Annotated in this window: 45 protein-coding genes and 1 riboswitch (1 of these 46 cut by a window edge); of the genes, 22 read left to right on the plus strand and 23 right to left on the minus strand. The window is 67.5% G+C overall.

Translation table 11 applies throughout. The features are described 5' to 3' along the window. Positions 1-81, plus strand: partial view of a hypothetical protein gene (locus tag ACO07J_RS13240; RefSeq protein WP_422029601.1) — the 3' portion only. 318 nt of this gene lie to the left of the window's left edge; 81 of the gene's 399 nt are visible here — the last part of the coding sequence; the start codon falls outside the window, past its left edge; the stop codon is at positions 79-81. A 92-nt stretch (positions 82-173) separates the two neighbouring features. Here ACO07J_RS13240 and xseA read toward each other — a convergent pair whose 3' ends face one another. Then, positions 174-1,664 carry an exodeoxyribonuclease VII large subunit gene (xseA, locus tag ACO07J_RS13245; protein WP_422029603.1) on the minus strand — a complete coding sequence of 497 codons (1,491 nt, stop codon included), beginning with the start codon at positions 1,662-1,664 and terminating at the stop codon, positions 174-176. Between the two features lie 45 nt (positions 1,665-1,709). Then, positions 1,710-2,270: a type 1 glutamine amidotransferase domain-containing protein gene (locus ACO07J_RS13250; RefSeq protein ID WP_422029604.1), complete on the minus strand. Its 561-nt coding sequence runs from the start codon at positions 2,268-2,270 to the stop codon at positions 1,710-1,712. Between the two features lie 142 nt (positions 2,271-2,412). Between ACO07J_RS13250 and purD the strand changes: the two genes are divergently transcribed. Continuing rightward, a complete protein-coding gene (gene purD, locus ACO07J_RS13255; RefSeq protein ID WP_422029606.1) occupies positions 2,413-3,675 on the plus strand; it encodes a phosphoribosylamine--glycine ligase in 1,263 nt (420 codons plus the stop codon). Between the two features lie 90 nt (positions 3,676-3,765). On the opposite strand, the gene ACO07J_RS13260 is transcribed toward purD, so the two are convergent. Continuing rightward, positions 3,766-4,593: an FG-GAP repeat domain-containing protein gene (locus ACO07J_RS13260; protein WP_422029608.1), complete on the minus strand. Its 828-nt coding sequence runs from the start codon at positions 4,591-4,593 to the stop codon at positions 3,766-3,768. Next, a complete protein-coding gene (locus ACO07J_RS13265) occupies positions 4,593-4,916 on the minus strand; it encodes a 2Fe-2S iron-sulfur cluster-binding protein (protein ID WP_422029610.1) in 324 nt (107 codons plus the stop codon). The genes ACO07J_RS13260 and ACO07J_RS13265 overlap by 1 nt, the downstream gene beginning before the upstream one ends. A gap of 126 nt (positions 4,917-5,042) precedes the next feature. Between ACO07J_RS13265 and ACO07J_RS13270 the strand changes: the two genes are divergently transcribed. Next, entirely contained in the window at positions 5,043-5,432 is a 390-nt protein-coding gene (locus tag ACO07J_RS13270) for an OB-fold nucleic acid binding domain-containing protein (protein WP_422029612.1), read from the plus strand. Between the two features lie 39 nt (positions 5,433-5,471). Further along, the gene (locus ACO07J_RS13275; protein WP_422029614.1) at positions 5,472-6,389 is read left to right on the plus strand and encodes a peptidoglycan-binding protein; all 918 of its coding nucleotides are present in this window, start codon (positions 5,472-5,474) and stop codon (positions 6,387-6,389) included. Positions 6,390-6,410: 21 nt separating this feature from the next. Here ACO07J_RS13275 and ACO07J_RS13280 read toward each other — a convergent pair whose 3' ends face one another. Together ACO07J_RS13280 and ACO07J_RS13285 are read right to left on the minus strand one after the other, a co-directional pair. Continuing rightward, positions 6,411-6,680 carry a hypothetical protein gene (locus tag ACO07J_RS13280; protein WP_422029616.1) on the minus strand — a complete coding sequence of 90 codons (270 nt, stop codon included), beginning with the start codon at positions 6,678-6,680 and terminating at the stop codon, positions 6,411-6,413. Between the two features lie 40 nt (positions 6,681-6,720). Beyond that, the gene (locus tag ACO07J_RS13285) at positions 6,721-7,821 is read right to left on the minus strand and encodes a P-loop NTPase (RefSeq protein WP_422029618.1); all 1,101 of its coding nucleotides are present in this window, start codon (positions 7,819-7,821) and stop codon (positions 6,721-6,723) included. Positions 7,822-8,069: 248 nt separating this feature from the next. Between ACO07J_RS13285 and ACO07J_RS13290 the strand changes: the two genes are divergently transcribed. Continuing rightward, positions 8,070-8,285, plus strand: a complete 216-nt coding sequence (locus ACO07J_RS13290) for a DUF1127 domain-containing protein (RefSeq protein WP_422029620.1) — start codon at positions 8,070-8,072, stop codon at positions 8,283-8,285. A gap of 244 nt (positions 8,286-8,529) precedes the next feature. Here ACO07J_RS13290 and ACO07J_RS13295 read toward each other — a convergent pair whose 3' ends face one another. Continuing rightward, positions 8,530-9,444 (minus strand): cation diffusion facilitator family transporter, encoded by a 915-nt coding sequence (locus tag ACO07J_RS13295; protein ID WP_422029622.1) that lies wholly within the window; start codon positions 9,442-9,444, stop codon positions 8,530-8,532. Then, positions 9,441-9,884, minus strand: a complete 444-nt coding sequence (locus ACO07J_RS13300; RefSeq protein WP_422029624.1) for a hypothetical protein — start codon at positions 9,882-9,884, stop codon at positions 9,441-9,443. The genes ACO07J_RS13295 and ACO07J_RS13300 overlap by 4 nt, the downstream gene beginning before the upstream one ends. Positions 9,885-9,997: 113 nt before the next feature. On the opposite strand from ACO07J_RS13300, the gene ACO07J_RS13305 reads away from it, so the two are divergent. Next, positions 9,998-11,287: an ArgE/DapE family deacylase gene (locus ACO07J_RS13305; protein ID WP_422029626.1), complete on the plus strand. Its 1,290-nt coding sequence runs from the start codon at positions 9,998-10,000 to the stop codon at positions 11,285-11,287. Between the two features lie 7 nt (positions 11,288-11,294). On the opposite strand, the gene ACO07J_RS13310 is transcribed toward ACO07J_RS13305, so the two are convergent. Both ACO07J_RS13310 and ACO07J_RS13315 read right to left on the minus strand, forming a co-directional pair. Continuing rightward, complete coding sequence (locus ACO07J_RS13310; protein WP_422029628.1) at positions 11,295-11,846, minus strand: sugar O-acetyltransferase; 552 nt, start codon at positions 11,844-11,846, stop codon at positions 11,295-11,297. A 26-nt stretch (positions 11,847-11,872) separates the two neighbouring features. After that, a complete protein-coding gene (locus ACO07J_RS13315; protein WP_422029630.1) occupies positions 11,873-12,139 on the minus strand; it encodes a hypothetical protein in 267 nt (88 codons plus the stop codon). A gap of 94 nt (positions 12,140-12,233) precedes the next feature. Beyond that, a riboswitch (cobalamin riboswitch) is annotated at positions 12,234-12,428 on the minus strand. A 168-nt stretch (positions 12,429-12,596) separates the two neighbouring features. On the opposite strand from ACO07J_RS13315, the gene ACO07J_RS13320 reads away from it, so the two are divergent. The 6 genes from ACO07J_RS13320 (at position 12,597) to ACO07J_RS13345 (ending at position 19,319) form a co-directional block, all read left to right on the plus strand. Next, positions 12,597-13,619, plus strand: a complete 1,023-nt coding sequence (locus ACO07J_RS13320) for a membrane dipeptidase (RefSeq protein ID WP_422029632.1) — start codon at positions 12,597-12,599, stop codon at positions 13,617-13,619. Between the two features lie 3 nt (positions 13,620-13,622). Then, positions 13,623-15,317, plus strand: coding sequence for a hypothetical protein (locus ACO07J_RS13325; protein ID WP_422029634.1), 1,695 nt, complete (start codon positions 13,623-13,625; stop codon positions 15,315-15,317). Then, positions 15,314-15,967, plus strand: coding sequence for a DUF3726 domain-containing protein (locus tag ACO07J_RS13330; protein WP_422029636.1), 654 nt, complete (start codon positions 15,314-15,316; stop codon positions 15,965-15,967). Before ACO07J_RS13325 ends, ACO07J_RS13330 begins: the two co-directional genes overlap by 4 nt. 158 nt (positions 15,968-16,125) lie before the next feature. Beyond that, positions 16,126-16,989 (plus strand): DUF2189 domain-containing protein, encoded by an 864-nt coding sequence (locus ACO07J_RS13335; protein ID WP_422029638.1) that lies wholly within the window; start codon positions 16,126-16,128, stop codon positions 16,987-16,989. A gap of 69 nt (positions 16,990-17,058) precedes the next feature. After that, entirely contained in the window at positions 17,059-18,114 is a 1,056-nt protein-coding gene (locus tag ACO07J_RS13340; RefSeq protein WP_422029640.1) for a proline racemase family protein, read from the plus strand. A gap of 158 nt (positions 18,115-18,272) precedes the next feature. Further along, positions 18,273-19,319 carry a phosphatase PAP2 family protein gene (locus ACO07J_RS13345; RefSeq protein WP_422029642.1) on the plus strand — a complete coding sequence of 349 codons (1,047 nt, stop codon included), beginning with the start codon at positions 18,273-18,275 and terminating at the stop codon, positions 19,317-19,319. 4 nt (positions 19,320-19,323) lie between these two features. Here ACO07J_RS13345 and ACO07J_RS13350 read toward each other — a convergent pair whose 3' ends face one another. After that, entirely contained in the window at positions 19,324-20,274 is a 951-nt protein-coding gene (locus ACO07J_RS13350) for a hypothetical protein (RefSeq protein ID WP_422029644.1), read from the minus strand. Between the two features lie 261 nt (positions 20,275-20,535). After that, positions 20,536-21,129 carry a riboflavin synthase gene (locus ACO07J_RS13355; protein ID WP_422029646.1) on the minus strand — a complete coding sequence of 198 codons (594 nt, stop codon included), beginning with the start codon at positions 21,127-21,129 and terminating at the stop codon, positions 20,536-20,538. A gap of 142 nt (positions 21,130-21,271) precedes the next feature. On the opposite strand from ACO07J_RS13355, the gene ACO07J_RS13360 reads away from it, so the two are divergent. From ACO07J_RS13360 to ACO07J_RS13370, 3 genes are all read left to right on the plus strand, one after another. Then, positions 21,272-22,558 (plus strand): capsule biosynthesis protein, encoded by a 1,287-nt coding sequence (locus ACO07J_RS13360; protein WP_422029648.1) that lies wholly within the window; start codon positions 21,272-21,274, stop codon positions 22,556-22,558. A gap of 153 nt (positions 22,559-22,711) precedes the next feature. Next, entirely contained in the window at positions 22,712-23,800 is a 1,089-nt protein-coding gene (locus ACO07J_RS13365; protein WP_422029784.1) for a polysaccharide biosynthesis/export family protein, read from the plus strand. A 101-nt stretch (positions 23,801-23,901) separates the two neighbouring features. Further along, positions 23,902-25,824, plus strand: a complete 1,923-nt coding sequence (locus tag ACO07J_RS13370; RefSeq protein ID WP_422029786.1) for a capsular polysaccharide biosynthesis protein — start codon at positions 23,902-23,904, stop codon at positions 25,822-25,824. Between the two features lie 201 nt (positions 25,825-26,025). On the opposite strand, the gene ACO07J_RS13375 is transcribed toward ACO07J_RS13370, so the two are convergent. Next, positions 26,026-26,984 (minus strand): IS630 family transposase gene (locus ACO07J_RS13375; protein WP_422029650.1). Its coding sequence is split into 2 segments (ribosomal slippage): positions 26,026-26,640 and positions 26,643-26,984, totalling 957 coding nucleotides; the frame shifts between segments, so codons are not numbered across the junction. A 150-nt stretch (positions 26,985-27,134) separates the two neighbouring features. On the opposite strand from ACO07J_RS13375, the gene ACO07J_RS13380 reads away from it, so the two are divergent. From ACO07J_RS13380 to ACO07J_RS13400, 5 genes are all read left to right on the plus strand, one after another. After that, positions 27,135-27,512 (plus strand): VOC family protein, encoded by a 378-nt coding sequence (locus tag ACO07J_RS13380; RefSeq protein WP_422029652.1) that lies wholly within the window; start codon positions 27,135-27,137, stop codon positions 27,510-27,512. A gap of 231 nt (positions 27,513-27,743) precedes the next feature. Beyond that, positions 27,744-28,982: an aspartate kinase gene (locus tag ACO07J_RS13385; RefSeq protein WP_422029654.1), complete on the plus strand. Its 1,239-nt coding sequence runs from the start codon at positions 27,744-27,746 to the stop codon at positions 28,980-28,982. 58 nt (positions 28,983-29,040) lie between these two features. Next, a complete protein-coding gene (gene ptsP, locus ACO07J_RS13390; RefSeq protein WP_422029656.1) occupies positions 29,041-31,290 on the plus strand; it encodes a phosphoenolpyruvate--protein phosphotransferase in 2,250 nt (749 codons plus the stop codon). 49 nt (positions 31,291-31,339) lie between these two features. Then, positions 31,340-31,717 carry a DUF5071 domain-containing protein gene (locus ACO07J_RS13395; protein WP_422029658.1) on the plus strand — a complete coding sequence of 126 codons (378 nt, stop codon included), beginning with the start codon at positions 31,340-31,342 and terminating at the stop codon, positions 31,715-31,717. A gap of 295 nt (positions 31,718-32,012) precedes the next feature. Next, the gene (locus ACO07J_RS13400) at positions 32,013-32,408 is read left to right on the plus strand and encodes a hypothetical protein (RefSeq protein ID WP_422029660.1); all 396 of its coding nucleotides are present in this window, start codon (positions 32,013-32,015) and stop codon (positions 32,406-32,408) included. A 2-nt stretch (positions 32,409-32,410) separates the two neighbouring features. On the opposite strand, the gene ACO07J_RS13405 is transcribed toward ACO07J_RS13400, so the two are convergent. Beyond that, the gene (locus tag ACO07J_RS13405; protein WP_422029661.1) at positions 32,411-33,178 is read right to left on the minus strand and encodes an EcsC family protein; all 768 of its coding nucleotides are present in this window, start codon (positions 33,176-33,178) and stop codon (positions 32,411-32,413) included. A 53-nt stretch (positions 33,179-33,231) separates the two neighbouring features. Continuing rightward, positions 33,232-33,714, minus strand: a complete 483-nt coding sequence (locus ACO07J_RS13410; protein WP_422029663.1) for a GNAT family N-acetyltransferase — start codon at positions 33,712-33,714, stop codon at positions 33,232-33,234. Between the two features lie 103 nt (positions 33,715-33,817). On the opposite strand from ACO07J_RS13410, the gene ACO07J_RS13415 reads away from it, so the two are divergent. Continuing rightward, positions 33,818-34,423: a flavin reductase family protein gene (locus ACO07J_RS13415; RefSeq protein WP_422029665.1), complete on the plus strand. Its 606-nt coding sequence runs from the start codon at positions 33,818-33,820 to the stop codon at positions 34,421-34,423. Between the two features lie 2 nt (positions 34,424-34,425). Here the strand turns inward: ACO07J_RS13415 and ACO07J_RS13420 are convergent, their stop codons facing one another. The 8 genes from ACO07J_RS13420 to ACO07J_RS13455 all read right to left on the minus strand — a co-directional run bounded on the left by ACO07J_RS13420 (position 34,426) and on the right by ACO07J_RS13455 (position 42,214). Continuing rightward, positions 34,426-35,736, minus strand: coding sequence for a tetratricopeptide repeat protein (locus ACO07J_RS13420; protein ID WP_422029667.1), 1,311 nt, complete (start codon positions 35,734-35,736; stop codon positions 34,426-34,428). 92 nt (positions 35,737-35,828) lie between these two features. Then, positions 35,829-36,842, minus strand: coding sequence for an NAD-dependent epimerase/dehydratase family protein (locus tag ACO07J_RS13425; protein WP_422029669.1), 1,014 nt, complete (start codon positions 36,840-36,842; stop codon positions 35,829-35,831). Positions 36,843-36,926: 84 nt separating this feature from the next. Then, positions 36,927-37,961, minus strand: a complete 1,035-nt coding sequence (locus ACO07J_RS13430; RefSeq protein WP_422029671.1) for a diguanylate cyclase domain-containing protein — start codon at positions 37,959-37,961, stop codon at positions 36,927-36,929. Beyond that, positions 37,958-38,551, minus strand: a complete 594-nt coding sequence (locus ACO07J_RS13435; RefSeq protein WP_422029673.1) for a heme NO-binding domain-containing protein — start codon at positions 38,549-38,551, stop codon at positions 37,958-37,960. Before ACO07J_RS13435 ends, ACO07J_RS13430 begins: the two co-directional genes overlap by 4 nt. 123 nt (positions 38,552-38,674) lie before the next feature. Next, on the minus strand, positions 38,675-40,237 hold the full coding sequence (locus tag ACO07J_RS13440; RefSeq protein WP_422029675.1) for a trimethylamine methyltransferase family protein: 1,563 nt from the start codon (positions 40,235-40,237) through the stop codon (positions 38,675-38,677). Positions 40,238-40,325: 88 nt separating this feature from the next. Continuing rightward, a complete protein-coding gene (locus ACO07J_RS13445; RefSeq protein ID WP_422029677.1) occupies positions 40,326-41,219 on the minus strand; it encodes a DMT family transporter in 894 nt (297 codons plus the stop codon). Further along, the gene (locus tag ACO07J_RS13450) at positions 41,216-41,920 is read right to left on the minus strand and encodes an HAD family hydrolase (RefSeq protein WP_422029679.1); all 705 of its coding nucleotides are present in this window, start codon (positions 41,918-41,920) and stop codon (positions 41,216-41,218) included. The genes ACO07J_RS13445 and ACO07J_RS13450 overlap by 4 nt, the downstream gene beginning before the upstream one ends. 9 nt (positions 41,921-41,929) lie before the next feature. Further along, complete coding sequence (locus ACO07J_RS13455) at positions 41,930-42,214, minus strand: DUF3572 domain-containing protein (protein WP_422029681.1); 285 nt, start codon at positions 42,212-42,214, stop codon at positions 41,930-41,932. 86 nt (positions 42,215-42,300) lie between these two features. Between ACO07J_RS13455 and ACO07J_RS13460 the strand changes: the two genes are divergently transcribed. Then, complete coding sequence (locus tag ACO07J_RS13460) at positions 42,301-43,686, plus strand: diguanylate cyclase (RefSeq protein WP_422029683.1); 1,386 nt, start codon at positions 42,301-42,303, stop codon at positions 43,684-43,686. Positions 43,687-43,720 lie beyond the last annotated feature (34 nt).

Consider the following 43,720-nt stretch of genomic DNA (forward strand, 5'->3'; position numbering starts at 1 on the left):
GACCCGGCCCAGACCGAGCTCTACGAGGTGCGCCAGACGGACGAACCGCTGATGTGCATGGGGCCCGACGTCGGCGTCTAGGCTTGTCCTTTCGCGATGCGGACGGACATCTTAATCGCTGAAATCACCCGGATACTTTCCAATTCCTGACATTTCCGGATCAACCCGCAGGCTCAGAACAACGACCCCTGGTCCGGCACATCCGGCTTCGGTTTCGCCCGCTTCACGGCCCCGCCGCCGCCCGACACCACCGGCATCCGCCCATCGGCGAACTCGATCTCCAGCGCCCCGGCCTGCTCCGCTGCGGCCTTGGTCGTCACCACGCCGCCATCGCCCCGCACCACGGCATAGCCGCGCCTGAGCGTCGCCTCGTAGCCCACCGTTTCGCGCAGCCGCTCCAGCCCGTCGATCCGCTCGCGCCAGCGCAGCACCTGCCGCGACCCGGCATCCGACAGCCGCCGCGACAGCGCCGATAAATCCCGTGATTTCCGCGTGATATCCCGCTCGATCGCCCCGGTGCCCAGCCGGCCCACCGCCGTCTCCAGCCGTCGGCGGTCACTCTCCCACGCCCGCCGTAGCAGGCCGGGCCGCAACGCGCCGGAGCACTCGAAAAGCTGCACCCGCCTGAGCTGCACCGACCGGGTCAGCGCATTCGGCAACCGCTCGGCCCAGCCATCCAGCCGCTGCCGCGGCCCGTCCAGCAGCGTCTCGACCCGCGGCAAGGCCCGCGCCAGGTCGCGCAGACGCTGCCCCCGGTCGCTGATCCCCTTGGTCAGCGCATGGGTCAGCCGCGCCTCCTGGTTGTCGGACCACGCCAGCAGATCAAGCCGCACCGGCACCGCCAGCTCCGCCGCCGCCGTCGGCGTCGGCGCCCGCACGTCCGACGCGAAATCAATGAGCGTCGTGTCCGTTTCGTGCCCCACGGCGGAAATCAGCGGTATCTGCGACGCCGCCGCCGCCCGCACCACGATCTCCTCGTTGAACCCCCACAGATCCTCGACCGAGCCACCGCCGCGCGCCACGATCAGCAGATCGGGCCGCGGCAGCGCGCCCCCCGGCGTCAGCCGATTGAACCCCTCGATGGCCCTTGCCACCTCCGGCGCACAGCGCTCACCCTGCACCGCGACGGGCCAGATCAGCACCTTGCGCGGAAACCGGTCCCGCAACCGATGCAGGATATCCCGGATCACCGCCCCCGAGGGCGACGTGACAACGCCAATGATTTCAGGAAGATACGGCCGCCTCTTCTTGCGGGCCTCGTCAAACAGCCCCTCCGCCGCCAGGGCCTTCTTGCGCTTCTCCAGAAGCGCCATCAGCGCGCCCACCCCGGCAGGCTTCACATCGTCGATGACGATCTGGTAGCGCGACTGCCCCGGAAAGGTGGTCAGCCGCCCGGTCGCGACAACCTCCATCCCCTCCTCCGGCTGCACCGCCAGACGCTGGGACACCCCCTTCCAGATCACCCCGGCCAGCACGGCCCGGTCATCCTTCAGGTCAAGGTAGATATGCCCCGACCGCGGCCGCGACACGCGGCCCACCTCGCCCCGCACACGGACGAATCCGAACTCCCCCTCGACCACGCGCTTGACCGCGCCGGACAGCTCGGAGACGGAAAATTCGGGGGCGTTCTCACCCGGGGCCGGGTCATCGATCAGATCGGACATGACCCATTCATGCCCGATCCGATCGGCGATGAAAAGCGCCCGCGCTTACGCGGCGCGCTTGTTGTGGCGGCCTTCGGCGATCTCTTCGATCACCTTGGCGCTGAAGGCCGGCAGGTCGTCGGGGTTGCGGCTGGTCACAAGGCCGTTCTCGCAGACGCATTCGCTGTCTTCCCAATCGCCGCCGGCATTGATCACGTCGGTCTTGATCGAGTGGTACGAGGTCACCTTGTTGCCTTTCAGCACACCGGCTTCCACCAGCAGCCAGGGCCCGTGACAGATCGCACCGATCGGCTTGCCGGCGGCCCAGAACGCCTTGACGAACTCGACGGCGGTCGGGTTCGCGCGCAGCAGGTCGGGGTTGATCTGCCCGCCGGGCAGCACCAGCCCGTCATAGTGATCGGGCTGCGCATCGTCGAGCAGCTCGTCGACCTTGACGGAGGTGCCCCAGTCGCTGCCTTCCCAGCCCTTGATCTCGCCGCTCTCGGGCGAGACGACATGCACCTCGGCGCCGGCTTCGCGCAGCGCCTTCAGCGGGTGTTCCAGTTCCGATTGCTCAAAGCCGTTCGTCGCCAGGATGGCGACCTTCTTGTTGTCGAGACGTGCCATGTTGCGTGTCCTTTGGTTGAAGTGGGTTTCTTGCTATCCCAACGTGCCCGGCCGCCGCCCTGTTCCTGCGCCCTTCCGCCGCTTGCCACCTTCCGCCACTGCCGCTATCGAGAGGCCGGAACCGGGCAAGGAGGCGTGCGCCATGAACATTCTCATCCTCGGCGGCGGCGGGCGCGAACACGCGCTGGCCTGGGCGGTCATGCAGAACCCCAAATGCGACAAGCTGATCGTCGCGCCGGGCAATGCCGGCATCGCCGAGATCGCCGAATGCGCCACGCTCGACATCGAGGACGGCGCGGCGGTGGTGAATTTCTGCGACGGCAACGCCATCGAATTCGTCATCATCGGCCCCGAGGCGCCGCTCGCCGCCGGCGTCGGCGACCGCCTGCGCGACGCGGGCCTGCTGGTCTTCGGCCCGTCCGAGGCCGCGGCCCGGCTGGAGGCCTCGAAGAGCTTCACCAAGGAAATCTGCGACGCGGCCAAGGCCCCCACCGCCGCCTATGGCCACTTCACCGACGCCGCCGCCGCGAAGGACTACGTGACGGCCCAGGGCGCTCCCATCGTGGTCAAGGCCGACGGGCTCGCCGCCGGCAAGGGCGTGATCGTGGCGGAAACCGTCGAGGACGCCCACGCCGCCATCGACGACATGTTCGGCGGGGCTTTCGGCGGGGCGGGCGCCGAGGTGGTGATCGAGGAATTCATGGAAGGCGAGGAAGCCTCCTTCTTCATCCTCTGCGACGGGGAAGAGGCGCTGCCCATCGGCACCGCGCAGGATCACAAGCGCATCGGCGAAGGCGACACCGGCCCCAACACCGGCGGCATGGGCGCCTACTCCCCGGCGCCGGTGCTGACATCAACTATCGCCGACAAGGCCTTGAACGAGATCATAAAACCCACCCTGCGCGAAATGGCCAAACGCGGCACCCCCTACCAGGGCGTCCTCTATGCCGGGCTGATGATCAAGGACGGCGAACCCCGCCTCGTCGAATACAACGTCCGCTTCGGCGACCCGGAATGCCAGGTGCTGATGATGCGCCTCGGCGCCCAGGCCTTCGACCTCCTCCACGCCGCCGCCGAAGGCCGCTTGGCCGAGGCCCGCGTCAACTGGGCCGACGATCACGCCATGACCGTGGTCATGGCCGCCGACGGCTATCCGGGCGTTTACGAAAAAGGCAGCACCATCAAGGGGCTGGAGGACGTTCCTGAAGACAGCTTCCACATGGTCTTCCACGCCGGCACCGGCCGCAAGGACGGCCAGTTTGTCGCCACCGGCGGGCGCGTTCTGAACGTCACGGCGCGGGGGGCGACATTGCGCGAGGCGGCCGACCGGGCTTACGGGATGATCGAGAAGATCGACTGGCCGGAGGGGGTTTTCCGGCGCGATATCGGGTGGCGGGCGCTCTAAGCCTTTGGGATCGAACGGCTTGCGCCATCCGACGGGAGCGAGGGGCCAGCCCCTCGCGCTCCCCGGGATATTTTCAGCCAGAAGAAGCGTTTAGCAGCGGGTTGCAGCGTTGAGGCTGTAGGGACCGGTATACGGGCCGAGGTCGCGGTGAGTGACCCGGCCTGATGTGAGCCGCGCCGCCACGATACGGCTCCAGTCGGCACTGGCAGTCACAACCTCCACAGCACCCCCACACCGGCGCACCCCGCCGGCAATGAAATCCCAGCCGATCCGGTGATTGGTGAACCCTTCGCCATCCGCCACGTGCTCGAGCTTGCCACCCCGAAACCGCCAGACCCGCAACCGCTTGGCCAGGTGCGGCCGGTCCACGTAGGCCAGCTCCACATGCCCGTCGCCATCCAGATCCGCCACCGCCACAGGCGCCAGCCAGCGGTGCCGCTGCCCGATATGGGGCGTTGCCGCCACCAGCCTGGCGCGCCGGTCATAGACCGCCAGCTTCGCCCCCGTCGCGGCGTTCGACTGTACCACCACGATCTCCGGCAGCCCGTCACCGTCGAGATCGGCCAGCCTTGGCGCGATATCCTCGAACACCTCGCCCCGCGGAAGGACCACCTCCGCCGGGCAAGTGATGCGGCTATCGCCGGGTATCCGCAGATGAATGGTCAGTGCTTTGGCGTCGCGCAGGTCGCCCAGCACGCCATGCCCGTATGCGTCCGTTTCCTGCAAAAACCCCGCATGCATCACCAGCCGCGCGCCTCTCGGCACCCAGCCCTCATGCGCACCGCCACCGGGTTTCGTATTGACTACTTCGGCCTCGGCAAACCGCCCCGGAAGCCCATACCCCCCGGTCCGCGCCTCGCAGGCCCAGCCGACAGCCGGCAGCAGCAGCCCGAGGGCAACCGCCGCCAGCGCGCGCATCAGATCTGCTTCTCGGGCATCTGCACCACCAACCCGTCCAGCGCATCCGTCACCTTGAGTTGGCAGGTCAGGCGCGAGCGCGCCGGGTCGGGCTCATACGCGAAGTCGAGCATGTCCTCTTCCATGTCGTCCTTCTCGGGCAGCTTCTCCACCCAGGCCGGGTCGACATAGACATGGCAGGTCGAACAGGCGCAGGCCCCGCCGCAATCCGCCTCGATGCCGGGGATGTTGTTGTCGCGCGCGCCTTCCATCACGGTCAGCCCGTTGGCCACCTCGACCACATGTTCGGTGCCGTTGTGCTCGATATAGGTGATTTTCGCCATGACTGCGGTCTCCCTCGCCTCGGATTTCAATGGTTCCTAGCCAAGCCATGTAGGAGAGGCCAGCCCCATTTGCGACAGGACGCGCCGGGAGTTGCGACAAATCCCGAATGTTCTATATTCGTTCTCATGAAAGTGGTCTCTCCCACCCGCCCCGGCACATGGCCGCGCCCGCCCGCGGCCCTCGTCGCCGCCCGGCTTGACGAACCGCCGGGCGGCGCCCGCGTCACCGTGGCCGGGCTGGTCATCCTGCGCCAGCGCCCCGGCACCGCCAAGGGCGTGATCTTCCTCACGCTCGAGGACGAGACCGGCGTGGTCAACATCGTCGTCTGGCGCAACATGTACGAACGCTTCCGCCGGGCGGTGATCTCGGGACGGCTCCTGCGGGTCACCGGCCGGGTTCAGCGCGAGGCCGGCGTCGTTCATGTCGTCGCCGAGGAGATCGAGGATGTGTCCCCGCTGCTAGACCGGCTGCTCGATCCCGATTGCCCGCTTCCCCGCGAGGGCGAAACCGGCTAGACTGCGCCGCAACAAGACCGCCCGCAAGAGGCATCGAGCATGAAAATCAACCTGTTACCAGCCGTTGTTGCGGCCACATCCCTGCTTGGCGCCTGCCAGGCGGGCCTGCCCGAGATGGCCGAACCCGCCGAGGTGGTCGCCCGCGATGCGCCCCCCGGCGCCCAGCCCGGCACCTGCTGGGCACAGGACGAAACCCCCGCCGTGATCGAGACGGTGACCGAACAGGTCGTGGTCCAGCCCGCCGGGCTTGCCACCGACGGCGCCACCGGCACGCCCGCCGTCTACAAGACGGAAACGCAGCAGAAGATCGTCAAGCCGCGCAAGGCCACCTGGTTCGAAACCCCCTGCGAGTACCAGCTCACGCCGGAATTCAACACCTCCCTGCAACGGGCGCTCAAGGCGCGCGGCCATTACCGCGGCCCGATCAACGGCGAGATGGACGGCGTCACCAAGGCCGCCATCCGCGCCTATCAAAAGCCGCAGGGGCTCGATTCGGCCAAGATCTCGCTGGCGGCCGCCCGGCAGATGGGCCTCTCGCCGGTCGAGCTTCCCGGCGAAAAGGAACGCCGGCTCGAGGCCGCGGCCAAGGCCGAGAAGATCCTCGAGGCCGAAGAGGCGCGGATCGCCGCCGAACAGGCCGCGCTCCGCAAGGAGGCCGAACAGATCGCCCGCCTCGAGGCCGAGAAGGACGAGGCCGCCCGGAAGGAGGCCGAACGCCAGGCCAAGGCCGTGGCCGAGGCCGAAGCGGCCGCGAAACGGGAAGAAGAACGCCTTGCCGCCCTCGAGGCCGAAAAGGCCGAACAGGCCAAACGGGAGGCCGAGGAACAGGCACGGCAAGAGGCCGAGACGGCCGAAAAGGCCAAACGCGCGGCCGAGCTGGAAGCGGCCCTCGAGGAAGAGAAGAAACGTAACAACGGCAGCCTCACGCCGCTGCCGATTTCCAAGGAAACCTATTAGCGGCGCGTCCGGCTGCGCCCCTTACACGTCCCGCCGGGTGCGCAGGTAGATCAGCGGGTAAAACACCAGCCCCAACCCCGCGCCGATCAGGATCACCAGCCGCGTCAGGTTGCCTGCGCCCTCCGCGTCAACCCGTTGATAGATCAGCCAGAACGCCACCCCGAAAAGCGCCGGCAACACCAGCACCGCCACCGCGTACATCGCGGCAAACCGCACACCGCCCTCCGCCTGCGCCGCACAATACGCACAGCCCCAGACGCCCATGTAGATGCAGATGACCGCGATCAGCATGACCCGGATCTAGCGCGATCCGGCCCGCGGGCGACCGGCCTCAGGCCATCCCGCCCTGCACCAGCCGATCGGCAAGCTGTGCATAGGCCTGCGCCATCGGCCCGTCGCCCAGCGCGATGGGCTTGCCCTCGTCGCCCGCCAGCCGCGTATCGAGGTCGATGGGCAGCGCGCCGAGGAACGGTATCCCCAGCTTCTCCGCCTCCTTCGACACGCCGCCATGCCCGAAGATATGCGCCTCGTAGCCGCATTCAGGGCAGTGAAACACCGACATGTTCTCGATCAGGCCAAGGATCGGCGTCTTCAGCGTGTTGAACATGTCCATCGCCTTGCGCGCATCCAGCAGCGCCACGTCCTGCGGCGTCGACACGATCAGCGCGCCGGTGGGCTGCGCCCGCTGGCTCAGCGTCAGCTGCACGTCGCCCGTCCCCGGCGGCAGGTCGACGATCAGCACATCGAGCTCGCCCCAGTTCACCTGGCTCAGCATCTGCTGCAACGCCCCCATCAGCATCGGCCCCCGCCACACGACCGCCTTGTCGGGGTCGAGCATCAGGCCGATCGACATGAAGGTCACGCCATGCGCCTTGAGGGGTTCGATGATCTTGCCGTCGGGGCTGGCCGGGCGCTTGCTTTCGCCCATCATGCGCGGCTGGCTGGGGCCGTAGATATCCGCGTCCAGCAGCCCCACCTTGCGGCCCTGCTTCGCCAGTGCAACGGCAAGGTTCGACGACACGGTCGACTTGCCCACGCCCCCCTTGCCCGAGCCCACGGCAATCAGCGAGCGCACCGAGGCCGGCCGGATCGAGGACTGCCCGCCCTTCGGGTGCCCGCCCAGCTTCAGCGAGGGCGCGCCCTCGTCCGATCCGCCGGCGGGTTTACCGGGCGCCTTGCCCTTCTGCTCATGCGCGGTCAAGGCGACCGAGGCCCGCTCGATCCCCTCGACCGAGGCCGCCGCCCGCTCTGCGGCGGCGCGCAGCGGCTCCATCTTGCGGGCGATATCGGGGCTGGGCGCCTCGATCACGAATCGCGCAACACCGCCCTCCACCGACAGCGCCCGCACCATATCGCGCGAGATCAGGTTGCCGCCGTCCGGCAGCTCCAGCCGCTTCAGCTCGGCCTCTATTGCAGCGCGAATATCGCTCATGCCCGTTCTCCCGTCAGTTCTGCTGCAATAGGTGGCAGATTTTTCTGCACCTGCAAGGGGTAGAAATTTTTAGCTTAAAATACAGACACTTTGCCTCAATTTAGGTCAGTCTTTCTTATGCAGTTTCTGCATAGCAGCAATGATTATCTGGGTATTGTGCACATGCAGCATTTGGCTATCTTTGTTCTCAGAAACAAAAAACGACATCCCCTCGCGAACGGGGGCCAGGAAAGAAGACGGAGCCGAAAATGGCATACACAAGCGAGAAGAGCGCCGCACAGACGGGCCTCGCCATCGAAATCAGCGCTGCAGCGCATCACCTGATGCAAGCGGCATACGACTACCTCGCCTACCGCGCAACCGTGCGCGAACTGTCCGAGCTGGACGCGGCCACCCTGGCCGATCTCGGTATCCACCGGTCCGGCATCCGCGCTGCGGCGCGGGAGGCAGTCTACGGCGAATAACAAGGTTCGGGTGTCCCTCTCCTCCTCCCTGGGGCATCCGGAAATGGCGACGGCATCTCTCCTCCTCCCTGATGCCGTCGCCCAAAATACCGGGGCCAATTTTCGGTCCTGACAGCTGCGTAAGGCCCTACTCCTCCTCCCAGGGCCGAACGTAATGGAACGGCGGCGCCACTCCTCCTCCCAGGCGTCGCCGTTTTCTTTTTTGGGTACCGCGTGCCTCCCGGTGACCGTGCCGGATGCCCGCCTATTCGACCGTCTCCCGCACCCGCAGCGTCTTCGAGACCGACGCCAGCCGCCACGGCCGCTCCTGTCCGTCCGGCCACATCTGGTCCAGCGTGGGCGTCCCGTCGAGCCGATCGACTTCCGCAAAGATATAGCGCCCGCATTCGCGCAGCTTCACGTGGCTCGCGCCCCAATCGGCCTTCAGGCTCTCCTCCAGCCGCTGGGCGTCCTCCGCGATCTCGTTGGTGTCGAGCTTGCGAGGTGTGCCATCCACCAGCTCCGCCGCGGAAATGGTCAGCGCCTTGCGCCCGTCATTGATGATATTCACCGAGATGACGAGCGCGGCGACCGAGTCGGCCCACCACCAGCCGAGCCCCACGCCGATCACCCCGAAGGCACCCGCAAGGCCCGTCATCCAGTCGGCCTTCTGCATCAGGGCATCGGTATACAAAACCTTGTCCTGAAGCTTGCGGGCCAGGGGAATTTTCAGCCGGCCGAGAATGACCGGCGGCACGACCGAATAGGCAAGAACCGCCACCATCACCCATCCCATCCAGAGATCGGCCCCGAAGACCGGCGCCGGTCCGATCGTCGGGTGTTCTGCCTGAACGAGCTTCGACATCGAATCGTAGACCAGGAAGAGGCCCATCACGACAAGCCCCGTGGCAGAGACAAGGAATGCCAGGCTGTTGAACCGTGCATATCCGAAAGGAAAGCGTTCGGTTGGGCGTTTCTGCTCGAAATGCAGGGCAATAAGAAAGGTGGTGGCCGGCAGCAATCCGAGAAGGTCCTCGACCCAGGCCGACTTCATCGACTGGCTCGACCCGATGGCAAAATACATTCCCACCACGATGGTCGCCTGCCAGAACAACGTCCACCATTCCAGCCGGCGGGCCCGGCGCAGGGTGTCATGTATCTCTTTGGGAACGTTCTTCACGGCCGCCCCTTCTCGATCACCCGCTCTATCGACAGCAGCCACCGGTTTTCTCCGTTATGCACGGCCCCGCGAAGAACCGGCACCCTCTTGCCGGGCTCCGGTCTGACCACCGATCTCGTGAAGGCGACCCGCTCGTTCCACGGCGATTTTTCGGGAAATACGCCGATGACCAGGTCAAGTTCGGCCTCCTCCAGCGCCCGCAGCAGCGCCCCCTCTGCGCCGATGCGGCCATCGAGGTCAACCCCGTGCGCCTCGGCCACACGTGCCGCGAAGCGTTCCATTTCCGGATACCGGCTCTCCGCCTCGCCGCCGACGAACCCGACCCTCATCATTCCGGCGGCCTCGACGTTCCGGGTCGTCCCCAGCGGGTCCGAGGGGATCTCGAGACACCCGGCAAGGCAGAACAGAAGTGTCGGAAGGAACAGCCGGAAAGGGTTCATCACTCTATCGGAACGTCGCCGGCGCGGCGCCGGTTCCGGGCCATTGCCATCGATCCACCTTGACGGGCGAAGCCCCGCCTGCTCCCTTTCCCCCGACCACAAAAGGAGCCGTCATGTCCGCCATCCCCGAAGAAACCCGGAACGCCATTCTCGACGCGGTCGAGGCGGGCTTCGAAGACCAGGTCGCCTTTCTCGCCGACCTCACCCGCCTGCCCAGCCGCCGCGGCGAGGAGGACGCCGCGCTCGACTACATGTCCGACGCCCTGGCCGCCCGCGGCTGGCAGGTCGACGATTGGACCGTGCCGATGAGCGAACTCGTGAACGAACCGGGCTTTTGCGATTCCGGCGGCGATCTCGTCGCCATCCGCTCGGTGACCGGCACGCTCGACGGGGCCGGAACGGGCGGCAAATCCCTGATCCTGCAGGGCCATCTCGACGTCGTGCCCGAAGGCCCCGCCGAAATGTGGTCCGCCCCGCCCTACGAACCGGTCGTGAAAGACGGCTGGATGTACGGCCGCGGCGCCGGCGACATGAAGTCGGGCGACACCGCCGCCCTCTTTGCCGTCGACGCCATCCGCCGCGCCGGCTTCGCCCCCGAGGGCCGCCTGCACTTCCAGTCCGTGGTCGAGGAGGAAAGCACCGGCATGGGGGCGCTCGCCACCCTGGCCCGCGGCTACCGCGCCGATTGCGTCTTCATCCCCGAACCCACCGGCCACACCCTCGTCCGCGCCCAGGTCGGCGTCGTCTGGTTCAAGCTGCGGGTGCAGGGCCGTCCCGCCCACGTCGCCTATGCCGGCACCGGCGCCAACGCCATCATGGGCACGTTCCAGCTTCTCACCGCGCTGGAAGAGCTTTGCGAAGACTACAACGTCCGCGCCGCCGATCACCCGGCCTACAAGGGCGAAGAGCACCCGATCAACTTCAACGCCGGCAAGATCAAGGGCGGCGACTGGGCCTCCTCGGTGCCCTCCTGGTGCGAGGTCGACTGCCGCATGGGCCTGCTGCCCGGCTGGTCGGTCGACGACGTCAAGGCCGAGATCGCCGATACCGTCGCCAGGGCGGCCGAGGCCCACCCCTTCCTCCGCTCCAATCCGCCGGACATCGTCTGGAACGGCTTCCAGGCCGACGGCTTCGTCCTGGAGAACGCCGACGCCCCCGAAACCGCACTGTCGGCGGCCCACAGATCCGTCTTCGGACAGGACGGCCCCCAGGACAGCGCCTTCACGGCGTTGACCGACACGCGCTTCTACGGGCTCTACCACGGTATCCCCAGCCTCTGTTACGGGCCAGTGGCCGAGAACATCCACGGGTTCGACGAACGGGTCGACCTCGCCTCGGTGAAGCAATCCACCGGCGTCATCGCCCTCTTCATCGCCGAATGGTGCGGCCTGACCAAGGCCTGAGCCGGGTCTACCCGGCGCGCACCCGCGCCGGGTTGCCCAGGACCATCGTGTCGGGCGCCACGTCCCGCGTCACCACGCTGCCCGCGCCGACGATCGCGCCATCCCCGACCGTCACGCCAGGCAACAGGATCGCCCCGCCCGCGACCCACACCTCGCGCCCGATCACCACCGGCCGCGCCCGTTCCAGCCCGGCCACCCGCTTGGCCCGGTCCTTGTGATGCGTCGGGCAATAGATCTGCACCCCCGGCCCCAGCATCGTGTCATCCCCGATCCGCACCTCGGCGGTATCCAGAATCGTACAGCCCGCATTCATGTAGACCCGCGCCCCCAGGTGGATGTTCACCCCGTAGGCACAGTGAAACGGCGCCTCGATCATGCAATCCTCGCCCATCTCGGCGAACAACGCCGCCAGCGCGGCGCCAATCGCCCCGCGCTCTGCCGGCACGCCGGTGTTATGCGCATGGCACGCCGCCCGCGCCGCATCCTGCATCGCAAACAGCTCCGGGTCATGGCACGTGTACCACGCCCCCGCCTGCATCTTCTCTTTCTCGCTGGTCATGCCGAACCCTAGCGGGCGGCGCGCCCTCAGTGAAGCGCCCGCCGCCGCCCCCGGCGCGCGCCGCCCGTCATCGGCCGCGTCGCCTGCCGCAGGAACACCACGAAGGCACAGGCCGCATCGCTTTCGGGCTCTCGCGCCTCGGCGCTGTCCAGCGCGGCCTTCGCCTTGGCCGGCGTCACCTCGCCCTCGAGGCCAAAGGCCCATTCAAGGAACCCCAGCCGCGCCACGCTGTCGGCCTCCGCCCCGGTGGCCTCGCTGCGTTCCAACCCGTCCAGTATCCGCGTCGCGGTCATATCATCTTCTCCACCGGCCACACCCCGGGCCGAACTGGGGCGAAGGACAGCAAGGCGATGCGCCGAAACCCATCCGCCCGCACCGCCCCCCGCGGCTTGACGTTGCTCCAAGGCTGGTTTCCGGGCTCGCGGGTCAGGACAGGGGCACCTTCCCGGACAAATGCGTCCAGTGGCATCTCGCCCCTGCCCCCCATACTTACCGTTGCGGGGGCAGCGCCGGTCTCTCACCGGCTTCCCAATTCTCCGGCCCCTCCGAGAAGGGCACCGGCACCTCGGACATTCACTGTCGCACCTCGCCGCGCCCCACACAAGCGAAGATCGCAGGCAACGCCCCGGCCCCGGCCCAACGGCCCCGCCCGCCCCTAATCCCCGCGATCCGCCATTTTGCGTTTGATCTGGGCGGTGTGCCGTGCCCCAATGCCCGCGCATACCCGCCCACGGCGAGAAAGACCCAAAGATGACCCCCAGCGAATCCCCGGCTGGCGCAACGCCCCACCGAATCGACGGCCTGCAATACGCCAACTGGTCGGAAAAGATCTTCCGCCAGATGCGCGAGGGCGGTGTCGATGCCGTGCACGTCACCATCGCCTACCACGAGAATTTCCGCGAAACCGTCCTCAATATCGAGGCCTGGAACCGCCGCTTCGAACAGCACCCCGATCTCATCTTCCACGGCCTGACCGGCGACGACGTCCGCCTTGCGAAGGAAACCGGCCGCACCGCCATCTTCTTCGGCTTCCAGACCCCGGCCCCCATCGAGGACGATATCGGCCTCGTCGAGATCGTCCACACCCTCGGCGCCCGCTTCATGCAGCTCACCTACAACAACCAGTCCCTCCTCGCCACGGGCTGCTACGAGGCCGAGGATCCCGGCATCACCCGCATGGGGCGTCAGGTCATCAGGGAGATGAACCGCGTGGGCCTCGTCATCGACATGAGCCATTCCGCCGACCGCTCCACCATCGAGGCCGCCGAGCTTTCCGAGCGCCCCATCGCCATCACCCACGCCAACCCCCACCGCTGGCAGCCCGCGCTGCGCAACAAGCGCGACGAGGTGATCCGCGCGGTCACCGAAAACGGCGGCATGATGGGCTTCTCCCTCTATCCCCATCACCTCAAGGACAAATCCGACTGCACGCTCGACAGCTTCTGCGCCATGGTCGCCGACATGGCCGACCGCTTCGGCATCGAGCATTTCGGCATCGGCTCCGACCTCTGCCAGGATCAGCCCGACAGCGTCGTCGACTGGATGCGCTCCGGCCGCTGGACCAAGGAAACCGACTACGGCGAGGGCTCCGCCGCCGCCCCCGGCTTCCCCCCGCAACCCGCATGGTTCCGTGACAACCGCGATTTCGCTAGTATCGAGCAAGGATTGCGCAACAAAGGCTTTGACGACGGGGAAACAGCGGCCCTTCTGGGGGAGAACTGGCTGCGCTTTTTCGATCAGAACTTCGGGCCCGGCGCCAAGCGAAAGACCTGAACAATGGCCGAGGCCGAAACGCCCACCATATCGTGCCGCCCGCCCGACACGGTCATGAAACTGGCCCGGCTCGGCGCGTTCCACCAGACCCGCCTGTCCTTCATGCGCCAGCTCCTGCGCCGCATGAAGGCCGAGCAATGGCGGTTCGAGGAACGGGTTTTCGATATAGATGCCAAGGGCATAGGCCATGCAGTTTACGTGGCGCACACGCCCGCCCGCAGCTACTCCCTCATCGCCTTCTCCCACGACCTGCCCGCCGACCAGCGCTCCGACCGGGTGATCGCCACCGCGTGGGATGCGACCTTCACCCTCTTCGACGGCATCCCCGACGAGGCCGACATCGCCCGCCTCGCCGACAACGTCCCCCGGCAGGAGGCCGGCCGCATCTCCGAGCGCGAGCTTTCGCTCTCCCGCGCCAACCGCTCGGTCCGGCTGTGGGACTACGTGGTGGACCGCCTCGCCGCCGGAAAACAGCCCGATGCGCGGAAAATCGCCGAAGTCGGCTATCTCATGCGCACCACCGCCGTCTACGGCTCCGGCAAGTTCGGCGCCGCCGACCGCGCCGCGCTGGCCGACCGGCCCGAGTTCCAGGCGCCGTTCCAGGTCGAGATGCTGTCGGTCTACCTCACCCGCGCCTTCGTCATGGACCTGGTCGAGCACATGGCCCGCGCCCGCGCGCCCGGTCAGGCCCTCGCCCTCGACCCGGTGCTGCGCCGCCGCTTCGGCATCGGCAATTCCACCGGGCTCGGCATGGCGCCCTTCCTGATCACCCACCCCGCGCTCCTCAACAACTGGGTCGCCGCCCGGGAAGAGGCGCTCCGCCGCGTCCGCGCCCTCCCCGAGGCGCCGCGCGCCACCGTCACCGCTTTCCGCCAGACCGCCGCCCGCGCCCGCATCCACGCCCATGGCTGGCGCTCCGAGCATCCCGGCCAGCAGGCCAAGCTGGAAGACCTCCGCGCCGACATGCTGGCGCTGACCGAACATCTCGCCATCGCCGACATGACCGCCCCCTACCCGTGGGACCGCCTCTGGCGCTGGGGCGAGGCCACGCTTTCCCTCGAAGGACAGGAACAGCTCGTCTCGCTCCTGCTCGAACCCCATGGCGATCTGGTCGACGACCTCTGCGAGACCATGAGCGCCGACGAGGATGAAAACTGGCGCATCGACGGCGCCATGCCCCTCGCCGATCTCCGCGCCATCATCGAGGACGTCTACGGCTGGGCATTGGCCATCGACTGGAGCGCAAGGCCCGCGCAGGCCCGCATCTGGTACACCTCCGAAGAAAAGCTCGAACCCCGCATGGGCGAACGGTTCGAGGAACCCCTCAACCCCTATGAACAGCCCCTCTGCCCGGGGCGCGACGCCGCCCTGATGCACATCGCCCTCACCGCCTCCGACGCGCCCACCGTGGCCGAGTTCCTGCTCAAGCACCCCGAGCACCGCCACATCGCCCGCCGCGCCCAGATCGCCGCGCAACTCGCCTATGCCGAGATCCGCGACAACACGATCGACGCCTCGGTCATGCCCATCGACATGCTGCGGATGAAGCTCAGCTTCTTCGGCGCCTGCCATTTCGACCCGCGCTCCGACCGCTGGGTACGCATCAACATGTACCAGAACGCCCCCTTCCCCGAGGACCTCGCCCGTAACGCCGCCGATGACTGGACCCTGCCGCGCCTGCCCGAGGTCGGCGAGTGAGCTGGTCGCTGAACGAGATCGAGGCGCTTTCGCGCAAGGCCGCCCGGGGCGGCGGGATGGATTGGGGACTGGCCGAGGAAACCGGCAAGGCCGTCCGCTGGCTCTGCGCCGCGGGCTGGCCGGGGGCGGAAACGCTGGCCGCGCTGCTGCTGGCGCAGGACGGCGTCACATGGGACGCCGTCCGCCCCCGCACCGACGCCGAGCCGTGGGCCGCCCGCGACGGCCTGCTCTGCCCCTCCGCCGCCGGCGCCGCGCTCACCGACCGCGCCCGCGACCTCGCAGACGGCCGCACCATCACCATGGCCGCCACCGCCCGCCCGCTCCTCCTCGTCCCCTACACCGCATGGGCCGCCGACCTCGCCGGCCGCCCGCTCTTCATCCGCTGGCCCGGCGTCACCGTCACCTGCGGCGGCGACGGCGTCTTCGCCGACATCGCCGACCCGGCCGCGCTCACCGCCAGCCGCACCGAAACGCTCGCAATCGGCCCCGCCGACCCCGCCAGCGGCCAGCCCCTCCCCCGCGCCCATCGCGGCGACCTCCCCGCGGGCGCGGTCGAAACCCTCGCCGCCTTCGCCCACCGCACCTACGCGCCGGGCACCCCCGAAAGCCGCGCCTCCGGCGCCGGCGCGGGTCTCACCGACAACGACTGAGCCCGCACCTTTCACGCCTTGGTGATCCCCCTCGCGCGAATCGGCGAAACATGCGACAATTGGCCACTAACTCCTTGGAATGGCGGGCCGAAACCGGCGCCGCCGGCACCCGTCCGGGACGGGTCTGACCGTTCCGGCACCCGATCGGGAGGTCGAACATGGTCAAGACAATCGGAAACCCCCTCACATGGCTCGCCCAGGGCGCCTCCGGCACCGGCCGCGCCATGGGCAGCGCCGCCGACGCCCTCGGCAGCGAACTCACCGAGATCCCGGAAACCAACATCCTCACCACCGCCGACATCCGCGCGGCCCTCTCCGCCGGCTTCGACGATTTCTCGCGCTATCGCACCGACGTGATGTTCATCGTGCTGATCTACCCCGTCATCGGCCTCGCCCTTTCGGTCATGGCCTTCAACGAGGCGCTGCTGCCGATGATCTTCCCCCTCGCGGCGGGCTTCCTGCTGCTGGGGCCGGTGGCCGCCATCGGCCTCTACCAGATGAGCCGCAAGGCCGAGACCCAGGCCAACGTCAACTGGAGCACCGCGCTCACCGTCCTGCAGGCCCGCAATATCGGCCCGGTGCTGGCCATGGCCCTCTACCTGCTGGCGATCTTCGTGGCCTGGATGTTCACCGCGCTGCAGATCTACGGCTGGACACTCGGCCCCGAACCGCCCGCCTCCGCCAATGCCTTCCTGGCCGACGTGTTCACCACCTCCGCCGGCTGGACGATGATCGTCACCGGCATGGCCGTGGGCTTCGTCTTCGCGGCGATCGTGCTGGTCATCAGCCTGATATCGCTCCCCATGCTGATCGACCGGCACGTAGGCGTGCCCATCGCGGTCGCCACCTCGCTTCAGGTCGCCCGGGAAAACCCGGTCACCGTCGCGCTCTGGGGCGCTGTCGTCGCCGCCCTGATGCTTCTGGGCACGCTGCCGCTCTTCCTCGGGCTGATCGTCGTCCTGCCGGTGCTGGGCCACGCCACCTGGCACCTCTACCGCGCCGCCGTCCCGCGCGACATCTGACCGGCTCGGAAGGCCTTCCGCTTTCCGCCCGCAGCCCGTAGCCTCCCCCGGAAACCGGGGGAGGCACCCATGCGCGCCACGAGAATGATCACCGCCGTCGAGGCCCATGCCGAGGGCGAGCCCGGCCGCGTCATCACCTCCGGCGCCCCGCCCCTGCCCGGCGCCACCGTCTTCGAACAGATGCAATACTTGCAAGCTCATGCCGACGACCTGCGCCTCCTGATGCTCCGCGAACCCCGCGGCCAGCCGGCGCTCTGCTGCAACCTCCTCGTGCCGCCCTGCCACCCGGACGCCGACGCCGGCTTCATCATCATGGAGCAGACGGAATACCCGCCCATGTCCGGCTCCAACACCATCTGCGTGACCACCGTGCTGCTGGAAACCGGCATCCTGCCGATGACGGAGCCCATGACCGAGCTCACCCTAGAGGCCCCCGCCGGCCTGATCCGCGTCCGCGCCGACTGCCATGACGGCAAGGTCACCCGCGTCACCTACCGCAACGTGCCGGCCTTCGCCCTCCACCTCGACGCCCCGCTCGACGTGCCCGACCTCGGGCCGATCACCGTCGATATCGCCTGGGGCGGCATGTTCTACGTGCTGGCGGATGCCGACACGCTCGGCATCTCCCTCGACGCCTCGAACGGTGCCGAGATCGTCCGCACCTCCGAACGCATCCTCGCCGCTGCCCGTCAGCAACTCCCCGTCTCCCACCCGGAAAACCCCGCCATCACCGGCCCCACCATCACCAACCTCACCGGCGCAACCACCACGCCGGGCACCCACGCAAGGCAGGCCGTCACCGTCTCCTCCGGCGGCTACGACCCGGCCCGCCCCCATGCACTGCCGGGCGTGCTCGACCGCTCCCCCTGCGGCACCGGCCTCTGCGCCCGCATGGCGGTGGCCCACGCCCGCGGCCAGCTTATCCCGCACGAGGATTTCATCACCGAAGGCCCCCTCGGCACCACCTTCACCGGCCGCATCGAGGAGATCACCACCGTCGCCGGCCACCCCGCCATCCTCCCCTCCATCTCGGGCCAGGGCTGGATCTCCGGCACCACCCAGCATCTCCTCGACCCCACCGACCCCTTCCCCCAAGGCTACACCATCGGCGACATCTGGGCCTGACTTAACCCACCGAAATCTTTAAAAGATTTCGGACAGTTTTCTTTTCAAGAAAACGCCCCCACCCCCCAGAATCGCCCCGAAATCGACCCAATCCCGTCGACCCCACGCCCATTTCCCCCGTCATACCCTGCCCCCGAGGCAGTCATGAGGGTGGCGGAATGACCATGCAGACGGATATCCTGGCCGGCAGATCGGCCATCGGCCCGGCGCTCTGGCGCATCCGGCTGCTGATCGGGCTGGTCGCGCTGCATTTCCTCGGCGTCTACTCGGCCTGCCTGCTCCTCGGCCACCCGTTCGGCTCGGGCACCGCGACGACGCTGATCAGCCTGCTGCAACTGCAGGTGCCGCTCTTCCTGGTGATCCTGCTTTTCTGGCGCTTCGGCTGGATGATCGTCAAAGTCCGCCCCCGGCGCCCCATCGCGTGGTTCGCAACCGACCTGCGCGAGATCCTCCTCGACCGCGACCGCATCTTCACCGGCGCCTTCGCCTTCCTCGCCATGTGCCTCTTCGCCGGCAGCTTCACGGTGGGCAAGGACCTGATCCCGCTGATCAACCCGTTCTCGTGGGATCCCACCTTCGCCTGGCTCGACCGCGCGCTCCACGGCGGCACCGACCCGTGGCACTTGCTCTTCCACCTCACCGGCACGCCCGCCATCACCACGGCGATCAACGCGGCCTATCACCTCTGGCTGATGCTGGCCTATTTCCTGATCTTCGTGGCCTGCTTCAACGTCTCGCGCCATGACAAGCACCGCCACTACCTCGTGGCCGACGTGCTCTGCTGGGTGATCGGCGGCAACATCCTCGCCACGCTCTTCTCCTCCGTCGGCCCGGTCTATTACGAGGCCTTCGGCTACGGCGCGGATTTCGTGCCCCTGATGGACACGCTCCGCGCCTTCAACGAGGTCAGCCCGGTCTGGGCGCTTGACCTGCAGGAGATGCTGCTCGACGGTTACATGAATGACGGCCCGGTCCGGGGCATCTCGGCCATGCCGTCCATGCACGTGGCCTCGACCGTGACGATGACGCTCTACGCCTTCTCGGTCTCCCGCGTCTTCGGCTGGATCATGACCGGCTTTGCGGCGCTGATCCTGGTGGGCTCGGTCCAGCTCGGCTGGCACTACGCCATCGACGGGTACTTTTCCATCGCCCTGTCGCTCGGCTGCTGGGCCCTCGCCCGTCGCCTGCTGCGCGGCTTCGGCTGATGCCCTAGCGCAGCCGCACGAACCCCACCCGCCAGTCGAACGGGTCATCCGGATGGCGCCGCTCGCCGCGCCCCTGGTTGTCCTGGAACCACGCCTCGTATTCGCCCATCCGGCGCTCGATCCCGATATCCTCGAGGAAATGGCCCCCATTGCCGAAGGCAAAGGCAAAGAACCGCAGGACGAGATCCCCCTCTCCCGTCTCCGCCCTGAGCGCAGGGTCGGGAAAGGACGGGTTGCGCACCGTCGCCGTACCGAACCCGCCATCGTTGCGCGCATAGGATTGCGCCACATCCCCGGCGCCCGCCACCGCACCGGCCGGCAGATAGGCGTATTGCACCTCGACGGCATAGGCGAAATCGTCGTCGCGGAAATCCACCCGCAGCTCCGGTGCGGTCGCGGTGCCGGTCACCGGCCCCACCGCGAACCGCCGCACATGCCCGTCATTCCCGTCACGGCGCAGGTCGAACCCCGCCAGAACCATCACCTCCCCGGCCGCTTTCGGCGCCAGCCCGATGCGGCAGGCCCCCCGGCAGTCCGCCTGCGCGCTCCGCAGCACCACCCCCTCGGGCAGCGGCACCAGCCAGACGAACCCGTCGGCGAAATCCTCGCCATTGTGGTCGGCCAGCGCGAAACTCAGCGACCCGTCCTGCTGCAAGACCTTCACATGCCGGATCTTGTGCCCGCCCCGCGTGTTGAACCGCCACCCCTGCAGGCCGTAGACCCGATCGGCCCGGTAACAGCCCTCGGGCACCGCCCGGCTGACCCCGCCGACCCGGCCGCCCAGCACGCTGCGATGCAGGGTCGCGTCGCCATCCGGGGCGTCGAGATACACCCGGCACGCCGCTCCGAAGGCGGGCGAGGCCCGGCACGCCGCATGCTCGCACGGCGCCTCCTGCGCCACGACAGGCTGCGCCATAGCGAGCCCGGCCAGGAAAACAAGATATCGAAGGAACATGCGCCCGCCCTTTCCGCGAAAGCGCCCCGACCCACCGCAGCATAGCACGCCCCGGTCGCATCCCGCCCGGCCCCGGCCTCGCCGGCCCGCCATAGGCAAGCTTCAGCCGACATCCTGCAAGCGTGCCGGGCCGGGCTGAAGCCCGGCCTGCGGGGCAAGCCGGATGCGTCGGTTCGCGTGAGTTCACGTAGGCCGGGCTTCAGCCCGGCACCACCGGCACCACCGGCACCACCGCCCCTACCGACCCCGCTCGACGGGCGTTCACCCCGCCACGACCTCCTGCAACCGCGCCACGTACCGTGCCAGCGTGTCGATCTCGAGGTTCACCCGGTCGCCGACCTTCACGTCGCCCCAGGTCGTCACCACCTTGGTATGCGGGATGAAGTTGATGCCGAAATCGCGCCCCGCCACCTCGTTTACCGTCAAGGACGTGCCGTTCAGCGCCACCGAGCCCTTGGGCGCGATGAACCGCTCCAGCCCCTCGGGCGCCCGAAGCGTCACCCGCGTGCTGTCGCCCTCGTCGTGCAGCTCGACCACCTCGGCGATCCCGTCGACATGGCCCGACACGATATGCCCGCCCAGCTCGTCGCCCACCTTCAGCGCGCGCTCCAGGTTCACCCGTTTCCCCTCGGCCCAGCTATCGAGGTTGGTCTTCGACACCGTCTCGGCCGAGATATCCACGTCGAACCAGCCCTCGCCCTTGCCCACCACCGTCAGGCACACCCCGTCACAGCAGATCGAGGCGCCCATGTCGACCCGGGCCATGTCATAGCGCGTGCCGATCCGGGCGCGCAGGTCGCCGCGCTGCTCGGTCCGTTGCACCTCGCCCACATCCGTGATGATCCCCGTGAACATGCGCCGCCTCCTTTGGCCCTGGTCCCGCCTGCACCTACCGCCCGGCGGGCCGGCGGACAAGTCCGCACACCGATTAAGACTTAATTTCGCCCCACTCCCATACTAATAATCACGCGAACAAGGTAGTGGGTATGATGTGACCATGGTTTCGGGCAACGAACGGGTTTTCCTGTTTCTGCAAGGTCCGCACGGGCCGTTTTTCAGCAAGCTGGGCCGGATGATCCGGCGCACCGGCGCGGCCGTCTGGCGCGTCGGCTTCAACGCGGGCGACCGCGCCTTCTGGAAAGACGGAAAAAGCTACATCCCCTACACCCAACCCGCCGCCGAATGGCCCGACCGCTTCCGCCAGATCATCGCCGAAAAGGGCGTGACTGACCTCGTCCTCTACGGCGACATGCGCCCGATCCATGCCGAGGCCGTCGCGGCGGCCAAAAAGCTGGGCCTCACCGTGCATGTGTTCGAGGAGGGCTACATGCGCCCCTACTGGGTCACCTACGAACGAGGCGGCTCCAACGGCAATTCCCGGCTGATGGAGATGAGCGTCTCGCACATGCGCAAGGCGCTGGAAAACTCCGACATGGACACCGCCCTGCCCCCGGCCAGCTGGGGCGACATGCGCCAGCACATCTTCTACGGCGCCGCCTACCACGGCTGCGTGCTGCTGCTGAACCGTCGCTACCGCGGCTTCCGGCCCCACCGCGCCATGACCGTCCGGCAGGAATTCGCCCTCTACCTCAAGCGCCTCCTGCTGATGCCCGCACAGGCCATCGAACGCCGCATCGCCACCCTGCGCATCCGCCATGGCGGCTTTCCCTACCACCTGGCGCTCCTGCAGCTCGAACACGATTCCTCGTTCCAGTCGCACTCCCCCTTCTCGACCATGTCCGAGTTTCTCGAAACCGTGGTCGAGGCCTTCGCCCAGGGCGCGCCGCAACACCACCACCTTGTCGTCAAGGCCCACCCGCTCGAAGACGGCCGCGTACCCATCCGCCGCGACCTGCGCCGCCTCGCCCGCCAGTACGGCATCCACGACCGCGTGCACTTCGTCCGCGGCGGCAAGCTCGCGCAGCTCCTCGACGAGGCCCGCAGCGCCGTCACCGTCAACTCCACCGCCGCCCAGCAGGTGCTCTGGCGCGGCATCCCGCTCAAGACCTTCGGCGACGCGGTCTATGCCAAGCCCGAGTTCGTCTCCACCAAGCCGCTGCGCGATTTCTTCCAGCTGGCCGAGCGCCCCGACCGCAAGGCCTATGCCGATTATCGCCGCTACCTCCTCGAAACCAGCCAGGTCGCGGGCGGCTTCTACTCCGCCTCCGGCCGCCGCCAGCTGCTGCGTCAGGCCGTCGACATGATACTCATCCCCGAGGACCCCTACGAGGCGCTCGAGTCCGGAACCGCGGCCCCGAGGCAACAGTTGCGGGTCGTCACCTGACGGGCACAACTTCTAGCGCTGGATTTTTCCTCCGGATTCCGTTAGCTTGGACGAAAAACCTGAGGCAGAATAATAATAGGTCGAGGAGACCGAGCAGTGAAAACCCGTTCAACCCGCTGGGCGAGAACCGTCGCCCTGACTCTCGTTGTTGCGATGGTGGCCTCCTGTGGCCTGCCGCGCGTCGGTCCCAACAAGCGTGAAATCTACGCCGGCTCGGTCCAGCGGCAGGGCGATGCCTTCGTCGTCGCCGTGAACGACCGCGTCACCCGCGCCACCGCCGTCCAGCCCGCCCTCGGCTTCACCGAGGACTTCAAGCGCGCCGGCCTCGTCGGCTCCGACACGATCCGCCCGGGCGATACGCTCGGCATCACCGTGTGGGAAAACGTCGAGGACGGCCTGCTCGTCAACGAGGGCGTCTCCGCCGCCGTGCTCGACGAGGTGCAGGTCGACGGCGCCGGCTTCATCTTCATCCCCTACGCCGGCCGCATCCGCGCCGCCGGCAACACGCCCGAGGCGATCCGCCGGATCATCACCCAGAAGCTCGACGTGCAGACCCCCGACCCCCAGGTCGAGGTGCGCCGCCTCGCCGGTGACGGGGCCACCGTCTCGCTGATCGGCTCGGTCGGCGCCCAGGGCGTCTACCCGATCGAACGGCCCACCCGCACGCTCTCGACCATGCTGGCCGCCGCCGGCGGCGTCACGGTCGAGCCCGAGGTGGCCCAGATCACCGTCATGCGCGGCGACCAGCGCTCCAAGGTCTGGTTCCAGGACCTCTTCAAGCATCCCGGCTTCGACATCGCCCTGCGCGGCGGCGACCGGATCCTGGTCGAGGAAGACACCCGCGCCTTCACCGCCCTCGGCGCCACCGGCGCCCAGGCCCGCCTGCCCTTCGACAGCCCGACCCTTTCCGCGGTCGAGGCCATTGCCCAGGTGGGCGGCCTGCAATCGTCGACCGCCGACCCGACGGGCGTCTTCATCCTGCGCAACGAGCCGGCGGAGATCGCCAACATGGTGCTCGGCCGCAACGACCTGATCGGCGCCCAGCGCATGGTCTACGTGCTCGACCTGACCCGCCCCAACGGCATGTTCATGGCCCGCGACTTCGCGGTGCGCGACGATGACACGATCTACGTGACCGAGGCGCCCTTCGCCCAGTGGAGCAAGGTGATCTCGGCCCTGACCGGCTCGCTCGGCTCGATCGGGTCCGTGGCCACGGCGGTCGATACGCTCGGCGGATCGTGACACCAGACCAGAACGACGGCAAACCCGCCGGCCATGCAGGTGACCGGCGGGTTTTCTATTTTAATGCCGGCTTCTTCCGCCAGGCCCGCGTCCGCCGGATCATGGAACTGACAGGCTACCCGCTCCGCCTTGGCAAGCCCGGCCCCGACGACCTCATCGCCGTCTGGGGCCACTCCCCCTACGCCACCCGGGGCGAGAAAATCGCCGAAGCCACCGGCGCCGGCCTCATCCGGGTCGAGGACATCTTCCTCCGCTCCCTCTTTCCCGGCCGCAGCGGCGAACCGCCGCTCGGCCTCGCCATCGACAGCCAGGGCGTCCATTTCAACCCCAACACCCCCTCCGACCTCGAAACCCTGCTGGCGACCCACCCGCTCGACGACACCGTGCTGATGGACCGCGCCCGCGGCGCCATCGCCCGCATCCACGAGGCGCATCTCACCAAGTATACCGGCTTCGACGCCGACCACCCCGTGCCCGAGCCCGGCTACGTCCTCGTCATCGACCAGACCAAGGGCGACGCCAGCGTCACCCACGGCAACGCCGACGCCAACACCTTCCGCGAAATGCTCTATTACGCGCAGGAGGAGAACCCCGGCGCCCGCATCCTGGTCAAGATCCATCCCGAAACCCAGCACGCCCACCGCGACGGCTATTTCTCCGGCGAAGACGAATCCGGGCGCGTCCGGCTCTTCTCCGACGCGGTAAGCCCGTGGTCCCTGCTCGAGGGCGCCATCGCCGTCTACACCGTCTCCTCGCAACTGGGCTTCGAGGCGATCTTCGCCGGCCACCGCCCCAAGGTCTTCGGCCAGCCCTTCTATGCCGGCTGGGGCCTCACCGAAGACCGCCACCCGCTCAATCTCCCCCGCCGCGGACGCCGCCTCTCCAAGGCGCAACTCTTCGCCGCGACGATGATCCTCTACCCGCACTGGTACGACCCTTACCGCGACCGGTTGGGCTCGCTGGAAGAGGCCATATCGGCGCTCGAGGCCCAAACCCGCGCCTGGCGCGAAGACCGCCACGGCTGGGCCGCCTACGCCATGCGCCTGTGGAAACGCAAACCCCTGCAACGCTTCTTCGGCCGGTTCGAGGCCCTGCGCTTCGCCGCCGACACCCTGCCCGCCGGGCCCCGCCCCGCCATGGTCTGGGCCTCGAAACCGCAGGTCGCCCCCGAAGGCGCGGTCCGCGTGGAAGACGGCTTCCTGCGCTCCCGCGGCCTCGGCGCCGACCTGATCCCGCCGCTATCCCTGGTCTGCGACGACCTCGGCATCTACTACGACCCGTCGCAGGAAAGCCGCCTCGAACGCCTCATCGCCCAGCGCGCCGAGCTGCGCCCCGACCAGCTCAAACGCGCCGAAACCCTCATCAAGACCCTCACCAAACAACGCCTCAGCAAATACAACCTCGGCGACACCGCCCCCGAGTTGCCGCAGGGCCACCTGATCCTCGTCCCCGGCCAGGTCGAAGACGACGCCTCCATCAAGCTCGGCGCGGGCGAGATCCACACCAACCTCGCCCTGCTGGAAAAGGCCCGCGCCGAGAACCCTGACGCGGTGATCCTCTACAAGCCCCACCCGGACGTCGAAGCGGGCCTGCGCACCGGCCACGTCGCCCAATCCGACCTCGACCGCCTCGCCGACATGGTCCTGCCCCGCACCAACCCGGCCGACCTGCTCGACCGCATCGACGAGGTCTGGACCATGACCTCGCTCATGGGTTTCGAGGCCCTCCTGCGCGGCGTCAAGGTCACCACCACCGGCGCGCCGTTCTACGCCGGCTGGGGTCTCACCCGCGACCTCGGCCGCGTCCCCGCCCGCCGCGCGGCCCGGCCGTCTCTCGAAGGCCTCGTCCACGCCACCCTCATCGACTACCCCCGCTACCACGACCCGGTCACCGACCTCCCCTGCCCGGTCGAAGTGGTGGCCGAGAGGCTGGCGGCGGGCACGGTGCCCCGGCCTTCCCGCGCCAACCGGGTTCTGGCGAAACTGCAGGGGGTGTTCGCCTCCTACGCGGGGTGGTGGCGGTAGGGCGCCCCCGCACAACGCCGAGAAGCCGCGCATCGTCGGGCCGCGGTGCGGCGAACCAACGCCGGTGGACGCCACTTTATCGCTGCCAAGCACATCCAACCTCACGACCTCGCACACCCCTCACCAAATCGCCGTGCCGGGGGGCGGCCCGGCGATGCGCGGCGGGCTTCGCCCTGGATTCCGCGCTAAAGCACCCCGTCTTTAACCTGAGACATATCCGGCAGCCTTGAAGTAGTTCCAGCACTCTTCGGTTGAGTAGAGGTCGCAGATGTCGGCGAGTGCGTTGAACATGTCGGTGAAGCTGCGCGCGCCGATCCGGCGCAGGTGTGCTTTGAGCTTGGAGAATGCCATTTCGATGGGGTTGAGGTCGGGACTGTAGGGCGGCAAGAATAGGAACCAGCATCCTGCCCTGCGCATCGCTTTTTCCGCTTCGGCGTTCTTGTGCGTGGCGAGATTGTCCAGAATGACCACGGTTCCAGGTGAGAGTTCCGGCACCAGCACCTTTTCGACGTAGGCGGTGAAGGCCGCGCCATCCATGGCCCCTTTTATCACCCAGGGTGCGATCATCGCATCGGCGCTCAACCCGGCGATGAAGGTCTGGGTGCCCCATGACCCGAACGGGGCGTCCATGATCAGGCGCTCTCCACATCGCGACCATCCCCGCTGTCTGGCCAGGTTTGTCTTCACGGATGTTTCGTCAATGAAGACAACGCGTTCCGGCTGCGCCATCACGGCCGGAATACGGTGCCTGAACCAGTCTTCGCGCTGCCGCCTTACCTTGGCACGGCGGCGCTCGGTGGCGACCAGTGACTTTTTTTGTATGTGTAGCCGAGCTTGCGAAGGAACTTTCCAATCGCGTTGGGATGCGCGCTGACGCCCGTCGCATCATACAGCGCCGCGCTCAGCTCAGGCATCGTTATATCGCCATCATGCTCGATGATTTCGGCAAAGAAGGACCGATGAGGGTCCAACTTGCCCTTGCCTTTCGGCCGGCCCTGAGGTGCAGCCGCCGCTCGGCCTGTCCGCCGGATCGCAAGCGCCCAGCGGGCTCCAGTGGCTGGCGACAGCTTCAAACGCAACGCCGCCGCGCGACCGCTCAACCCTTCCTCAATATATCGCTGAAACCGCGCCCGGAGCGCCGATGGCAAAGGTGCTGACATGATCCATCCTCCCAAACAGGATGAATCACAAAATCATGCGCGTGGGAATCGCCGCGATTCAGGTTAAAGGCGGAATGCTTTAGGCGCGTGTCGGCCACTTCCCCCACCACCCCCCTTGCCCGACAACCATCCGCCCGCGATACTCCCGCCATGAACCTCGACCGCCTCGACCACATCGTGCTCTGCGTCGCCGATATCGACGCCACGCTCGACTTCTACGAGCGCATCCTCGGCATGCAGCCCCGCGAGGAAAAACCGGGCAAGTGGTCGCTGCATTTCGGCCCGCACAAGATCAGCCTGCAGGACGCCGCGACCACCCCCGAACTGGCCCGCCGCACCGTCCCCGGCAGCGGCAATTTCTGCCTCCTCACCACCACCCCGATCGACCAGGTAATCGAAACCCTCACCGCCCACCGGGTCGCGATCGTCGAGGGCCCGGCCGAAAAGGCCGGCGCGACCGGCCCGATCCTCTCGGTCTACTTCCGCGACCCCGACCAGAACCTCGTCGAGATCAGCAACCCGCTCTGAGCCCCGACCCACATCTCGTGGATTACCCCACCGCACGCCACATTCACACCTGCCCGATACCGGCCCCGCACCGACGCGATACCGACGAAATACCGACGTGATACCGACGTCACGATCCCTTCAAAACAACGCCGTTAACCTTCGAATCGCCAACCTCCCGCATCGCCGCCACTTGCGCCGGTCCCAAACCGCGCGTAAACCGCCCCCGGACCAAGCCCAAGGATGCGCCCCATGCCCATTCTCGTCATGAAATTCGGCGGCACCTCCGTCGCCAACATCGACCGCATCCGCCGCGCCGCCAAGCGCGTGGGCGTCGAGGTGGCCAAGGGCTACGACGTCATCGTCATCGTCTCCGCCATGGCCGGCCGCACCAACGAACTCGTCGGCTGGGTCGACGAGATCTCGCCCTTCTACGACGCCCGCGAATACGACGCCGTCGTCAGCTCGGGCGAGAACATCACCGCCGGCCTCATGGCGCTGACCTTGCAGGAAATGGACGTCCCCGCCCGAAGCTGGCAGGGCTGGCAGGTGCCGCTCAAGACCACCTCCGCCCACTCCGCCGCCCGGATCGAGGAGATCCCCACCGACAACATCAACGCCAAGTTCTCAGAAGGGATGCGCGTCGCCGTTGTCGCCGGTTTTCAAGGGGTTAGCCCCGAAGGCCGCATCACCACCCTGGGCCGGGGCGGCTCCGACACCACGGCCGTGGCCTTCGCCGCGGCCTTCGATGCCGAGCGCTGCGACATCTACACCGATGTCGACGGCGTCTACACCACCGACCCCCGGATCACCTCCAAGGCCCGCAAGCTTGACAAGATCGCCTTCGAGGAGATGCTGGAGCTTGCCAGCCTCGGCGCCAAGGTGCTGCAAACCCGCTCGGTCGAACTGGCCATGCGTTACAATGTCAAACTGCGCGTTCTCAGCAGTTTCGAGGAACAGTCGGACACCGCGGGCACGCTGGTCTGTGCCGAGGAGGAAATCATGGAATCAAACGTCGTCAACGGCATCGCCTATTCCCGCGACGAGGCGAAGATGACCCTCGTCTCGGTCGCCGACCGCCCCGGCATCGCCGCGGCCATCTTCGGCCCCCTCTCGGATGCCGGCGTCAACGTCGACATGATCGTCCAGAACATCTCGGAGGAAGGCCGCACCGACATGACCTTCTCCTGCCCCGTGGGTCAGGTCACCCGCGCCGAAAAGGCCCTGCGCGAGGCCAAGACCCGCGGTGACATCAACTTCCACGACCTGATCGCCGATACCGAGGTGGCCAAGGTCTCCGCCGTAGGCATCGGCATGCGCAGCCAGTCCGGCGTCGCCGCCCGCATGTTCAAGACGCTCAGCGCCGAGGGAATAAACATCAAGGTGATTGCAACCTCCGAGATCAAGATTTCCGTGCTGATCGACCGGAAATATATGGAACTCGCGGTCCAGGCCCTGCATGATGCCTTCGGATTGGAAAAGGCGGCCTGACAGTCTCCAAGGGACATGACAGGGTCGGACCGCCACAAGGACAGGTCCCGCAAGGCGCATGACTGCACCGCAGGAACATCAGACCGACAGCCGGCAGATGCTCGGCCGCCTGCGCTCGGTGATGGCCGAGGACGCGGCCGGCCAGACGCGACTTGACCGGATCACCACGCTGATCGCCGAGGAAATGCACTGCGAGGTCTGCTCGATCTACCTCTTCCGCGACGAGGACACGCTCGAGCTCTGCGCCACCGAGGGCCTCAAGCCCGAGGCCGTGCACCAGACCCGGATGCGCCTTGGCGAGGGGCTGGTCGGCCGCATCGCCCGGCGCGGCCACATCATCAACACCGACGACGCCCCCGGCACCCGCGGCTTCCGCTACATGCCCGAAACCGGGGAAGAGGCCTATTGCTCCATGCTGGGCGTCCCCGTCCAGCGGCTGGGCGAAACCCTGGGCGTGCTGGTCGTCCAGTCGAAAGACGCCCGCATCTTCTCCGAGGAGGAGGTCTACGCCGTCGAGGTCGTCGCCATGGTGCTGGCCGAGATGGCCGAGCTCGGCGCCTTCGTCGGCGAAGGGGCGGCGATGAAGGCCCGCCACCAGCAGGCGGTGCTCTTCCACGGCGCCGCCGGCCAGGAAGGCGCGGCCCAGGGCCATGTCTGGCTGCACGAGCCGCGCGTCGTGGTCACCAACCCCATCGCCGACGACCCCCACCGCGAGATGGAGCGCCTCACCGCCGCCGTCGACGAACTCCGCGTCGGCGTCGACCGGATGCTGTCCAACGCCAAGACCGGCGACAGCGAACAGCTCCAGGTGCTCGAGGCCTACCGCATGTTCGCCAATTCCAAGGGCTGGATGCGCCGGATGGAGGAAGACATCTCCCGCGGCCTCTCGGCCGAGGCGGCGGTGGAAAAGGAACAATCCGCCGCCCGCGCCCGCATGTCCCAGGTGACCGACCCCTACCTGCGCGACCGGCTGCACGACCTCGACGACCTGTCGAACCGCCTGCTGCGCATCCTCACCGGGCAGGGCAATGAAACCGGCGCGGAAATGCCCCCCGACCCGATCCTCATCGCCCGCAATATCGGCCCCGGCGAGCTGCTCGACTACGGCCGCCGCCTCAAGGGCATCGTGCTCGAGGAAGGCTCCGTCGGCAGCCACGCCGCCATCGTCGCCCGGGCGCTGGCCATCCCCCTCGTCATCCATGCCGAGCGCATCACCACCGAGGCACTGAACGGCGACCTGATCCTTGTCGACGGCGACCAGGGCGTCGCCCACCTGCGCCCCGACGAGACCGTGGTGAACGCCTTCCGCGACAAGATGGCGATGGCCGCCAAGGCCCAGGAACGCTACGCCTCGATCCGCGACAAGCCTGCCGAGACGATCTGCGGCACGCGGATCGCGCTGCTGATGAACGCCGGCCTCATGGCCGATCTGCCCAGCCTCGACAGCTCCGGCGCCGAGGGGGTGGGCCTTTTCCGCACGGAACTGCAATTCCTGATCCGCAACCACATGCCCAAGCGGGCCGAGCTGAGCGAGCTCTACGCCCGGGTGATGGACGCCGCCCACGACAAGCGCGTCACCTTCCGCACGCTCGACATCGGCTCCGACAAGGTGCTGCCCTACATGACCGCCACGGACGAGCCCAACCCGGCGCTCGGCTGGCGGGCGGTGCGCGTGGGCCTCGACAAGCCCGGCGTCATGCGGATGCAGCTTCAGGCGCTCATCCGCGCCGCCAATGGCCGGCCGCTTTCCGTCATGTTCCCCTTCGTCGCCCAGCGCGAGGAATTCACCGCCGCCCGCGCCGAGATGGACAAGGCGATGGAACGCGAGCGCATCCTCGGCCACAACCTGCCCTCCTCGCTCGAGGTGGGCGCGATGCTGGAAACCCCGTCGCTCGCCTTCGCCCCCGACAGCTTCTACCGCGAGGTTGATTTCCTCTCGATCGGCGGCAACGACCTGAAACAGTTCTTCTTCGCCGCCGACCGCGAGAACGAGCTGGTCCGCAAGCGCTACGACACTTTGAACGTCAGCTTCCTGACCTTCCTCGAAGGCATCGTCGACCGCTGCAACCGTCTGGACACGCCCCTCTCCTTCTGTGGCGAGGATGCCGGCCGCCCGGTCGAGGCCGCCTGCATGGCCGCCATCGGCCTGCGCTCGCTCTCGATGCGCCCGGCCTCCATCGGGCCGGTCAAGTCGATCCTGCGGCGCACCGACCTCTCCGAACTCCGCGACGTGATCCACGAGGCGCGCGAGGCCGGCGTGCAATCCGTCCGCCCGCAGGTGATGGAGTACCTGCGCGGGAAGCTGTAGGCCCCGCCGGGAAGTTGCCGCTCGGTCTGCTTGGTTTTACAGATAGGTCATGAAACACGCCGACTGCGTCCCGAAAACCAAGTTCGACACGGCAGCCGTCGCCCGCGCAAAGGCGGTCGGGTTCCCGGCGCTCGACCCGGTCGTGCCAGACCTGCTTCCGTGGCTGAAAGACATGAACTGGCCGGTCGCCCCGGCTCTTGCCGAATTGCTCACGCAGGCCGGCCCGGTCATCATACCGTCCCTGCGCTCCGCGTTTGCCTCGGACGACGCCATCTGGAAATACTGGCTGCTTACGGAACTCTGCCCGCATCTTGCACCATCAACCTTGATCGTGCTGTCGCCGGACCTGAAACACCTGTCCATGCATCCCACCGAGGCCGAAAGGTCCGAACACGTCGATCAAGCGGCAAAGGCGCTGCCGGCATAGCGCCGAATGCCTCGGTCTGTGACTTTTCAGTCACCGCAAGAATAGGGGCCTCCGAATGGGACCAATACCACGGGTTGTACCCCCCGCCCCGAATGACTCGAAAACCGGTTCTTAACCATCTGATTCACAAACTGAATAATATCACCCGGCTTGAGGAACAAACCGTGTCCTGCTACCGTTCTTTCCAAGGCGCAACCATAGCGCCACCATTGAGGACGACAGCACCATGGCTCTTACGGGCACATCCCCCCATCCGTTAACCAATTGTTTACCACCGCTCCGCCGGCCGGCCTCCATGTCGCTGCCCGTGCCCGGCCCGGCCAGCCATCACGCCCCGGCCGACACCTCGGCCCTCGCCACCCTGCCGCGCCGCGAGCGGGTGGAACAGGCCTTCGCCGACATCCCCCTCACGCCCAACGAGCGCCGCGCCATCCAGGCCCTGCTCGACGCCCCCGACAGCACGGCCCCCGAGCTCGGCGCCGCCTGCGGCTGGCAGAACGCGGCCTGGCGCACCCAGATGATCCTGCTCTGCCAACGCCGCCGCCGGTATTTCTGGCCGAACGGCATGGGTGCCGACATCACCAACGGCGCCATCCTCGCCGCGCTGACCGAATACGATTCCGCCACCCTGCGCTTCAGCCCGCAACCGGACATCCTGCACATCCTCTACGAGGCGGTCGACGCCAGCTGACGTCAGGCCTTTTTCACCGGCACCTCGACCAGCTTGCGGAAATCCTCGATCAGCTCGCCATGCGGCTTGCCGGCGTCGATCGCCAGCCGCCGCAGGCCGAAATGCACATGCGCCATCTGCTGGTAATAACTGGTATAGGCATAATTCGTCGCCGCCCCCGCGGCGGCCCCCAGCACCGGCACGGTCTGCGCCGCCAACTTCTGGCCCAGCACCGTCGCCAGCCGCGGCGCGACCCTTGCAATCAACGACTTGATCGCCGTCCCGGTCACCGCCATCCGTGTGCTCAGGAACGCCAGGTCCGACCCGTCGTCATGGTCCAGCGGCCCGGCCGCGGCGAACACCTGGATACAGTCATACTGCACCCCCGGCTCGGCCGGATCGAACCCGTGCTCCACCGCCACGTCCTGGATCGTCCGCAGCAGCACCGTCACCGTCACCGGCAGTTCCGCCAGCGCCGTGGGCAGCCCGCCCATGCCGCCTGCCGCCCCCATCGCCGTGGTCAGCGCCCGGCCCATCCAGCTCGGGCTCACCTCGACCACGCCCCGCGACCGGTGCGCGGCCTCCATCGCCAGGGTCAGCGCCTGGTCCGTCCGCTCCGCCAGCTGGGTGCGCACGCCATTGGGCAGCCGGTTCAACAGCGTCTCCGCCTGCCCGCCGATCACGTTCAGCACCTGGATGCCCACGTTGCTCGCCCGCGCATGCCGCTGCGCCAGAACTTTCAGCCGCGCCTCCACGGCCTCCGGCGCAATCGGCGCTTCGAGAATTTCCATCCGCCACTCCTTCAAAGGCTACCCCATGAAGATCGGCGCAAACCCCCGCCGTTTCAAGCGCAGCGTGTCACCCGGCCGGTGATCCCGTCCCACGCGCCCTCGGCCAGCGCCACGCCCAGAACCCTTGCGGGATTGGTCGGCGGCGGCATCTCGACCCCCTCCAGCCGGTGAAACCCGAACCGCCCGTAATAGGGCTCGTCCCCCACCAGCATCGCCCGCTGCCAGCCCAGATCGCGCGCCCGGTCGAGGCTTTCGAGGATCAGGAAACCGCCCAGGCCCTCGCCCTGGTGCGTCGGGTGAACCGCCACCGGGCCCAACAGCAGCACCCGGCTCTCGCCCACCAGCACCGGCCAGAACCGGATCGCGCCCGCCACGATCCCCTCTTCCCGCGCCACCAGGCACAGCTCCGCCACGGGGGCCACGCCCTCGCGCAGCCGGTATGACGACAGCGCCTCGCGCCCCGGCGCGAAACACAGGTCGTAAAGTGCCTCGACCTCCCACCAGTCGTCGGAGGTTTCTTCTGTCAGTGAAATCACCGCCCGCCCCTCAAAAAACAGGTAGATAGTCGCGTATCACGCGGTTAGGGCTGGTTCAAACCGCAACTTCAGGCGGGGCGCAAGCCCCGCACAAGGGAGCCTCATGTTCTACAAACCCGAAGACGGCCACGGCCTGCCCCACAACCCGTTCAACGCCATCGTCACCCCCCGCCCCATCGGCTGGATCTCCACCCGCGGCAGCGACGGCTCGGAAAACCTCGCCCCCTATTCCTTCTTCAACGCCGTGGCCTACGTGCCGCCGCAGGTGATGTTCGCCTCCACCTCCGCCAAGGAGGACCGCGACGGCACCAAGGACAGTGTCGCCAACATCCGCGACACCGGGTTTTTCTGCGTCAACATCGTCGAATACGCCATGCGCGACGTGATGAACAAAACCTCCGGCCCGTGGGAGAAGGACGTCGACGAATTCGAGCTCGCCGGCATCGAACGCACAGACTGCGAAACCATTCCCTGCTCGCGCGTCGCCAACGCGCCCGCCTCCCTCGAATGCAAGCTGACCCAGATCGTGCAATTGCCCGGCGAGGCCAATTTCACCGTCTTCGGAGAGGTCACCGGCATCCACATGCGCGACGACTGCCTCGTCGACGGCATCTTCGACGTGCTCCGCTTCAACCCGCTGGCACGCATGGGCTACCGCGACTACACCGTGGTACGCGAGAAATTCGCGCTCAAACGCCCCGGGGAATGACCTCAACCGGGGTGTTTCGCGCGGATCGCGATGGCATGCATGAAATACCCCGCCCCGACCAGTTCGCCGGCAAACTCGCTGATCCCGTTTCTCGACAGGCCCAGGGCCATCGCCTCCTCGAAACGCGGGAGCGCGGCCTCGACGCCGGCCTCTTCCTGCAGCATCAATATGGCATCCAGCAGCACGGCCGAGGCGTTCGTCGCGTCCAGTTCCAGCGAATGATCGATCGCGCGTCGCGCCGCGGCCATGTCCTTCCTGTTGTACTCGATATAGCCCAGTAGCTCGTAATCGTAGGTATCGACCTCGTCGCCGGCGATGTTGCGGCCGATCTGAAGCGCCGCCTTCTCGTACTGGCCGTGATGCATCATCAGCTTGGCCCGCCAGTAGACGACGAAGATGTCCGGCCCCAGGATCTCCTCGGCCGAGGCCAGGTAGGCCAGCGCATCGCTGCCACGGCCAAGCTCCGACATGGCCCGCGCCCGCCAGATGTATCCCTCGTGCGTCTCCGGGGACGCCTCGACCAGGGCGTCGGCATCGCGGATCACCTGCCGGTATCGCTCCAGCACGAACAGCGATCCGATCCGCAGGTCGAGGAAATAGGCCCGGTCCATGTCGTCCTCCAGGGCCCGGCCGGTCTGTTCGATCACCTTCTCGTGCTCGCCCAGCGCCTTGTAGGACTTGGCCAGGCCGGCCAGCGCGTTCGCGTCCCACGGGGCCTCCTCGAGGAACGTGGCGAAGAGGTCGCGCGCCTCCTCGGCACGGTCCACCTCCAGAAGCCGCCATCCCTTCTCGCGCCGGGCCCAGTGATAGTCGGGGTTGATCGCCAGCGCCGCATCCAGGTAGGTCATCAACTCGTCGAAATCGATCTCGTCCAGGTCCCAAAGGCTCAGGCCCAGCCCGGCAAGCCCCGAGGCCGACGCGGAAATATCCAGCGCGCGGCGAAACTGCTCCGCGGCGGCCGCGTAATCCCCCTCGTCATGCAGCACCCAGCCAAGCCCGCGGATGGCCCTGTCCTCGTCCGGGTCGCGCGCCAGCGTCGCCTCGAAAACCGCCCGCGCCTCCTCCAGCCGGTCGGTTTCGTAATAGGCGAAGCCCAGCGACTCCTCCATCCTGGCAAGCTCTTCGGAGGTATGGCCCGACCCGGAAAGGGCGATACCGCAGATCTCGATCAGCCGCTCCGGCGTATCGGACGACCCGATGCAGACCGAGGCATGGGTCTCTTCCGAACTGTCGATAAGCGGGAAAGCCCCGGCCGGGGCGGCGCAAAGGGCCAGCAGAACACTTGAAACAACCGCAAAGCGCAACGGCGCCATGTGAAAAATCTCCGAACCTTCAATCAACCGGAAGCTTACCCGCGACCCGCACAAGATCAACCGCCTTGCACCGCTTGGGCGCCCACCGGCCCCTATTTCCCGTAATACTCCCGGAACCACGCCACGAACCGCGCAATCCCTTCGCGCACATCCGTTTCGGGGCGATAGCCCGTCAGGCTCTGCAGCAGGCTCGCATCGGCCCAGGTGGCCGGCACGTCGCCCTTCTGCATCTCCATCAGGTTGCGCTGCGCCTTTTTCCCCAGCGCCTCCTCGATCGCGTTGACGAAATCCAGCAGGCGCACGGTCTGCGAATTGCCGATATTGACCACCCGGTAGGGCGCCACCGGCGACAGGCTGTCCCCCTCGGCAATATCCTCGGGCCGCTCGGGCCGCACCGGCGCCGCGTCGATCAGCAGGCGGATCCCCCGCACGAGGTCGTCGACATAGGTGAAATCCCGGAACATCTCGCCGTGGTTGTAGACGTCGATCGGCCGATCCTCGAGGATCGCGTCGACGAACTTGTACAGCGCCATGTCCGGCCGCCCCCACGGCCCGTACACCGTGAAGAACCGGAACATCGTCGTCGGCAGGTTCCACAGATGCGCATAGGAATGGCCCATCGCCTCGCAGGCCTTCTTGGTGGCCGCGTAGATCGTCATCTGCATGTCGGCCTTCTGCGTCTCGCGATAGGGCATCTCCGTCTCGGCCCCGTAGACCGAGCTGGTCGAGGCCATCAGCAGGTGCCTGACCTCGTGCCGCCGGGCCACCTCCATCACGTTGAAGGTGCCCACCACGTTCGCATCGATATAGGCCCGCGGCGCCTCGAGGCTGTAACGCACCCCGGCCTGGGCCGCGAGGTGGACGATCACGTCCGGCCGAAACGCATCCGCCGCGGCATCCAGCGCTTCGGCATCCTCCAGCATCGCCTCGGTCGCCGCAAAACCCAGTTTCTGGCGCAGCATCTGGTGGCGGCGCTGCTTCAGGCTGACGTCGTAGTAATCCGTCATCCCGTCGAAGCCATGCACCTCGATCCCCTCGTCCAGCAAAAGGCTGGCCAGATGATAGCCGATGAACCCCGCCGTGCCGGTGATGAAAACCCGTGTCATGCCCGCTCCCGCCCCGATTATTCTTGACCGGAATCGTTAGCCTGTGGGCCCGCACCACACAAGCATTGCAGGCCGCTTGAGGGGTCAGTTCGCCCCACCGGCCCCCATCTGCCCCAGTTCGGGCGTATATTGCCTGTAGGTGCCCCGCCCTGCCGCCTTGGCGGCATAAAGCGCGGTGTCGGCATCATGCATCATCCGCACCGGGTCGGGCGGGTCGTACATGCGGCTCAGGCTCGCCCCGATGCTGACTGACACGCTCAGCCGCCGCTCGCCGAACGGAATCGGCCGCGATAGCTCGCGGATCAGGCGGCGCGCCAGGTCGGCCACCGCATCGACCCGGGTCTGCTCGGGCAGCACCAGCAGGAACTCGTCCCCGCCGATGCGGATCAGCGTGTCCCGGTCGCGGGTGCTTCCGGTCAGGCGGCAGGCCACGGCCTGCAGCACGGCATCGCCGGCCGCATGGCCATAGGTGTCGTTCACATGCTTGAAGTGGTCGAGGTCGAGATGCATCAGCGCGAAATCCGTGGTCGTCTCCACCAGGCGCGACATCACCGGCTCCAGCGCGCGGCGATTGCGCAGTCCGGTCAGCTTGTCGGTGACCGACGCTTCCAGCGCCTCGATCCGCGCGCCGTCCAGCCGCGTGTTCAGCCGGCGCAGCTCTTCCATCGCGGCCGACTTGGCCTCGACCAGGTACAGCATCTCGATGGCCAGGTCCGTGGCCGCGAAATCGGCGCTGGTCAGCGCGTAATCGCGGACCGCGTCGACGATGGAAATGCCGAAGGACAGGTTCAGCACCGCGCCCGGCCCCTCTGCCCCCGCCGCGGCCGGCAGCGGCACGAGGACGCCCTTGAGTTCGGTCCGCGGCGGCGTGCGCAGCGCGAAATGCAGCTTTCGCCCCGCCAGCGCCAGCAGTGCCTCCATCCGGTCCGAGGCGCGCGGACGGCGCAGGTCGAGCAGGTCCGTCAGGCGCGTCCCGTCCGGCACGCCGCCGGGGGCAAGCTTGCGCATCGCCGGGCCGGCATGGCGGATATGGCCTGTCCCGTCGAGCAGGATGTGCATCGGGCACAGCGTGTCGAGCACCGACCCCAGCCGCTCGGCATCGAGCCCCGCAACACTCATGGCACCGGCGCCCCGAGGTCGAACGCCCTGCCCTCGGCAAACGCGGTCTCCAGCAGCATGATCGCGATGATCTCCCGCCCGGGGCTCGCCCCCATGTGTTCCAGCACCACGAGCGCCCCGTAATCATCGGCCATCGCCCGCAACAGCCCGACCATGACATGCCCGAACCACGGCTTCGCCCCTTCCGTGCGGACGACGAAACTGAACGACCGCGGCCCGTGCTCGCGCAGTTCCATCTGCGGCAACTCCAGCTCGGGCACCGCCAGCCTGACCCGCGCGGGCAGATCGTCCAGCGAATACAGGAAATCGACGAACTCGGTTCCCCCGAACCGCAGCAGCCGCCGCAGCGCCTCGGTCGAGGGCGAGGAGACGAGGAAGGTGCCGATATCCTCCAGCACCTCGCCCCGCGCCTTGCCCAGCGCCTGCGCCAACCCGTCGAGCATCGCCTCGGTCACGCCGGGATCATAGCTCTGCATCGCCTCGAACCGCCGCACCGGCAGGCCCTGCCCGCGGCACACCCGTTCCCAGAACCTGTCGCCGTATGTCGCCCGCCCGAAGCGTTCGATGGCCTGGTTGATCAGCCCGTGCATCATGTGCCTCCAAAACGGAGGTATATGTGACAGGCCGGCGTTAAAGAAGTGTCAATAAATGCAAGTTTCGACATTCCGCGCCGGCCGGCACGGCCGCCCCGAAGGGCCGGCCGAACCGTGGTTTCAGAAATCCGTCGGCGCGCCACCCTCGGCCTTGCGGCGTTCCACGAAGGCGGCCAGCTCCTCGCGGATTGCCTCGTCCATCGCCGGCGCCTCGAAGCTGGCGATGATGTCGCGATACACCTGGTGCGCCCGTTCCGCCGTCCATGACCGGCCCGCGGCCTCCCACGCCTCGTAGTTGCGCCAATCGCTCAGGAAGGGCTGGTAAAAGGCCGTGGTGTACCGGTCCTGCGTGTGCTGGATGCCGAAGAAATGACCCTGGTTACCCACTTCGCGCACCGCGTCGAAGGCAATCTCGTCGGGCCCGGTTTTGGTCAGCATCGGGTCCATGTAGCGCTGGATCTGCTGCAGGATCTCGCAATCCATGACGAATTTCTCGGGGCTCGCGATCAGCCCGCCCTCCAGCCAGCCGGCCGCGTGATAGATCATGTGCGCCCCGGCCTGCACGCCCGACCACAGGCTGTTCGAGGTTTCCCACATCGCCTGCCCGTCCGGCACGTTCGCGGCGCAGACACCGCTGGCCCGCATCGGCAGCTTGTAGAACCGCGCCAGCTGGCCGGTCATCTGCGTCGCTCGCATGTATTCCGGCGTGCCGAAGGCCGGCGCGCCCGATTTCATGTCGACGTTGGAGGTGAACGTGCCGATGGCACAGCACGCGCCCGGCCGGATCAACTGTGCCAGCACCACGGCGCACAGCCCCTCGGCCAGCGACTGCGCCACCGCGCCCGACATGGTCACCGGCGCCATGGCGCCCGCCAGCGTGAACGGCGTCACCACCAGCCCCTGGTTGCGCCGGGCGATCCGCATCCAGCCATCCAGCATCGGGTAGTCATGCTTGAGCGGCGAGGTCGAGTTGATGTTGGTGTACATGTGCGGGCTGGCTTCGAACTCGTCGCTGGTCAGCCCGCCGGCGATCCGCACCATCTCCATCACGTCCTCGACCCGCTCCTTGCCCAGGCAATAGGCATGCGCCACCTTGTCGGTCAGCGTCAGCTTGTCATAAAGCACGTCGAGATGGCGGATCGAGGGGTGCACGTCCTGCGGCTCCACCGGGTAGCCGCCGACGAAATGGATGCAGTTGAAATACTGGCTCAGCTTCAGCAGGTTCGCGCACATCTCGCGCGTGCCGGTCACCTTCCGCCCGATATTCATGTCCCAGTAGCTCGGCGGTGACGAGACGTTGCCGAAATTCAGGTGCTGCCCGCCGATGGTCAGCATCCGGTCGGGGTTGCGCGGGGTGATCGTCCACTGCTCGGGTGCCTTGGCGATCATCTCCATGACGAAATCGCGGCCCATCCGCACGTTCTCGCTATTCACGGTGCAGCCGCCCGAGGCTTTAAGGATTTCTAAAGCCTCCGGGTTCAGGAACTCGATGCCGATCTCCTCGAGGATCCGCATCGCCCCGTCGTGAATCGCCTGCACGCCGGCCTCGTCCAAAGGCTCGACCGGTTTATCAATGTTAACCGGCGGAACCCAGGGCATCTGGTCGATGACCGCGGTGCCGCGGCGCTCTGCATTGCCCGCGCGGCCGCCGCCGCGCTTCCTGCGTTTGGCTTCAACTGCCATGGGAGACTCCTGTTTGCACTGTCCGGTATGACAGCATTGCTCACAGGTGCGAAAATGCCAGTTAGCGACACGACGTGTCGTTTTTGTTCTAACCGTGCGCCTGTTTTGGCCGAAGCCCCCGTCCGGTGACGATCAGGTAGATCGCCAGGCTCACAACCACGACGGCGCCACCGATGGCCATGGTCACCGTCGGCCGCTCGCCCACGCCGATCCACACCCAGACCGGGGCCAGAACCGTCTCCAGCAACATCAGCAGGCTCACGTTCGCCGCCTGCGTATGGCGCGACGCCAGCGACAGGGTGAAAAACGACACCGGCAGGATCACCGCCCCCGTCACCACCATGGCCCATGGCCGGCCCTCGGTCATTTCCCCGAGCCCGGTGATGGTCAGGCCCGTCAGCCCGGCCATCCACGCCCCCACCCCGATCACCAGCATGATCGGCAGGCCCGGCCGTGCCCGCAGGATGGTGAAGTTCAGCGCCAGCATCAGCGCCACGGCCAGCCCGAACCCCGCCCCGGCCAATGCCCGCAGGTTCAGCGTCACCGCCTCGCCGTCGCCGCCCGAGACGGCGATGGCGATCCCCGCCATCACCGCGGCCATCGCCACCCAGGTCGCCAAGCGCGTCGGCTCTGACAGGATCACCCGGCTCAGCAGGGCCGAGCAGACCGGCACCGCCGCCACCCCGATCAGCACCACCGCCGCCGGGGCCGAGGCGATGCCGAGACAGAAGAAGACCGAGTTGAGAAGCTGGCAGCCCATGATCGCCACGCCCGGCCCGGTGGCCAGCTGGCGGATATCACCCCGACGGTCGCCGCTCAGCACCGCCCAGCCCAGCACCATGACCGAGCCCATCAGCATCCCCCGCCACGCGACCATCTGGAACCCGTCCATCCCCGACAGCCGCATGAACAGCGCATCCGGCGTCAGGAACAGCGCCCCGGCCGTCGCCAGCAGGATACCGTAAAGCGGATGCCGGCTCATGCCGCCAGCCAGGCCGGGATCTCTCCGATATGCGCCAGCACGTGATCGGCGAAAGGGCTCAGCTCCGCCGCGCCCGCGGCCCCCGTGAGCACCGCCAGCGTCTGCATCCCCGCGGCCCGCCCGGCCACAAGGTCATGGGTGCTGTCCCCCACCATCGCCACCCGTCCGGGCGACAGCCCATGGGCGTTCGCAAAGGCCAGCAGCGGACCGGGATCGGGCTTGGCGCCAAAGCCGGAATCGAACCCGGCCACGAAATCGAACAGCCCGGCGACCCCGGCGGTGCTCAGGTGGGCATGGGCCACGGCCTCGCTGTCATTGGTCATCACGCCAAGCTTCAGCCCCTGGCCGCGAAAACCCTCGAGCAGCGGCGCCAGCGGCACCGACGGCATCAGCGGCGCCTCGGCGGCCATCGTCATCAGCAGGGCCTCGATGGCGGGAATATCCTGCCGGCCGAGCCCCCGGGCGACACATTCCGCCGCCTCGCGGTTGGTGCCGGCGATGATCGGGCTGGACGGGCGGAACCGCATGGCGCCCAGGTCATAATCCATCGCGTCCGCCAGGGCTGCACGCCGGGCGGCGTCGCCCTCGGCCAGGTGCTCGATCACGGCGCCGGCCCAGGTGCTCCAGGTGGCGTGGAAATCGAACAGCGTGCCGTCCTTGTCGAAGAGCAGCCCGTCAAGCTTCGTAACCGGTTTGTTCACGTTCCGCCCTTACGTCCAGTGTATCTGCGCCCCGCCGGGAAGCGCGGCACGCGCGGCCATCGGTGCGCTGTTGGCCAGGCCGGTCTCGGCACAGAACGCCAGCACCCAGGCGTCGTCCATCAGGATGAAATCCAGTACGGAGCCAAGGAATTCAGGGTCTTGAGCACCGGCGCGCAGGTCGGCCTCCGACGCGCCGCGGGCGCCGAGGAAGATCGGCAGCAACTCGTCATTCCCGGCCAGCCAGGCCAGACCTTTCAGCGCGATCGCTTCGGCGGCATCCTGCTCAAGGTTCAATTGCGTTAATTCCCGGAAAGGTTTTCTTAACTTCTGCCATGGATAGTCCAGATGACGGAAAGAACAAGTCTGAAGGTCTTTCGTTGATGACAGGAAAAATTCTGATTGTCGACGCTCTGGCTACCAACCGGATCGTGCTCAAGGTAACGCTGGCGGCGGCCTTCTATCGCGTGATCCAGGCCGGCAGCGGACAGGACGCGCTGGAAATGGCCCGCCGCACCCGTCCCGACGTGGTGATCGCGGGCGATTTGCCCGACATGCCGCTCGCCGACTTCGCCACCGCCCTTCAGCCGGCCACCGGGGCGCCCGCGCCGCCCATCGTCGCCCTTCTGCCCGACGATGACGGCGACCGCCGCGTCGGCGCGCTGCGGGCCGGCGCGACGGATGTCGTCTCCAAACCCTTCGACGAAATCGTGCTGCTCGCCCGGCTCCGCTCGATCATGCGGCACAGGCAGATCGACAGCGACCTCGGCATGCCGCCCGATACCGCCGACGCCCTCGGCTTTGCCGAGGATCCGGCGGCGTTCCGGAAACGGCAGAAGTTGGCGATCCTCGCCGCCACTCGCCCCGAGGCCGAACAGCTCAAATCGCGCCTTGCCCTGGGCACCTGCGACGATGTCATAGCCCTCGGGCTTGACGAGCCGGGCACGGCAAAGGCGCTCAGGCGCAAGCCCGACGCCATCGTCCTGCATGTGGGTCCGAGGAACACGCGGCCCGGGCTGAGCCTTCTGGCCGAATTGCAGGCCGCGCCAAGCACGCGGCGGGCCCGCGTCCTTGCCCTGCTCGATCCCGAGGTCATGCACCTCACCGCGCCAATCCTCGACATGGGCGCCCATGACGCGCTGCCCGACACGACCGATGAACGGGAAATGGCCCTCCGCCTCTCGTTCCAGCTCTCTCAGAAATCGCGCGGCGACGCGCTGCGCGGCAAGCTTGAAGACGGGCTGCAGGCCGCCCTGATGGATCCGCTGACCGGCCTCTACAACCGCCGCTACGCGCTCAGCTTCGTCAAACGGATGCTGGCCACGGCACAGCAGACCGGGCGAACCTGCGCCGTGCTCGTCGCCGATCTCGACCATTTCAAGTCGGTCAATGACACCTACGGCCATGCGGCGGGCGATACCGTGCTGGCGCAGGTCTCGGCGCACATGCGCGCCGCCCTGCCCGCCGACAGCATGATCGCCCGCATCGGCGGAGAGGAGTTCCTGATCGCCGTGCCCGGCACCTCGCTTTGCGAAATCCGTGACCTCGCCAACAACCTGCGCCGCGTCGTGCGCGACAATCCGGTCCCGCTTTCCGGGGCCGGGCCGGTGCGGGTGACCGTCAGCATCGGCGCCGCTCTGGCAACGCCCCGGCCCGCCGGGGCCTGTACGGATGTCGCCAAGCTGGTGGCCGAGGCCGACAAGGCGCTCTACGGCTCAAAATCAGGCGGGCGCGACACCGTCACCGTCTGCCGTCGCCCCGCCGCCTGAGGACGGCTCAATCCCGCTTGTGGCGCCGCTCCCG

Source organism: Roseovarius sp. (assembly GCF_965228755.1).
Classification (GTDB): Bacteria; Pseudomonadota; Alphaproteobacteria; order Rhodobacterales; family Rhodobacteraceae; genus Roseovarius.

Excerpts from the sequence above, each read along its gene's own strand:
- ACO07J_RS13340 (WP_422029640.1), top strand. The coding sequence starts at position 17,059 with ATGCGCGCCACGAGAATGATCACCGCCGTCGAGGCCCATGCCGAGGGC.
- ACO07J_RS13300 (WP_422029624.1), bottom strand. The coding sequence starts at position 9,884 with ATGAACCCTTTCCGGCTGTTCCTTCCGACACTTCTGTTCTGCCTTGCC.
- ACO07J_RS13415 (WP_422029665.1), top strand. The coding sequence starts at position 33,818 with ATGTTCTACAAACCCGAAGACGGCCACGGCCTGCCCCACAACCCGTTC.
- ACO07J_RS13280 (WP_422029616.1), bottom strand. The coding sequence starts at position 6,680 with ATGCTGATCGCGGTCATCTGCATCTACATGGGCGTCTGGGGCTGTGCG.
- ACO07J_RS13395 (WP_422029658.1), top strand. The coding sequence starts at position 31,340 with ATGAAACACGCCGACTGCGTCCCGAAAACCAAGTTCGACACGGCAGCC.
- ACO07J_RS13270 (WP_422029612.1), top strand. The coding sequence starts at position 5,043 with ATGAAAGTGGTCTCTCCCACCCGCCCCGGCACATGGCCGCGCCCGCCC.
- ACO07J_RS13425 (WP_422029669.1), bottom strand. The coding sequence starts at position 36,842 with ATGACACGGGTTTTCATCACCGGCACGGCGGGGTTCATCGGCTATCAT.
- ACO07J_RS13440 (WP_422029675.1), bottom strand. The coding sequence starts at position 40,237 with ATGGCAGTTGAAGCCAAACGCAGGAAGCGCGGCGGCGGCCGCGCGGGC.
- ACO07J_RS13435 (WP_422029673.1), bottom strand. The coding sequence starts at position 38,551 with ATGCACGGGCTGATCAACCAGGCCATCGAACGCTTCGGGCGGGCGACA.
- ACO07J_RS13290 (WP_422029620.1), top strand. The coding sequence starts at position 8,070 with ATGGCATACACAAGCGAGAAGAGCGCCGCACAGACGGGCCTCGCCATC.
- ACO07J_RS13250 (WP_422029604.1), bottom strand. The coding sequence starts at position 2,270 with ATGGCACGTCTCGACAACAAGAAGGTCGCCATCCTGGCGACGAACGGC.
- purD (WP_422029606.1), top strand. The coding sequence starts at position 2,413 with ATGAACATTCTCATCCTCGGCGGCGGCGGGCGCGAACACGCGCTGGCC.
- ACO07J_RS13275 (WP_422029614.1), top strand. The coding sequence starts at position 5,472 with ATGAAAATCAACCTGTTACCAGCCGTTGTTGCGGCCACATCCCTGCTT.
- ACO07J_RS13350 (WP_422029644.1), bottom strand. The coding sequence starts at position 20,274 with ATGTTCCTTCGATATCTTGTTTTCCTGGCCGGGCTCGCTATGGCGCAG.
- ACO07J_RS13335 (WP_422029638.1), top strand. The coding sequence starts at position 16,126 with ATGGTCAAGACAATCGGAAACCCCCTCACATGGCTCGCCCAGGGCGCC.
- ACO07J_RS13420 (WP_422029667.1), bottom strand. The coding sequence starts at position 35,736 with ATGGCGCCGTTGCGCTTTGCGGTTGTTTCAAGTGTTCTGCTGGCCCTT.
- ACO07J_RS13445 (WP_422029677.1), bottom strand. The coding sequence starts at position 41,219 with ATGAGCCGGCATCCGCTTTACGGTATCCTGCTGGCGACGGCCGGGGCG.
- ACO07J_RS13360 (WP_422029648.1), top strand. The coding sequence starts at position 21,272 with ATGGTTTCGGGCAACGAACGGGTTTTCCTGTTTCTGCAAGGTCCGCAC.
- ACO07J_RS13385 (WP_422029654.1), top strand. The coding sequence starts at position 27,744 with ATGCCCATTCTCGTCATGAAATTCGGCGGCACCTCCGTCGCCAACATC.
- ACO07J_RS13305 (WP_422029626.1), top strand. The coding sequence starts at position 9,998 with ATGTCCGCCATCCCCGAAGAAACCCGGAACGCCATTCTCGACGCGGTC.
- ACO07J_RS13315 (WP_422029630.1), bottom strand. The coding sequence starts at position 12,139 with ATGACCGCGACGCGGATACTGGACGGGTTGGAACGCAGCGAGGCCACC.
- ACO07J_RS13320 (WP_422029632.1), top strand. The coding sequence starts at position 12,597 with ATGACCCCCAGCGAATCCCCGGCTGGCGCAACGCCCCACCGAATCGAC.
- ACO07J_RS13265 (WP_422029610.1), bottom strand. The coding sequence starts at position 4,916 with ATGGCGAAAATCACCTATATCGAGCACAACGGCACCGAACATGTGGTC.
- ACO07J_RS13260 (WP_422029608.1), bottom strand. The coding sequence starts at position 4,593 with ATGCGCGCGCTGGCGGCGGTTGCCCTCGGGCTGCTGCTGCCGGCTGTC.
- ACO07J_RS13460 (WP_422029683.1), top strand. The coding sequence starts at position 42,301 with ATGACAGGAAAAATTCTGATTGTCGACGCTCTGGCTACCAACCGGATC.
- ACO07J_RS13380 (WP_422029652.1), top strand. The coding sequence starts at position 27,135 with ATGAACCTCGACCGCCTCGACCACATCGTGCTCTGCGTCGCCGATATC.
- ACO07J_RS13345 (WP_422029642.1), top strand. The coding sequence starts at position 18,273 with ATGACCATGCAGACGGATATCCTGGCCGGCAGATCGGCCATCGGCCCG.
- ACO07J_RS13325 (WP_422029634.1), top strand. The coding sequence starts at position 13,623 with ATGGCCGAGGCCGAAACGCCCACCATATCGTGCCGCCCGCCCGACACG.
- ptsP (WP_422029656.1), top strand. The coding sequence starts at position 29,041 with ATGACTGCACCGCAGGAACATCAGACCGACAGCCGGCAGATGCTCGGC.
- ACO07J_RS13400 (WP_422029660.1), top strand. The coding sequence starts at position 32,013 with ATGTCGCTGCCCGTGCCCGGCCCGGCCAGCCATCACGCCCCGGCCGAC.
- ACO07J_RS13370 (WP_422029786.1), top strand. The coding sequence starts at position 23,902 with ATGGAACTGACAGGCTACCCGCTCCGCCTTGGCAAGCCCGGCCCCGAC.
- ACO07J_RS13430 (WP_422029671.1), bottom strand. The coding sequence starts at position 37,961 with ATGAGTGTTGCGGGGCTCGATGCCGAGCGGCTGGGGTCGGTGCTCGAC.
- ACO07J_RS13285 (WP_422029618.1), bottom strand. The coding sequence starts at position 7,821 with ATGAGCGATATTCGCGCTGCAATAGAGGCCGAGCTGAAGCGGCTGGAG.
- ACO07J_RS13365 (WP_422029784.1), top strand. The coding sequence starts at position 22,712 with ATGGTGGCCTCCTGTGGCCTGCCGCGCGTCGGTCCCAACAAGCGTGAA.
- xseA (WP_422029603.1), bottom strand. The coding sequence starts at position 1,664 with ATGTCCGATCTGATCGATGACCCGGCCCCGGGTGAGAACGCCCCCGAA.
- ACO07J_RS13405 (WP_422029661.1), bottom strand. The coding sequence starts at position 33,178 with ATGGAAATTCTCGAAGCGCCGATTGCGCCGGAGGCCGTGGAGGCGCGG.
- ACO07J_RS13355 (WP_422029646.1), bottom strand. The coding sequence starts at position 21,129 with ATGTTCACGGGGATCATCACGGATGTGGGCGAGGTGCAACGGACCGAG.
- ACO07J_RS13310 (WP_422029628.1), bottom strand. The coding sequence starts at position 11,846 with ATGACCAGCGAGAAAGAGAAGATGCAGGCGGGGGCGTGGTACACGTGC.